The sequence below is a fragment of the Mucilaginibacter pallidiroseus genome, from assembly GCF_007846085.1.
In the GTDB taxonomy this organism is placed as follows: domain Bacteria; phylum Bacteroidota; class Bacteroidia; order Sphingobacteriales; family Sphingobacteriaceae; genus Mucilaginibacter; species Mucilaginibacter pallidiroseus.
Genome location: NZ_VOEJ01000007.1, coordinates 230,687 through 279,465 on the forward strand (window position 1 = coordinate 230,687; position 48,779 = coordinate 279,465).

The window sequence follows — 48,779 nt, forward strand, 5'->3', positions numbered from 1 at the left end:
ATGTAGCGTAGATGTTGGTAGCAGTTTGGCCTATTGCCAAGCCCCAAAACGCCCCTGTTGTAATTGTATCTTTCGATATAATTCTAATTACGGGTGGATCAACAATTATTTCATTCCCTGCATTTTCTTTTTTGCAAGCAGATGTAACAGCAACCACCATTAAAATAACTGCGTAAATTTTTCTCATAAGCTGTGATACTATTTGAGATAAATACGGTAGTAACTCTGATTGTGCTACACTAAACAATCAAAAAAGCACCCGTTTAACAGGTGCTCTTGATTACTCATTGAATTTTAATACTGATGCCTTTAACGGTTTGCCACCCTTCCTTATCGGTAAGCCGTATCAGGAAATGATAATCGCCGGGGTCGACATCCGCAGGTACCGTTATTTGTTCAGCAATTTCATATTGCTTAAGCCCGGCCGCTATCGGGAATGTTCTGATAAGCAGAAACGGTTTAACGGCTGTTTTAATAGCCTCCATCTGGCAGGCCGAAACTTCAGTACTATGCGTATGATGATCAAAATTATGATGCACATCTACACTTACCGAGCCCAGTTCAAAATTATCCGAAAGCCTTGCCCTGAACGTAAAACTTTCTCCACGTTTCACTATTCCGCACTGCTGCGGAAAAGCGCTTGCAGCGCTCAAATCAATAACCGGGTATTCGGTATCTACCTGCGCATCGTTGCTTTTGCTGCACCCGCCAGCCAAAATAATAATCAGGAACAGGCTGGTTGTTAAATAAAATAGTTGTTTCATGATTTTTTGCAATTAAGGGCCCGGCTATTACCGGGCCCGTTTAAAATATGATCAGGCGTTGGCTATCACGGCTTGTCGAAATGCTCTTCAAACTCGTTCTGCTTACCGGCCTGGTCAATAACTTTTAGGTGTACATGGTAATGCCCTTTTGGCGCTGCGGTTACATCAACATGTTTGTGCAGGTTGTAGGTGGTTTGTCCAACCATGGCAGCATCAGTGTAAACTACCTCCTTTTCCCAGCCTGCGCCATGTACCTCAATAGTAATGCTGGCAATTTTGTTGGGGGCGGTAATACTTGCCTCGGCGTGTAAATCATTACCTGCAGCGTTAAGGCCAACTTCAAAACCTGTTGCAGATGGTAGTGTAGGATCGGCGGTAACATTCAGGTCAAATTCGGTTTCTGTTTTTTGGCCGTTCTCGTCGGTCACGGTAAGGTGGCCGTGGTACTTGCCCTGTGCCGCATCACCCGGAACATCAATATGCTCATGAAATTCTGCATTTTTTAGACCTGCCAGGTTCTCTGTATAAGTGGTGTTAACCTGCCAGCCACTCCCATTTTCAGGTTGAATGCTCAATACAACATTGCGGATGTTACCCGGTGCAGAAATTTGCGCTTCAACATGCAAATCGTTACCCGGATGTGCGGTTTTGTTGTTACCGGCACCTACCTCCAGGCCAGTTATTGTGGGTGCAGGGGTGGCGGCATCTTTGTCTTTTTTACATGCGCCTAAAAGTGCTGTGCCGATAAGCAGCACGCTAAGTAATTGTTTTGTTGTTTTCATTTAATGTATTAAAAGGTGATTAATGTGTGTTGCTATTGTTAAAGGCGACTGTCGCCAAATGGAACTTTTAGTGATAAAATGATATTCCGCCCGGCCTCGGGTAGTTCAATGAGGCGGTAAAAACTGGTATGGTTAAGGTAGCGGGTGTTAAAAACGTTTTGCACTTGCAGGCTTAGGTTAAGTGGGCGGTTAAACCACTTAAGCTGCGTACCGGCTTGTATATTCCACAGTTGGCTTCCGGGTGTTTTACGCTCGGGCGGAACAATGTTATTTTGTGCAGCGGTGATGCGATAGTCAACCGAAAAGTATGGTTTCGCCGACCTCCCTTCTCCTTGCGTTTGATAGGTGAGGTTGAATAGGACTGACGGCGGCGGCGAAAATGGAAGCGTGTATCCTTCTTTAGCGCCCGATAACTGCCTTGATAAAAGGTACTCGGCCAAAGCCTCGGCGCTGATAGCAGGCGTTAGCTGATAGCGTATTTGTAACTCCCCGCCGTAGCGCATAACGCGGCTTTGCTGGTATTCAAATACCTGATTACCGGCGCCGTAAAAATAGTCGTGTGCCGATGTTGGGTTTAAATAGATGTAATTGGGAAAGTAATTATAAAACGGACTAAGCACCACAAGCCATTTGCCTGCATTTAGGTTCAGGCTTACATCTGCTTGGTAAGATTGCTCGGCATTAAGAGATGGGTTACCGCGTTCGTAACTAAAATAGTGATAGTTTACACCATTGGCAGCCAGCTCTTTGGCGATAGGCACCCGGAAGCTTTTTCCAATATTAGCTTTTATACTCAAGACCCCGCCGGGCGTGTAATTGGCACCTGCCGACCATACCAGGCTATTGAATGTGCGGCTCATACTATTTGCCCGCGACAAACGCGTCCCTTCAGACAGGAACCAATCGGAATAGCCAGAGATATTTATCCGCGAGTAGTCATATCTTATTGCACCATGTAAAAGCCAGGTATCATTCAGCCTGATCTTATCATACAAGTACGCGCCTGCGGCAGCTTGCTTAAATGCCGGTACAAGGAAGCTCCAACCGCTTATGTTGTTGTTTTGATGCTCTGCGCTGACCCCTAAATTCAGTTCGTGGCTGCCCAGCAAGATTTTATCGCGCAGATTTATCGAATAAACATGCTTGTCAAATTGCCGTTCCAACGTTTGGGGTATCCGCATGGTATCGGGGTAGTTGGCCGGCATGTAACCATGGTTAACATACTGGCTATACTCCTGCCTGAAGTTGTGCTGATAACCTAAATCTGCCTGCAAAAGGTGCCGGCCTGCCTGGTACTGGCTCCTGTTGATTAGTTTAAAGTGGTTTACCTGCTGGTAAGGAAACTGGATATCCCTTGACGATCGATCATGTAACAGAGTATCTACGCGCCTTGGCTCCAACCCATGTGCGTTGGCAAAAAAGCCGCTTTTAGAGAACACATTAGATACATAAAATACGGAGCGAAATTTGGAGCCGATAAAGCCAGCATCTAAATGCAACCCTGTTTCATGTCCGGCGGTATTGCGCAGCCTTTTATTGTGCAGCTTTACAGCGTAATCATAAACAAATACGGTATCTGCAGGCACGGCATAGTCGCCGTAATTTTGATAGGAAATACGAGAGTCGAAAAACCAGTTTTTGTTGCGCCCGTACAAATTTACCGAAGTACCGTAAAGGTTATTATTGGTTTTGCCAATCAGGTCTATTGAACCACCAACCGAATTGGCTTTAGGCGGCAGGGTGGGTTTAACGTCAACAACGCCGGCAATAGCATCTGCACCGTACATAAAAGAAGCCGCACCTTTTAAAATCTCCACTTCCTGCGCGGCAAACTGATCCAGTTCCAGGCCATGATCTGCGCCCCACTGCTGCCCCTCGTGTTTTATTCCTTTATCGGCAACTACTACCCGGTTAAACCCGAGCCCACGAATAAGCGGTTTTGACTGGCCCGAACCTATACCAATGGTTTTAATGCCCGGCAAGCGCGAAAGCGTAGCCATCAGGCTGCCACCCAGGTTACGCCTTATAAAGTCCTTATCAACTATCTCAACGTTCATCGATTCGGATGCGCGGCGATCATCTGCATGACTGTCCTTAACCACTACCTCAGCCAGTTGTGTATTCAGCGGCTGCAATTTTATTTCAATGAACCCCGCACCGGCATCTATATGTTTCGAAGCTGTTTTATAACCAACGTGCGAAATTGTTAAGCGATGGTGAATACCCGTTACCTTTAAACTGAAGGATCCGGCCGAGTCGGTTACCCAATGTTGAGTGGCACCTTCAACCTTAATAATGGCACCAAACAGGGGTTGCCCATCTGCATGAATAACCCTGCCCTTTAGGTTAGTTTGCTGACCCAATAATTGCTGCGGAATAAAAAGCCCTATTCCAAAAACGAAGAAAACGCAGGCGGCGGCAGCATTTTTAAATAGCCAAATAATGCCGCCAACCGGTTGAAATACCTTGTTGACCAAAACAAATAATTACCATACCCAAAGCGGGCATATCAAACAAAAAACAAAATTGGAATGGTTTGCCCGGCAAAACAGCGCGGGCCAACAGCGGGAAGGATAAGAAAGCATGCAGCGAAACTGCAACCTAAACATAAGGCTAAAAGCCTTAAAAAACATTATCCCTGTCGCTTATAAAGCGGCAACGGGTGGGCCTTTATTGGTGAAGCCCTGGAGTGTAAATTTATATATGCCGGCGTAACTTCTGCTCAGCAACGTTACTGCCTTTGTAAGGGGCGCATTTATTACAGGCGCATACGCAAGGTTTGCGTAATGGCTTTGCTTATGCAGCACATAATCACATATACTGCACTTCTCTGCCGAATACACATATTCCGTATCGCCAAGATCATCTTTTAAGGATGTATAACTGTGCTTGTGAAAAGCCTGTACAGTAGTGATAAAAACAAAAACCAATGCTAGCAACAGCGCTATAAAAACGCTTGTTGTGCCCACCGGTTTATTTAATGCTGCTTTTTTCACTATGCTGCAAAAATGTATTTTTTTAATTAAAATGCAAAATAAAAAGTAAATCAATTGCAACAGGATTGCAATTGATTTATGTAGTGGCACTTGTCTTAATTAACCCCTGCAGGCTTTGATTAAAAGACGCTGCAGGAGTGGTAACCGCTACGTTACAGTTCTTTGTCCTGAAATAATTTCGAGTCGCGGGTATTTTTTTGTACTGCAATAGCAGAAAACATGCTTAAGCAAAAAGCCATTGTATAAAATCCCTTTTCACTACGGGCAAGGTCTGCATTCCAAAGCCCTATGGTAAGTAAAACCATAGAAGCAATTGTGGCAAACCAGCTTAATCCATAATAAAGATCAGTAACCGCAAGGCCCTCGGCCCTATCCCTAACTGTTTTTTGTACAGAGATAACTGCAAATAGTCCGAATAGCAAAATAGTAAAGTAATACCCTTTTTCGTTGAGTTGCATTTCTGCATTCCACAAGCCAATGCAATAGCCAACCGTTCCGGCCAATAAAGCAAACCAAGAGGCGCTTATAAATGCGCCGGTGGGTTTAAACGGGTTTCTGGCGTTAGTTGCAAATAATGATTTCTCTGTTGTTTTGTTTTGTAGCGATTCCATGTCTGTTTTATTTATTTGTTAATATGGAAGCAAATGTGCCCACAACTCACAGTCAAAAAAATCTAAACTTTCTAAAATACTGACGATATAAAATATGATATTAATCAATTATTTAAAAGACAGATTACATGGACACGCTTACAAAACTTACTAAGCTCCTTACAAATAATGATAAAAAGCAGTTCAAGCAATTTCTGCAACACAAAAACAAGAGGAAAGACGTCAAGAATTTAGAGTTACTTAATTTTATTGAAACTGACGATATAAACGGATTAAATAATACATATAAGACACAAAAAAACAAAGATGCCTATCATGCTCTTCGTAAAAGGCTACAAGAATCTTTGCTACTATTTTTATCTCAAAAAACCTTTGAGCGCAGTTCCGAAACATATGATGCGTTGCGACTATTGGTGGTTGGCCGCTTTTTAATAGAAAATGACGTTATAGCTATCGCCTATAAATGCCTGGAAAAGGCTGAACGGTTAGCCGTGCAGTTAGAACAATTTAATCTTATTAATGAACTTCTGCTCCTAAAACTCCAATATGCACACTTGCCCGGCTCTGAAGATCTGGAAATTTTGACCGATCGCTTCTTGCAAAACCAGGCACTTATGCAACGAGAAGCAAAGCTCAATATGGCCTATGCTTTTTTGAGAAAAGAACTCAATGAAGTGCATCAAAAAGGAAAAGTAATAAACCTGACTGCATTGATGTTAACAACCATACGCAAATACAAAATTGCCGGTAAGGATTTATTGTCATATAAGTCAATCTATCAGATACTGTTCCTTGCTAATGAATACGCTGCGATTCAGCAAAACTATGGGCTAATAGAAAGATATGTGGACAGGACTAAAAAGTTCATGGCCAATCAACCAGGCAATGCTCAGTCTTATCTCTTTTATCATATCTCTATTTTGTACTTCTTAGCAAATTTCCATTTTCGTCAACTTGAGTTTGCAAAAAGCACATCACTATTACAGGAAATGGAAACGCTGATGGAAACTGATACTCGTTATTATAGTTTATTTACTTTACGGTATAAACTACTATCAGCACTTAACTTATTTTACACGGGTTTTGCAGCAGATGCAATCAACCTAATAAAACAAACACTATCAACAACAACACGGTCGGCAAAGCCGGAGGAAATTGAAGACTTGAACATATGCTTGATTATGTTCTTAGCGCTTAAGAATGACCGGTCAAGCCTTAAACAGTTAGCGCAACTTGCAAGAACCGATGCCTGGTATGAGAAGAAATTGGGTATGTTGTGGACGATTAGAAAAGCGTTGATGGAAATTTTAGTTCAGGGGCAATTTTCTAACATTGACACTACCACGTCTAAGATCAATGGTTTTAAAAGACGATACAGAAAGTATTTGCTTAAAATCTCAGAAGAGCGGGTTTCGATTTTCTTAAAGCTGGTTGAAAAATATCTAAAAAAACCAGATATAGCATTTGAAAAAGCGTATCAAAACGATGTTATGAAGTTACTTGACGGAGGTAAGAACAACGACGTTTTTACGTTGAGCTTTATTGCCTGGCTCATTGCCCGTTGGAAGAAAAGCACCGCCTATGAAGTTGTTATAGAGCTTATAAATGACACTTATGCCCCTAACGAAATAGCGCCACTCTTGTAAAATGTCTTCGCGAATTTCGCGTTAAAAAAAACGAAAAAGCCTCAAATCTTTTGATTTGAGGCTTTACATAACATTTAGCGCTGACAGCATAGAACATAAGACCCTAAAGGTCTTGCACCCTAATTATTCAGCTTAAAAACTCTTATACTTAGTAACACTACAAAATTAGTCTAAGTGATAGATCTGCATTATTTTCTCCAGCAATTTTATGAAATCAATTTTCAGATCAATCAATTTGCCTGTGTGGATATCAAAAACCCAACCGTGTATAGTTAGGTTACGTTCGGCACGGGCTTTCTGCACTTCTGCTGTTTTAATCACATTTATACACTGCTCTTCAACGTTAAGCTCCACTAATCTTTTGTAGCGCTGCTCTTCGTCTTCAATTGCATTTAATTCTTCCTGGTGTGTGCGATACACGTCACGGATATTTCTTAACCAAGGATTTAAAATACCCAAGTCGGCCGATTTCATCGCAGCTTGTACACCGCCACAATAGTAATGCCCGCATACTACAATATGGTTTACCTTAAGGTGCATTACAGCATAGTTAATTACCGACATTACGCTTAAATCGGTATTAGGTACCATGTTAGCAATGTTGCGCAACACAAATACGTCGCCCGGGGCAACACCCATTAATTCCTCTGCTGATACACGACTATCAGAACACCCAATATAAAGAATGTCGGGGGCTTGCCCTTTAGCCAGTTCGTTGAAATAACCTGGTTCTACATTCAGTTTTTTTTGAACCCATTCTTCGTTATTCTTGAATATTTTTGAAATGTCCATTTTGTAAGATTATTGGTTAGCTAATTAATAACGGTCGACCTGACATAAACGGCTATTGGCACTTAATTGTTTTGAATAAAGGCCCGCTTATATGGATCGTTAAATTAACTGAACTTTATTTAATTTGGAATGTTGCTGGCTTATTTAGCGAATAAATTATTGCTACTCTTTATACGCTAAGCAATCAGCTGAGTATACACTTAACTGCTGATGCTTGTTGGGTTCATATATTACTACTTGCTATTCAAATTATCGAGTAAAAAAAAGCCTGTCACAATTAAATGTAACAGGCTGATCTTGAAGTAGCGGGGAGCAGGATCGAACTGCCGACCTTAGGGTTATGAATCCTACGCTCTAACCATCTGAGCTACCCCGCCGGGTTATATTTTGATGGTTCCTTAAAAAGGTTTGCAAATATAGTAGAAATTCGTTTTCTTTAGAAAAAATGTTAACATTTATACCCTAATTACTATTGGAGCCCACCTATCCCCTATGTCCGAGAAAAAAAAATTTAACCTTGAATACGAGATAAAATCCTCTCCCAGAATACTTTATACTTTTTTGGTGGAAGCCAATGGCTTATCGCAATGGTTTGCAGATAATGTAAATTATCGTGACCAAATTTATACTTTTGAGTGGGACGGCGAGCTTTTTAAGGCCCGTTTGGTTAATGCCAAAGAGAACAAACTGGTACGTTTTAAATGGATTGACGACGAACCTTACTACTTTGAACTGGAAATTTTGCAGGACGAATTAACAAACGATGTAGCCCTAAGCGTTACAGACTTTGCCACAGAAGACAACATTGACGAGCGCAAGCTAATTTGGGATAACCAGATAGATTACCTCATAAGCACCCTCGGCGCATAATACTTCAAGAGCCACTCCATTACCGGGTGGCTTTTTTGTTGGATTCATTTTTTGCCCGAACAAGTCATTACAAACGGCTGACCGGATAAATTGACGGGCAACAAGCATTAACATTATTTTTGCAAAACACTAACTGGTCGTTTTACCGACGGCGCTTTAACTAACACTAATGGCCGAAAATTCAATGTCGCGGCGCCTTGGCCTGGCTCAGGCCACTGCCATCAACATGACTGATATGGTGGGCATCGGCCCGTTTATAACCTTGCCCATGGTTATCCATATGATGAATGGCCCATGGTTTTTATACGCCTGGCTGGCAGGTGCTTTGCTCTCCTTTATTGATGCCATGATATGGAGTGAGTTAGGAGCTGCGTTCCCCATGGCGGGCGGCTCATACAACTTCCTGAAAGCTACTTACGGTAAAAATGGCTTTGGCCGCCTCATGAGCTTTTTGTTTGTGTGGCAAACCATGATACAGGCTCCGCTGGTAATTGCCTCGGCAGCTATCGGCTTTGCGGCCTACTTCTCTTACCTGTTTCCGCTGTCGGGCATCGAGGCGAAGATTATGAGCGGTGGTGTGGTGATCCTGATTGTGATTATGCTTTACCGCAAAATTGAAGACATAGGCAAAATAAGTGTGGTGCTTTGGGTGGGAGTATTGCTTACCATGATATGGATAATTGGTGGCGGCCTGGCACACGGCCATTTCATGGAGCCTATTAAACACGTAAACGATGGGCTCAAGGTAAACTACGCTTTTGTGGCGGCCATAGGCTTTGCCAGCGTAAAAAGCATTTACAGCTACCTGGGATATTACAACGTTTGCCACCTAGGAGGAGAAATCATCAATCCGTCAAAAAACATCCCGCGCAGTATGTTCCTGTCTATCGCAGGTATTGCTATACTTTATATGCTGATGAATGTGAGCGTTGTAAGCGTGATACCCTGGCAGCAGGCCAAAAACAGCGAGTTTGTAATCAGCGAGTTTATGCAGCAACTGGCCGGGCACACAGCCGCCAAAATTGTAACCTGCCTTATATTGCTTGTAGCATTTTCGTCGGTATTTTCGGCTACGCTGGGCTACAGCCGCATTCCTTACGCTGCGGCGGCGGATGGTGCGTTTTTTAAGATTTTTGCCAAACTGCATCCAACCAAAAACTTCCCTTACGTATCATTATTGATATTGGGAGCGATAGCGTTTGTATTCAGCCTGCTGTTTAAATTAAAGGATGTGATAAGTGCCATATTAGCCATGCGGATCCTGATCCAGTTTATATCACAGGCTTTCGGTTTATACTTGTTAAGAAAGTCGCGAAGTGAAACTGAGTTCCCTTACAAGATGCCGTTGTTCCCGCTACCTATCATTATGGCTATCCTGATGTGGATAGGTGTTTTAATATCAACCGGGTTTAATATGGTTTTAGGGGGATTAAGCGCCATTGCATTGGGCACGGCGGTATACTTCATCAAGGCCAAAATGTATCGGGAGTGGCCATTTGGCTTAATCAAGTCTACAAGCGATAAAAATCGATAGCATTTTGCCCCCAAAAGAGTGCTTGCTCATTATTAGTTAGCTTGTCAACATACCACTTGATAGCACTTACAGCACCATCGTAGCCACCGGCAAGGTTACATACCGGCCAGTCCGACCCATACATTAGCCTGCTTGCACCAAAGGCGTTAAATACTACATCGAGATAAGGCTCAAAATCCGATGGCTTCCAGTCGCCCCAATCAGCTTCAGTAACCATGCCGGATACTTTGCAATGTACATTGGGGAACTGCGCGAGTGCTTCCATATCCTGCCTCCAGCCGTCAATTTGTTTAGCTTTGATGTACGGCTTGGCTAAGTGGTCAACCAAAAAGCGTTGGTTAGGGAAAGCGGCAACAAATTCTGTCACATAAGTCAGATGCTTAGGCGCTACCAATATGTCATACGTAAAGTTGTATAGGCTTAATAGCCGTACTCCCCGCATAAAATCGGGCCGCAGCATAAATTGATCGTCAGCCTCGCCTTGCAAAATATGGCGGAAGCCTTTCACTAACGGATTGATGCTGTATCGGGCTAACTGATCATCAATATTTTCGGCTTTCAAATCTATCCAACCCACAACACCCTTTATAAAATCGTTCTGGCGGGCCAAGTCAAGTAAAAAGTCATTCTCGGCAAGCGATTGATCTGCTTGCACGGCTACACTGCCTGATATGCCATGCCTTTGCATAAGCGGCCAAACGTCGGCAGGTAAAAAATCATCCTGGATAGCCGCCATATCGCCGGTTATCCAGGCATCCTTTACGGGATGATAGCGCCAATAGTGCTGGTGGCTATCAATTTTTAGCATAAGCCACAAGGGTTTGCCTTGATTCGCCCAGTCCATCAATACCCAATTCCACCACGTCGCCCGGCTTTAAGTATACTGGCGGTTTCATGCCCAAGCCTACGCCTGCTGGCGTACCTGTTGAGATTATATCTCCGGGCAATAAGGTCATGAATTGGCTGGTGTATGATATCAGATATGGGATGTTAAAGATCAGGTTGGCGGTGGTACCATCCTGCATAGTTTCGCCATTTACAGTAAGCCATAAACGCAGGTTGTGTACGTCTGCAATTTCATCGGCAGTAGCCAGGAAAGGGCCTACAGGTGCAAATGTGTCGCAGCCTTTACCTTTATCCCAAGTGCCGTTGCGCTCCAGTTGAAATTCACGTTCGGATACATCGTTGTGCAGTGTATAACCAGCAACGTAATCCATCGCTTCGCTTTCTTCAACATATGATGCTTTTTTACCAATTACTATAGCCAACTCTACTTCCCAATCTGTTTTTACAGAATTTTTAGGGATCGTGATATCATCAAACGGGCCAACGAGTGCAGTAGTAGATTTAAAGAATATTACCGGCTCGGATGGCATTGCGGCGCCGGTTTCCTCGGCATGATCTTTATAATTAAGGCCGATACACACTATTTTTGATGGCCGCGCAACCGGGCTGCCGAGGCGCTCATCATCTGCAATTTGAGTTAGGCTTTCTTTATTTTGCTCAACAAATGCACTTAACCTGTTTAAGCCGTCGTTTTCAAAAAATGCTTCATTATAATCTTCGCCAAAGGCAGATGTATCGTACTTAACGCCATCGATAATTACGCCTGTTTTTTCTTTGCCTGCAGCTCCGTATCTTATTAGTTTCATGGTAGTATTTAGTTATTTAAAGTAATAAAGCCGCCATCAATAGGGTAATCTGTCCCGGTGATAAAGCCTGCCTGATCCGAGCATAAATATAGCGCCAGTGCGGCTACTTCTTCAGGCTTGCCCATACGGCCTATCGGCTGGCTTTTTGATAGTTTTTCAAATATTTCTTCCTCTTTGCCCGGATAGTTTTTAGCAATAAAACCGTCAACGAAGGGGGTGTGCACCCTTGCAGGTGATATGGTATTGCAGCGGATATTGTCGGCAAGGTAATCGCGCGCTACAGACAGGCTCATGGCCATTATAGCGCCCTTGCTCATGGAGTATGCAAACCTATCGGTAATACCTACCCATGCTGCTATTGATGCCATGTTAACAATTGCACCACCACCAATAGCTTTCATTTTTGGGATAGCGGCGTACAGCGCGTTATATGCGCCTTTAACATTTACGTTGTAAATCCTGTCCAGATCATCGGGCGAGGTTCTTTCAAGATTCCCTACATGAGCTATACCTGCATTGTTTACCAGGATATCTACCCTGTTAATTTTTGCAAATACATCAAGTACTTGCTGTTGCTGACTGATATCGGCCGCGTAAACGTAAGCCTGCCCGCCTGCTGCGATTGCCTCGTCGGCGGTTTGCTGTGCGGCATCGGCATTAAGTTCGATGATATGTATGGTTGCGCCCTGTTTGGCAAATAGTAACGATATAGCTCGGCCTATGCCGCTGCCGCCGCCTGTAATAACGGCATGTTTATTTTTTAAGCTGAACATTGCTTTGCTTTATAATGAAACCCCGCGTTTCCAGGGTATAAAATCGTCCTGACCTAATTGCACTGCTTTTGGCTGCCTTAAGCCGCTGGCTACCTCAATCACGTAGTCGAGCATGGCTGTTGCCGATTGTTCGATAGTTTGCTCTCCTTCGATGATAGTACCGCAATTAATATCCAAAATATCTGGCATCTTGTTAAACACTGCGGTATTGGTAGCCACCTTAATAACGGGCGCAACAGGGTTACCCGTTGGGGTGCCCAGGCCGGTGGTAAATAATACTACGTTTGCACCTGAACCTACTTCGGCCGTAGTGCTTTCCACATCACTGCCAGGCGTACATAACAAATTGAGGCCCGGCTTCGTCACCTTCTCGGGGTAATCGAGCACCGCAGTAACAGGTGATGTACCGCCCTTTTTCGCTGCCCCGGCAGACTTAATTGCGTCCGTAATCAAGCCATCTCGAATATTGCCCGGCGACGGGTTAGCATAAAATCCCGACCCATCTGCTTCCGCACGAGCGTTATAAGTGCGCATCAGGTGCATAAAGCGTTGCGCCTGTGCTTCATCAACACAACGATCGCTCATTTCCTGTTCCACCCCGCAAAGCTCTGGGAACTCGGCTAAAATCACGCTGCCGCCAAGGCTAACCAAAATGTCAGAGACTACACCCAACGCCGGGTTGGCTGATATGCCGGAAAAGCCGTCGGATCCACCACATTCCAAACCAATGCATAGTTTTGATAGCGGGGCTGGCTGCCTGGTTTGCTTATTGGCTTCTATCAAACCAGCAAAAGTTTGCTTCAGCGCCTCGTTCATCAACTTGCTTTCTGTACCTATTTTTTGCTGCTCCAACATTACCAGCGGTTTGCTAAAGTTGGGGTCGCGTTTTGTAATCTCGTCCTGTAAAATACCTGCCTGGGCATGCTGGCAGCCAAGGCTCAGCACGGTAGCACCTGCCACATTAGGATGCGTAATGTATCCGGCTAATAAGCCGCATAAAGCATCAGAGTCGGTGCGTGTACCACCACAACCCATGTCATGGTTAATAAATTTAATCCCGTCGATGTTCGGGAATAACTTTGCGGATGCGGCTATCTCTGGCGAGCGCTGTAAATCAGCATTTAAAATATCAGCTACCGAGCCACCTTCTCGGTATAACGACACGAGGCTGTCTACTTCGGTCTCATAACCTTTTGGCTTTGCAAAGCCAAGCTTTGCCGATAGTGCTTCTTTTAATACGTTTATATTACGGTTCTCGCAAAATACCAGCGGTACCACCAACCAGTAGTTTGCAGTACCCACCGAGCCATCCGCTCGGTGGTAACCCATAAAGGTTCTATCGCGGTATTGCTCTGCAATGGCAGGCACTGTCCATTCGGTTTTACGCTTGCCTAATTCAAAACCATCGGCTGCGTGTACCAGGTTATCAACCGTAAGCGCAGCACCTGTCGCGATGTTTTGCGATGCCTTACCTACCAGCACCCCGTACATAAATACCTGATCGCCCACATTAAGCGGCGATATGGTAAACTTATGCTTTGCGGCAACATCAGTTATCAAGGTAAAAGAGTTACCGTTAAAATCAATCACGGTACCAGCTGCCAAATCGGTAAGGGCAACAAGCACATTATCGGCCGGGTGTATTTGTACAAAAGTATGTTTAGTGTTTATGGACATTGGTTTTTGGGGTAGCCACCATGGGCATGTAAAACTCTACTAATATAGAAAAGCTTAAATGTATTGCTGACAATAAATGCTCAAAAAAAATCCCCCGGCTTTTTACCGGGGGATTTTGTGTTACTGTTTTATGAGGTTATAAAGCTCATCTAATTTGGGTGTGAGCACTATTTCAATACGTCGATTTTTCGAAAGCGCTTCAGGGGTATCAGCAGTGTCAATCGGCTGGAACTCACCTTTACCTGTTGCGGTAACCCGCTCAGGAGCTATCTTTTCTACCTCGGTTAAATAACGTGATACCGATGTTGCACGCAGCACGCTCAGGTCCCAGTTATCTTTTATCTGGCCCAGGTTTTTCACCTTCTTGTTATCGGTATGCCCTTCTACAGAAAGGTTGATATCGGCTTCCTTATTCAATACCGCTGCCAGTTGATTAAGCGCCTGTTTACCTTTTTCATCTATCACAATACTGCCCGAAGGGAACAAAAGCTTATCTGTTAAGGATACATACACCTTACCGTTCCTAATATCAACCGAAAGGCCGCTTTGCTGGAAGCCTAATAATGCCTTTTGCAATTTGTCTTTCAGCGCGCTTGTAGCTTCATCGCGCTTGCGTAATATCTCTTCAACTTCTTTAAGTCGCGCTTCACGTTTCTGCAAATCGGCAGATAGCTGGCTTACCTTGTTTGAGCTGGCGTTGTAATTATTGTTTAATGATTTATAGTTGGTATTAAGCGATCTTAGTTGCCTGTTAAGGCTTGCTGTATCGTCTTTTAACTTGGCCACTTCTTCATCAAGCGTGGTAGCGCGGGTTAGCAACGAATCACGCTCAGCAAGTAAAGCCTTATGTTTTTTGGGCGACATCACCACGCACGATTGCAGGGCAGATATCAATATTACAGCAAATAAGAAATACTTAATCTTCATTGATATTAGGGTTTAAATGTTAAGCAATAGCGTTTGTAAGGAAAACATTCAGGGGATAAATGCTTTTGCAGATGTTAGCCACGGCATCAGGCGATTTTGCTGACATCAGTTCCTTATCTGTAAATTTGTGCGATACAATAAAGCTCTTTAATTTCAGCAGATCGATATTTTCATTATCAGCATCATAATCGCGCGGGGCGGTTTTAAGCTGATCCTGACTGCGGAAATTGCCAAACAGCTTTACAAAGTCTTTATCGTCTATTATCTTTTTCAGATCATCGGCACAATAGTCAATCTCCTGCCGTATCGCTTTTAGATGGTTGGCCTCGGGCATCCAGTATCCACCGGCTATAAATGAGTTGCCCGGTTGTATATGCATGTAGTACTCTACCCCACCCAACTTGGTACTATTGGTTGGTAAGCTGATGCCGAAGTTATTTTTGTAAGGTGCCTTATTCTTACTGAACCGTATATCGCGGTAAATGCGCATAACACATTTCTTTGGGTCGAGGTCGGCGCTTACTGTAGGGTCAATTTTATGAAGATTTGGAATAACCGCTGCCGCAAACTCTATAACATTTTGGCGGGCATCTTCATACCGTTCCTTATTTTCCTGAAACCAGGTACGATCGTTATTGTCAACCAGTTCTTTTAAAAATTGTAACGTTTGGGCTTTGATCATGTATGATGAGGCGCAATAACTTAATTAAGATTAAGCTTTTGGTTGCGCATATTTAGTTCAACATTTTTGCGGCGATACTTTTTATACCACACCACTCCAACAGCGGCAACAGCCAGGTAAGGAGCGGCAAGTAAAAAGAATATTCCGTTGTTAAGGCCGTTTGCCTTTTTACTGCCATCGTTTGAGCTTGTCTCTACAGTTGCACTACACATGGCACATTGTGCTTTAGCGGGCACGGTTCCTAATAGCATGAGGCCGAAGGCCAGTAAAAGGTATGCGTATTTAATATTTTTCATTATATCCTTATTAAAAATGGTAGTAAGGTTTTATCATCAAATAAACAATCACCCCGGTTATTGTAACAAACAGCCATAATGGAAACGTCCATCTTACCAATTTCTTATGTTTGGCTACCTGTAATTGCAGGCCCGAGTTAAAACTTAGCAAAATTAAAGGTAAAACACCGGCTGCAAGTACTATATGCGGTACAAGTATTGTAAAATAAATTGTGCGCAAGCTTCCAACCGCAGCAAGTTCATCTGCCGATACAACACCATTCCCATCAGCATCGCCATAGTGGGTATCGCTCTGCATCAGGTAGTGAAATAATATGTATGAGACCAAAAATATCGACGATAGGCAAAAGGTGGTAATGTTTAACCTTTTGTGCATTGTTACGTTACCTCGTTTAATAAAATACAGTGACGTAAGTAGCAATACAGTACATGTACCGTTAAGCACAGCGTTTAGCAACGGTAGGTAAGGTGTAAATGCGGGCGGTGTAGCAGGACCCGGTATAAGGTGCCTGTTCAATATAATAACAACGGCAATCACAAAAATGGTTACCCCTGCTACAAATCTTATAATAAACTTATCGGTCATTGTAAAAATCACTCTCTTAATAAAGTGCCTTATCTACTTTACGTAGTTCTTCGGCAATTTGTACTCTTATTTCTTCGTTAAGGCGATTAAGGTCGGTAAGCGATGTGCCCGAGTAGTATCCGCGGATCCGCTTCTCGGCATCAACCAGCATCACTTTATCGCTATATACAAAGTTGTTGTCGTCAACCTTAAGGGCATCAACCAACAAACCCTTGCGAGCAAGGTTATATATGGTGGTAGTGTCGCCTGTCAGGAACATCCAGTTCGGGCCGGGGTTAAACTGTGCAGCATACTTTTTGAGTACCGGCGCAGTATCATGCTCGGGATTTACCGTTAATGATACCATCCGCACCATTTTGTTTTTCCTGTACACGCTATCAAGGCCGCTCAGATTTTTGTTTACCTGTTTACAAACGTTTGGGCAGCCGGTATAAAAAAAACTAACTACCATCAACTTTTTATCAAAGCTTTTATCGGTTACCTCGTTGCCATTTTGGTCGGTCAGTTTAAAATCGCTCAGTTTATGGTAAATAGTGTCTGGTATAAACTTGCCGTGAAACTTGTGGCCGGTTTTGGCTACTTCTTTAGGTCCGTAAAATGGAAGTGGTTTATACCTGTTCTTTCCCTTTGCGGTTAGTAAATAATATAAAAATCCCGGTACCGCTAATATGAGTACCAGGATTATTATCTTTTTCGGGAAGCTTGCTTTACGCATTATTATCTGATAAAGTCAGTCCAGTAGTGGCTTTCGTTAGTCAATACGAGTATTAAACCTATGATAAATAGTACAGGGACAATTATAGATAACACTAAACCAATTTTCTCGAACTTTAAGTGCATAAAGTAAGCTACAATGTAAAACGCTTTTGCAAGGGTTAATACAATATAAATTGGGTTAGCAATGTGCAATGGCATAGTACCTTTAGGTACCAGTACAAGTGCTATAAAAAATTCTACAGCGGTTATAGCAACTAAAATAGCTAATACCTGTAATATTTTCTTTTTGGTCATGGTATCACCATGCTCTTCATGGTGTACGCTTGTTGGTTCTGATGACATATATAATCAGTTAAAAATGATCAAACTAAATAAAAGAAGGTAAACACGAATACCCAAACAAGATCTACAAAGTGCCAGTATAAACCAACTTTTTCAATCATCAGGTAGCTGCCGCGTCTTTCGTAAGTACCAAACATTACGTTGATGGTAATGATGATGTTGATGATGACACCGCTAAATACGTGGAAACCGTGGAAACCTGTAATGGTGAAGAAAAGATTGGCAAACTGTTGTGTATACGTAGCTGACGGTGCTTCGCCATGTCTGAAATATTCACCTAATTCGTGTGGGATGCTTCCCCACCAAAAACCTTCATGGTGTAAGTGGCTCCACTCTAATGCCTGGCAACCCAGGAAAGTGAACCCGCCGATGACGGTCCAGATCATCCAAACCGCAACCTCTTTGCGTGCCATACGATGCCCGGCCTCAACAGCTAAAACCATTGTTACCGAACTTGCAATAAGGATAAAAGTCATTAAACCCACAAATACAAGTGGTGCACCGTGATCGACCATACCCGGAACCGACTGAAAGATCAGGTCGGCAGCTGGCCAGCTATTTGAGCTGAAACGCAAAGCGCCGTAGGCGATAAGTAAAGATGAAAATGTGAACGCATCCGATAGTAGGAAAAACCACATCATCATTTTACCGTACTCCACATTAAACGGAGATTTCCCCCCAGACCATGGTGTCGATTTTATTTCATCAATTTGTGATACCTGTGTACTCATGTGTTTGTTAATATTGGTTCAAAAGTAAAAAAACATACAGATAAATCCATATAATATCTATAAAATGCCAAAATATCGATGACATCTGCATGTTGTATAAGTTCTTAACTTGTGGGGTATTGCGGTAGCTTCGGTAAAGGGTATTGGCCAGCAACAATAAGCCTGCAATAATGTGCAACAAGTGCATCCCGGTAAATACATAAATAAAACTTTGGGAAGCGTTAGGGTTACTAAAGTAAATACCCATTTTGCTTACCAGCACATACCAGGAATACAATTGCGAAAAAAAGAAAGCTACACCAAGGCCAATAGTAAGCCACAGGTACAAACGTTGTTTATCAAACTGCAAACCCTTAGCAGCCTTAGATGCCATATACATGGTACCGCTGCTTACTAAAATGATAATGGTACTTAAAATAAAAGCCTGTGGCATTTTGGCATTTATACCATGCCCGGTGCCTCCGCTGTAAACTATAAAACCACTGCTCAGCGCGGCAAAAAACATAAACGATGTGAATATGAAAATCCACATATTGAATTTTTTGGGCGCGAGGTCTAATTTATCTTCTGTTAATTGAGCCATCACTATGCCTTAACTATAAAATCAAATAAAAACATTAACTGCACTACTGGCAGATAATAAAACGAACCAAACATCAGCGTGCGGGCAGCCTTTATCTCCAGCGTACGCAGCAGGTTAAATGCCTGGTATAAAAATATCAGGCTCATTACTAGTGATACCCCGCCAACATAGTAACCGCCATGGCCATAAAATGTTGGTAAAAGGCTTACAGGTACCATTATAATAGCAAATATAAAAGTGATTACAGCACTGGCTTTATCGCGCTCGCCGGTTGGCAGCAAACGGAAACCCGCCAGTTTGTAATCATCATCAAGCACCCAGGCAATAGCCCAAAAGTGCACAAACTGCCATATAAATTGTATAGCAAATAGTATCAACGCAATTTCATCAATACGGCCATGCGGCTGCCCTGCTACATAACCTATCAATGCAGGCAACGCGCCTGGTATAGCGCCAACAAATACTGCAATGGGCGATTTGCGCTTCAACGGCGTATAAGCAAATGCATACAGTAATATCGAAAATACCGAAAGCAGGCCTGTAAGCAGGTTTAAGCTCCCCAACAGGTAGGTGCCAATGATGCCCATACCCATGCCTAACACAAGCCCCTGCCCTGTCGTCATGCGGCCGGCAGGCATTGGCCTGTCCATGGTGCGCTTCATTAAGCGGTCAAGCTTAACTTCAATTACTTCGTTAAAACAGTTGGCTGCTGATGTTACCAGGAAACCGCCTATAACCAGCTTTATCCACATAAGCCACATGGTAGTGCTGTAAAGCGATCCCCATGTATTGCCGCCATTGGCCTTAACCGCTATAATAAATGATATAGATGCCGAGAACGTAACCAAAAAGGTCAATCGCAGCTTTATCAGTTTTGAAAAATCGCCTCTGCTCATCGTTGTACCCCCTGCAAGTTAACCGACCTGAAAAGGTTGAGTAGTAAATAGAATTGCGCACCAAATACAAGGCTGGCCAGCACTATATGCGACGCCTGTGCAAACGGTGGCAACGATGCATATGATAAAAATATACCGGTAACAATTTGCAGCATTATCATCAAAAACGTAAAGCTCATTAACTGCTGTTGTATAGAGTGCCTGTTAAACGTACGGCGTATTAATACGTACAAAAAAATATTTAGTAAAAGCACTACAACTGCCATATCACGATGCTGCGAGAATATTTCGCCTGCGCGGCTAACCCAGCTATCACGGTAACCGCCTTCCAAATGGCTGGCAACTGCATCAATTTTTTCGCGAACCTCGGTCCCAAATGTAATCTGCAATAAGCTTATCAATACCACAGCCACCGTTAGTATAATAGTGAGCGGCTTGGTTTCCACTTTATAGCGACCCATCACCCTTGCCATGTGGTAAGTTGTTATACTGATAGCCAATATTGCAAGTGCCAGTAACATATGTACGGTAACAATCCATGCCACAAGGTTGGTTGATACCACAATTGAGCCGAGCCATGCCTGGAAAAACGTAAGCAAAAGGTTAAAAATGCTTAAAAAAACTATCCAGCCGTTGGTTTTAAGGTAGCGGAACGAATAAACAACGGTTAACAGCAAAAAGACACCTACGATAGCGCCCACAAGGCGGTTAAGGTACTCGGTCCACGTGCGTACGCCGTTAAAATCTTCGGGCATTAATATCGAGCGGTCGTTACGTATACGGGCGGCCAATTGATCGTAACCAAGTGCATTGAGCATGCGGGCAAACTTTTGATTTTTTGCCATGCGCTTTGCTACATAAACTTCCTTATAATCTTTGGGCAGTTCGGATGCGTTGGTTGGCGGGATATAGCGGCCAAAGCACTTAGGCCAGTCTGGGCAACCCATGCCCGAGCCCGAGCTGCGCACTACCCCGCCGGCCAGTATCACTAAAAACAATGTGATAATGGTCATCAGGTTGATCCTTATAAAAGTATTACCGGATGCGCTTTTGTTCATTTAATTATGTCAGAAAAAATTAGGGCAGCTATCCTTAGCGTTAAGTTACCTGCGGTACGTCGTAAGTGTGTATTTCTACTTATGACTATTACGACAAACAACTTAAAACCCGACAGCTACCCTAAAAATCAGATCTATATCGATCCTTATTTTACCTCTTCGTTGCTTTTTTGAGTGTTAACCCATTTTGCATGTGCCTCAAGGCCTGCAGGATTATCTTCAAAATCGTGCGGAAGATTTGAACTCATAGTTTGTGAAAGTGGCACAGTTTGCGGGATGAAATCCTCTTCGGCACCCGGCTTACTGTAATCATATGGCCAACGGTAAACGCTTGGAATTTCACCAGGCCAGTTACCGTGGATGCGCTCAACAGGTGTAGTCCATTCAAGGGTGTTAGCCTCCCAAGGATTCTGAGTAGCTTTTTCACCAAAGAATATTGAGTGGAAGAAGTTATACAAGAACGCAACTTGCGCAAGTGCAGATATAATAGCCGCCCAGGTAACAAAGGTGTTAACTGATAACCATTGTTTCATCGACTCAAACTCGGTAAATGCATAGTAACGACGAGGTACGCCATCCAAGCCCATAAAGTGCATTGGGAAGAACACCAAGTAAGCACCAATGAATGTTAACCAGAAGTGCAGGTAACCCAACTTCTCGTTCATTAAACGGCCATACATTTTAGGGAACCAGTGGTAAACACCGGCAAGCATACCAAATATAGCTGCCGAACCCATTACCAGGTGGAAGTGAGCAACCACGAAGTAAGTATCGTGCAGGTTGATATCCAGCGTAGCATTACCCAGGAAGATACCGGTTAAACCACCAGAGATGAAGAAAGACACCATACCGATAGCAAACAACATAGCGGCAGAGAAACGGATATTACCGCGCCATAATGTAGCTAACCAGTTAAATGTTTTTACTGCTGATGGTACAGCAATAATCAACGTAGTGATCATGAACACACCGCCCAGGAACGGGTTCATACCCGTAACAAACATATGGTGACCCCAAACAATGAACGAAAGAACGGTAATACCTATTAATGAGTAAACCATTGCGTGGTAACCAAAGATTGGCTTACGCGAGTTTACAGACATAACCTCTGACGATATACCCATTGCAGGCATAATTACGATGTACACCTCAGGGTGACCCAAGAACCAGAACAAGTGCTGGAACAATATCGGGCTACCACCTTCGTAAGGTTGTACCTGGCTACCGTTCAATACGATATCAGAAAGGTAGAAGCTTGTGCCAAAGCTACGGTCGAATACCAACAATACCACACCTGCTACTAATACAGGGAATGCTAATACCCCTAATACAGCAGTAAGGAACAAAGCCCAAACGGTAAGCGGCATTTTCCAAAGATCCATACCTTTGGTACGCATGTTAAGGATTGTACTAACGTAGTTGATACCACCCATTAACTGTGATGCGATGAAAAGCACCATACTGGTTAACCACAAGGTCATACCCATACCAGAGCCTGGCATAGCTTTAGGCAATGCCGATAATGGCGGATAAATTGTCCAACCACCGCTTGCAGGGCCTTTTTGTACCATGAATGATGATAACATTACTATACTTGCAATCAGGAACAACCAGTAAGATAGCATGTTCATGAAAGGTGAAGCCATATCACGTACACCCAATTGCAATGGGATAAGTAAGTTGGCAAAGGTACCGCTCAAACCGGCAGTTAACACGAAGAATACCATGATGGTACCGTGAATGGTAACCAATGCAAGGTAAAAGTTTGAATCTAAACGACCGCCCGGTGCAAAACGACCAAGTAAAGTTTCCATTAAAGGGAAAGCTTTATCAGGATACGCTAACTGAATCCTGAACAGGATAGATAAGATCATTGCAATAACCGCCATTATAATACCTGTTATCAGGAATTGCTTGGCGATCATCTTGTGATCCTGGCTAAATACGTATGTATTTAAGAAAGTGGCTTTATGGTGGTGTCCGTGATCATCGCCGTGGTGTGCTACTTCGTGATCGTGAACTGCTAATGTTGACATACTCGCTAATCTTATTGTATTAATTGTTTAACGCTAACCTTTTATCTTCTGCACCTTTGCTCTCAGCAGCAAATTTCAAATCCTTTTTAAGCTGATCTGTTAAATAAGGTTTTTGCTGCGACAACCAGGCCTGGTATTCGGCCTGCGGAACCACGCGAACAATTTTCTTCATGTTATAGTGGGCTCCACCGCAAATTTTGTTGCAGTAAAGTACATATTCAAAAGTAGGGTTATCCGTTTTTGCACGCATTTCCTGAGTGGTAACGGTTGGCTTAAACTTAAAGAAAGTAGGAAGGCCCGGTACAGCATTCAGTTGCACACGGAAGTGAGGCACGTAAACGCTATGGATAACATCTTGTGAGTGGATATTAAATCTCACTGATTTGTTTACAGGCAGGTAAATAGTATCGGCCTGCAAATCATCATAGCTGTATTTATCTTTGAAATCCAAACCTACTTTGTTACCGGCATTAACAAGTTTGTAGCTTGTTGTACCTAAACGGCCGTCTTTACCACCGTAACGGATTTCCCATGCAAACTGGTGGCCTGTTACATCTACGTTGATAGAAGCAGGCTCGCCTTTAGCATCGATATGGTTGGTAATTTGCTGCCAGGTAAAGAAACCAAAGATCACCAACACAGTTAATACAACCGCAGGGATAATAGTCCATACCTTTTCAATAGTATTATTGTGAGGCAGGAAGTGACCACGACGTTTTGCATTGTAACGGTATATAAACAGGAATGTAAACAATAATATCTGCGTTATAACAAATACTATCATGGTAAGCGTGGTTGTTGTCCAGAACATCTGGTCAATCTTCTTACCATGTTCCGATGCGGCGGCAGGTAATATCATGCTGCCATGAACTGTAAATTCCCAATAAGCACCGTAAGCAGCTGCAACCAGGAACACAAGGCACAAAGCGCCCATCAGGTTGTTCCAGTTCATTGGCTTTTTGCCCTGAACCTGCTGGCTAAGGTCATACACCTTAAGGATCTTACCAACAATTGCAACTATAAAGCAAACTATTAAAAACAGCAGTATATAGTAACCGGCAGTTGGCAGGCCGTTATCAGCAGCCGCTGCATCCGTTGCCGGAGAAGCGGAGGCCGCATCAGTCTGAGCCATCAGCACGTTGGTACCTAACAGTACAAACGCAGCTAACAGCGAAAGCATTTTTTTAGAACGTATTAAAAGTTTAAATCCCATTTTATTGGTTGTTTGAAGCTGTATTCCGTTGCAAATTTAACAAATATTATATGTGATGATGCAGGCTCTCATCCAGGAACGGATGTTTTTTAGGTATAAGCGATTCGGCTTTACTTAATTTGCTCAGCATCAAAAAGGTAAACATACCACCAAATGCTACAAACGTTCCTATTTCTTCAACGCTAAAACCTCTGTGCTCTTTTACTGTACCAGGCATAATCATCAGGTAATAATCTAACCAGTGGCCGGCAATAAGCACAATACATGTCCACATCATGCGGTTGGTTAAACGTTTTGCATCGCGAGACATTAATAGTAATAAAGGTGCAAGGAAGTTAATAACGATATTTAACCAGAACCAAAACTTATACTCGGGCTCCCATCTGATGTAGAAGTAAACAGACTCCTCAGGCATGTTGGCATACCAGGTAAGGAAGAACTGTGCAAACCAAACGTAGCACCAGAAGATAGAGAAACCGAAAATCAGTTTACCAAAATCGTGCATGTGGTTTTCAGTCACCCAATGCATATAGCCTTTTTTACGAAGCAATATGATAACAAGCGCCATGATAGATAGGCCGCTAACGTGCATTGCTGCCAGGTTGTACCAGCCAAACATGGTAGAGAACCAGTGTGCCTCTAATGACATGATAGCACCGAACGCAAAGATCGGAAAGGTAAAACCAAATATTACCAGGAATATACAAGCATATTTAAAGCTCTGATCGTAGTTGAACATACCGCCTTCAGTATCTTCTGCCTCAGAAAACTTAGCCATTTTGTAACCAAAAAAGCTGTAGGCTCCAAGCATCACCACTAAAGCGCCATAAAAGAAAGGTATATTTAAAAAGCCTTTTTTACCAAAAATGATAGGATCGAAGTTTTCGCTGCCAGGTATGGTTAACCCGTGTGTAGCCCAGTGTGCGTACAGGTAAGGAACTTTTTCTGTTATACCGTGCTCCACAACTTCATGTTTGAAATATAAACCGGCACCTACTATGATAAGCATGATAACGCTGGCTATAGGCAATACCTTGGCAAAAGCCTGTGGCACCCTGATCAAAGAAGCAGACCAGCCTGCCTGCGCAACATATTGATAAGCGCAGAAGAACACACCCGCGGTGCAGATACATACAAACCAGTATGACATTAACAGCAGGTTGCTGAACATGCGCTGAACGTGCTCGCCACCGAGTATAAAGCCAATTGCTATTGCTACAAGACCAATTACGATTGCCCCTAAGCTCCAGGTTTTGGCGCTTCCGGCAAATTCATAACGTTCTTCTATACTATTGTGAGTCTTCATTAAAATAAATTCTTATAAATTTTGTAATTGATGAACATACATAACAATTTTCCAGCGTTCCTCTGGCGACACTTGCGAAGCGTACGAGCCCATTGAGTTTACACCGTATGTAATTGTGTGGTATATTTTACCATCTGTAAGATCTTTCATTGCACCACCACGTGATGACTGGCCTTTTGAGTATGACGGAGGCGCAGGATAGCCGTGCTGAACTACTAAACCATCGCCCTGGCCGGTAACCCCGTGGCAAGGAGAGCAAAAAGTAGTGAACAGCTTTTTACCATCTTCAATGTTTTTTGAGGTATTTGCCAAAAGGTTTTTAACCTCGGTACCTGCCAACTCGTAACCATCCTTGGTGTTAGGATAATCGAAACGTTTAAAACCTACCGGCGTGGTACCTGCGGGCGGCACCTGAGCGGTTTGCCCGTTTTTAAAGTTAGGGTTAGCCTGGTCGCCTTCGTAAGCAATGTGCTCGTACATATTGGGAGCGTATTCCCAGCCGGTACTGCGCTTATCGTGGCATGAAGTCATCACAACTGATGCAGCGATAGCGAAAGCCGCTGTGCCCAATATTCTATATTTATTCATAGCTAACATATTTCCTTTCGTTATGCTTTACTTCTACTGCTCCTGCGTCTTTTAATAAACTGGTTATATCATCATGCGGAATGTTACCTTTTGCATCAACTGCTATAATAAAGCGGTCGTCGGTAGCGCGCAAATCCATTACCCTTGGCGCGCGGCCCGGAAAAAGGTGTGTAGCCGCGAAGAAGGTAAATGTCATACCAAAAGCGGTAAACAAGATGGTCCACTCAAATGTAAACGGTACAAAGTTAGGTATTGAAAAGCTTGGCTTACCACCAACGTTCATTGGCCAGTCATGCACAAGTGTGTAATAAACAATGCTGAATATTACGCATGCACCAAGGCAACCAAAGCAAAACGCAGCATAACCTAATCTCGAATCTTTTATGCCCAATTTAGCTTCGATACCGTGGATAGGCATCGGTGTGTACACATCATAAATCGGGATACTATTTTTCTGAAGGTTCTCGATCCCGTGCATCATTTCATCCGGATCGTCAAAACAGCCTAATATAAATTTTGTCTTGCTCATGGTTATACTTTTTCGTAGTCAGACATGTCTACACTGTCATACTTAATTAACGACTCTTTATAATACTGTACGTGGGCCGGATCAAGGTGGCCTTCGTCAATAAGTTTTTTCTTAGCCTGCTCGCTTGATGTTTTAACCAACAGTTTCACCTCAGCCATAGCTACAGAAGGCAATACCCTGATGAACAACAGGAACAAGGTAAAGAACACGCCGATTGAACCAACAAACACGCCTACGTCAACCCAGGTTGGGTAGAACATAGCCCAGCTTGATGGGATATAGTCACGGTGTAATGAGGTTACGATGATTACAAAACGCTCGAACCACATACCGATGTTTACCACGATAGATAACACCCATGAGAATTTGATGCTGGTACGCAATTTCTTAGACCAGAATAACTGTGGAGAGATCACGTTACATGACATCATGCTCCAGTAAGCCCACCAGTACGGGCCGGTTGCACGGTTGATGAAAGCATATTGCTCGTACTCAACCTGCGAGTACCATGCAATAAAGAACTCGGTGATATAAGCCACACCTACAATTGAACCTGTAAGCATGATGATCTTGTTCATCGATTCGATGTGGAACATCGTGATGTAGTTTTCAAGACCCAATACCTTACGGGTTACCAGCAATAGCGTTTGCACCATGGCGAAACCAGAGAAGATTGCACCCGCAACGAAGTACGGTGGGAAGATGGTGGTGTGCCATCCCGGCTCTAACGAGGTTGCAAAGTCAAAAGATACAATGGTGTGTACCGAAAGTACCAGTGGTGTTGATATACCTGCAAGGATCAATGATACGGTTTCAAAACGCTGCCATGTTTTTACTGAACCTGTCCACCCGAATGAAAGAACAGAGTAAATACGGCGGCGAAGGCCACTTGCACGGTCACGGATTGATGCGATATCAGGTAATAAACCTGTGTACCAGAACACCAATGAAACTGAGAAGTATGTAGAGATCGCAAATACGTCCATCATAAGGGCCGAGTTCCAGTTTACCCATAGTGAGCCATACTGGTTTGGCAATGGTAATGTGAAGTATGCTAACCAAGGGCGGCCCATGTGCGCTACAATGTATGTTGCGGCGCAAATAACCGCGAAGATAGTCATCGCCTCTGCAGACCGGTTGATAGAGTTACGCCAGTTTTGACGGAAGATGAGCAATACGGCAGAGATAAGCGTACCAGCGTGACCGATACCTACCCACCATACGAAGCCGGTGATATCCCACGCCCAGCCTACTGTTTTATTTAAACCCCATGTACCTAAACCGGTCCAGAAGGTGTAGCTGATAGATACAACCCAAAGCATTGCGCCTAATGCTGCTACTGTGAAGCCGATCCACCAGGCTTTGTTTGGTTTATTTTCAACAGGCAACAATACTTCGTTAGTAATGCGTGCATAGGTAATGTCCTTGCCGGTTATTAACGGTTCCCTGATAATTGATTCACTGTGAGATGCCATATGTTATATATCTCTTGTATAATTAAGCCTGTAATTCAGTTTCGTTTGTGTTCCTTACTTTAGTTTGGTAACCGATACCTGGTTGTACGTTCAGTTCTTCCAATACGTAGTAAGTTCTTTCGCTCTTCAATGCTTTTGAAACTTCAGAGTTAGGATCGTTCCTGTTACCGAATATGATAGCGTTTGCAGAGCAGGTTTGCTGGCAGGCCATTTTAACTTCACCGTCAGCAAGCGGACGTTTTTCTATTTTAGCTTTTAATTTACCGGCCTGTATACGCTGAACGCACATAGAGCATTTTTCCATAACACCACGGAAACGTGTGGTTACATCAGGGTTTAATACCAGTTGAGTATGTTCGTTGTTCAGGTAGTTATCAAAACGTGAATCATTCCAGTAGTTGAACCAGTTAAAGCGACGCACTTTGTAAGGACAGTTGTTTGCGCAGTAACGTGTACCAACGCAACGGTTGTATGCCATCTGGTTTAAGCCTTCGCTTGAGTGTACCGTTGCCAATACCGGGCAAACAGTTTCGCAAGGGGCGTGGTCGCAATGCTGGCAAAGCATTGGCTGGTGTACTACGGTAACGTTATCAAAGTTTTCAAGCTCAGCTATCTCCTTTTCTTTGGTTACCATACCAGTTTTCTCGTCAGCTTCGGCCTTACCGTTCTGGGCAAAGCTGTAGTAACGGTCGATACGGATCCAGTGCATCTCGCGACGACGGCCTACTTCTTCCTTACCTACAACCGGAATATTGTTTTCTGCATTACAAGCTACCACGCAGGCACCGCAACCGGTACAAGCATTAAGGTCGATAGCCATAACCCAGTCATAAACAGGGCGTGCATGCACTGCATCATTATTTGTAGCTTCCCAAAGGTCGTATTTCTCGTGCTCACCTTCATGACCGGCTGCTTTTTCAGGGTCTTTCAGGTATTCTTTTAAGGTTACTTCCTGTATTACGCTGCGACCCTCGTATGAGTGGTGCGTTTGCGTTTGTGAAAGCGGGAATATATCGCCTGTTTTCTCAACACTTGCAGCAGCAGTAGTTTGGAAAGTACCGTTACGGAAGCTGTAGAAAGGATATGCATTTTTACCAACGTTGTTACCAACTAAACCAGCCATTGTGCGGCCATAACCAACAGCTACCGATACGGTGCCTTGCGCCTGGCCTGGCTGTGATAATACCGGTAACTCAACGGTGTAACCGTTTGCAGTTATTTTAACAACACCAAACTCGTCCAGGCCCATCTTTTTAACATCAGATGGCGACATAGCTGCGAAGTTGTCCCAGGTAACTTTAGATACCGGATCCGGCAACTCCTGTAACCACGGGTTATTTGCCTTTTTACCATCGCGCATTGCAACGCTTTGGTAAACCTGCAATTGTACTTTACCACCTTCAGCAAGCTGGTTGCTGTGAGTAATTATTGTTTGGGTTACACCTGCAAGATCAAGGCTGAAAGTGTAGGTACCAGCTGCTACCGGTGCCGCTTTAATAAAGCCTGCCTGTAACAAGGTTTCCCAACCCGGCTGGCCGGCTAAGCCGCCTTTTGCCAATAAATTGGTGTTCCAGTTATTTCTAACGTATGTGTAGTAATCTTTAACCGCGTTGTCGCTCCAGATCAATAAGCTTTGCTCTGCCTGGCGGGTATTGTAAACCGGGTTAATGGTTGGCTGTAATATGGTGTAGTAACCTTCTACAGCGCTATCATCACCCCACGACTCAAGGTAGTGGTGGTTTGGTGCAACAACATTACACAAATCAGCTGTTTCATCAGCATGATCGCTGAATGATACACGCAAGGCAACTTTCTTAACAGCTTCTTTAAACTCAGCAGCTTTGTAGAAATCATAAGCCGGGTTAGCATCTAAAAACAATACTGCACCAACTTCGCCGCGTTTGGCTTCGGCTATAAACTCAACCAGTTCGGCATCATTACCGGCATACTGACGAGATGGATTATCAAGATCAATTGTAGTACCGTAGCTACCCAATAAAGAGTTGATAGCGTTAACCAGCACTTGTGTAGCAACATCATTGCTGCCTGCTACTACTAACGCACGGCCTTTAGCAGCAACCAACTCCTTTGCTGCCAGCATCACCGCTTTATCAGCATTAGCGTTCGACAGTTTTTTAGAGCCCGGTAATGTAGTACCAGAGATAGCATTGTAAAGGTTGATGATAGCTAAACCTTCGTCAGACGGTTTGATGGCGATACGGGCATCGGCATTGGTACCGGTTAAGCTCATACCAGTTTCAAACTGAATGTGGCGCGACATCTTTTTAGCCTCAAGCGATGCCGAGTTCCTGTTTGATACATACTGGCGGGTAAATTCCTCGCCAGAGATCCATGTACCAAGGAAATCTGCACCGAAGCTTACAATTACATCGGCTTTATCAAAGTTGTAGTGTGGTAATACGGCTTTACCAAAGCTGTTTTGATTGGCTTTGATGATACCTGTATATGATACTGCATCATAATTGGTATGCTTTGCAGTAGGATATTTTGTAATGAAATCAGCAATTACAGCTTGTGTTGACGGGCTGTGTACGGTTGAGCTGATGATGCGGATTTTTTTGCCTGCCGCTGCAACTGATGCCAGTTGGCCTTTAACAAAGCTATCCACTTCGGCCCAGCCAGCATCGCTGCCGTTAAGTACAGGATCTTTGGTGCGGCCATTGTCATACAGGTCAAGCACTGAAGCCTGAGCTGATGCACTTAAACCACCACGTGATAAAAGATCATTAGGGTTACCTTCAACCTTAATAGGACGACCTTCGCGGGTTTTAACCAAAATAGCGCTACCCTCGTAAGTAGATGAGTAGTAGTTGGCCACACCCGGAGTGATCTCCTCAGGCTTAATTAAGTATGGTATTGATTTGTGTACAGGCACTTTTTGGCAGGCTGCTAAAGTAACAGCACCTACACCAAAGCCAAGGGCCTTTAAAAAGTCGCGGCGAGGAGTTTTTGCTGACAAGCCACCACCGCTCAATACTTCTTCGATAGGTATTGGCTCGGCAAATTCGTGTTTATTCTTCTCAACAAATTCTGGCGTTTTGTTTAGCTCTTCTAAACCTTTCCAGTATTTTTTATTGCTATCCATTTACGTTATATAAACTGTAATGCTACGTTTTAAATAGTTATTAATAATGGCACTTGGCGCACTCAATACCGCCCAATACTGCTGCAGTAACTTTTTCACCTTTTTTGATCTTGTCATGCGCTGCAAGTACCTGATCATAGTAAGCGTTACCTTTAGCGTTAACTTCGGTGCGGCGGTGGCACTGTATACACCATTTCATGGTAAGCGGTGAGTATTGGTATACTTCCTGCATTTCCTGAACCTGACCGTGACATTTCTGGCACTCCAGTTTGGCAACAGTTACGTGTTGTGAGTGGTTAAAGTAAGCCAGATCCGGCAGGTTGTGCACACGCACCCACTGCATTGGCTTAGCTTTAGTGCTATCATATTTTTGAGTTTGCGGATCGTAACCCAAAGCATTGTATATTTTCTGAATCTCAGGCGACTCAGTTTTAACAGCTTTGTGGCAGTTCATACAAACGTTTAATGACGGAATTGAAGCGTTTTTAGATTTAAACGCACCGCTATGGCAATACTGGCACTCCAGCTTCATTACACCTGCGTGCAATTTGTGTGAGTACTTAATTGGCTGTACAGGCTGGTAACCGCTGTGAACGTTGGTGTTCCACATGGTAACCCAGCTCCAGCTGCCCATTGCAATGGTACCGCAAAGCACCACGAAGAAAACAAGCTTTTTGTTTTTGGCTAGTTTTTTAACAGTAGCTAAACGATCAACTGATGCTTTCTCGTCGGCAGTTTCCTCTTCTTCGTCAACCAATAAACCTTTGCTGCGCAGCAACAAACGCTCAAGCGTTGCAATTACCTTGTTTAAAACCAGTATAACGATGAAAGCAATAACGATAACGCCTAACAAGCCCCAGATAACAAGGCTGCTTGGGCCTTTATCTTCTGCTGCTGCACCGCCGCCATTAGCGCCGCCACCTTTGGTTTTTTCCTCCTGGAGTTTTTTCCACTCGGTACGGGCGTAGGTAATAACGTTGGCCACATCTGCATCGCTAAGCTCTGCAAACACGGTCATACCAGCCTGGTTGTACTCGTTATAGATTTTTAATGCCTTTGGATTTTTGGCAGCGATCAATGCCTGGTTGTTCTGGATCCATTTGGTCAGATAAGCATCGTCTGTTTCTTCAGTAATCTGCGGGCCTAAGGCAGGGCCAACCATACGGGTGTCAATTTTGTGACACGCTGTACACTTGGCTTTGAAAATGGCTTCGCCTTTCGCCGGATCACCTTCTGCATGGGCATTTATACCCAGAGAAGCTAAGCCTGCAACCAGTAAAACCGACCTTGTAAATCGTTTAAGAATCAATGAGATATTTCTCATAAAGTGTATTTATGCTAAATAATTTTGTATTTTAAATGTGTTAAACATACACATACGTGTAGGCTGTAGCCACTTTTTCAGGCACAAAAGTATAATTTATTACAGTATCGCTGACAAATTAGTGACACGAAACTCTAATTTATAATCGTTCTAAATTGTTTAGAAATTTGCTTTTTTCAGCTATAAAATGGCATTAGGTACCATGGGTGAGTCTTTTTAAAAACGCCTCTTTTGTGAGATAGTTTTCAAAGGTAAATTATTGTTTTAATATTCAACTCAATAGCGCCGATTGTGGAAAACTCTTTACTTCCGGATAGACAAATGTGACTATTCAATAAAAACGCCCGCAAACATTCGTGAGCGGGCGTTTCATAGTATCACAATTACCGTTATTGCTTAAGCAACCAGGCAAATATCAGTGGTGCCACAATGGTAGCATCGCTTTCTACAATAAATTTGGGGGTGTTTACATCAAGCTTGCCCCATGTAATTTTCTCGTTTGGAACCGCGCCCGAGTATGAACCGTATGACGTGGTCGAGTCAGATATCTGGCAGAAATAGCTCCAGAAGGGAATGTTTTCCATCTCCATATCCTGGTATAGCATCGGCACCACACAGATAGGGAAATCGCCGGCAATACCGCCACCTATCTGGAAGAAACCAATCCCTTTACCTTCCGAATTTTTTACGTACCAGTCGGCCAGCCATGCCATGTACTCAATACCGCTTTTCATGGTGGTGGCTTTAATGTGGTTTTTGATAACGTATGAAGCAAAAATGTTACCCATGGTTGAGTCTTCCCATCCCGGTACCACAATTGGCAGGTTGCGCTCGGCAGCGGCCAGCATCCATGAATTTTTTGGGTCTATCTCGTAGTATTGCTCCAACTCGCCGCTTAGCAATATCTTGTACATGTACTCGTGCGGAAAATAACGCTCGCCTGCATCATCAGCATCTTTCCATATTTTGTGGATATGTTTTTGTAAACGGCGAAAAGCCTCTTCTTCAGGGATACACGTATCAGTTACGCGGTTGTAGTGGTTCTCCAACAAATCCCACTCATCCTGCGGACTTAGATCACGGTAGTTAGGTACGCGTTTGTAGTGCGAGTGTGCTACAAGGTTCATGATATCCTCTTCCAGGTTGGCACCTGTACATGATATAATATCAATTTTACCCTGACGTATCATTTCGGCAAGTGATATGCCCAGCTCGGCAGTGCTCATGGCACCGGCAAGCGTAACCATCATTTTACCACCTTCGGTTAAGTGGGTTTCGTAACCTTTTGCTGCATCCATTAACGCAGCGGCGTTAAAGTGCAGGTAGTTTTTCTCGATAAACTGAGATATAGGGCCTCTTTCTGTACTCATTTTTTATGCTGTAATTATTTTGCAAAAGTAGGCATTTTAGGCACATCCAAATTTTAAATTCAAAATTCGGCAAAACAAGGGGTTAACATTTACCTTTGCCCGCATTGCTGCACTCATGAAAAAGATATTTGTACTATTACTTATTTGCGCCCTTATTGAACCTGCAAGCGCCCAGCGCTGGATACCCAAGTTTGTACGTAAAATGCTGTTCGAGAAAGACAGCAGCAAACACGCAAGCTTTGCCTTGCTGCCCGTTTTAAGTTCGGCACCGGAAACCGGTTTGGAAATAGGTGGTTCGGGTCTTTATTCGTTTTATACTGATACGCTTACACCGGGGCAGCGTGTATCAAACATATTTGCATACGGTACCATTACAACCAAAGGCCAGAACAGGCTTAACCTAAGCACCAATTACTGGACACCGCAAAACAAGTATCATATAACGGCGGGCATCAATTACATAAACTTTCCGTTTGATTTTTATGGGATAGGAAACAACACAAACAAAGCTGATGCCGACCGTCTTGGCCAAAAGCGGCTGCGCCTTACGCTAACCGGCGAAAAGCGCATTGGCAGCAATATTTACGTGGGCTTTGTTGCAGGCGGCTTCCACTACGCTTTTGATGATAAAGTAACCGACGGCATTTACGAAACCGACCCTTCAATTGAAGGCCGGATTGGCGGCACAACCATCTACCTTGGGCCAAGCTTTATTTTTGATAACCGGAACAACAACACCTACACCACCAAGGGATTAATATTTAACGCATCCTTCCAGGCGCTAAAGGGTATTGGGCGCAACAGCAGCTACAACGGTGGCTTTTTTGATATTGAGTATGCCCAGTTCTTTAGCCTGGCCAAACGATTGGTGTTGGGCGTAAACGCGCAAAGCCAGAATCTTACCGGCAGCCAGTCGCCGTTTTATTTTTTACCTGCCATGGGTAATGATGAAATTATGCGCGGATATTACAATGGCCGTTTCCGCGACCGTAACCTGTTGGTGGCCCAAACAGAACTACGCTACCGCCTTAGCGACCGGATTGGCATTGTAGGGTTTGTTGGCACAGGCGAGGTTTTTAAAGACTCGTTTAGCTTCGTGCAATTAAAACCAAACTATGGTGGCGGCATGCGCTATTTCTTCGACATTGAGAAGGGCCTCAGCATCCGTGCTGATTACGGCGTTGGCCAGCAGCGCCCCGGCGAAAGCAGGCAAAGCGGTTTTTACGTAGGATTGGGAGAAGCGTTTTAATAGATGTGCAGATTATAAATGTGCAGGATCTTAGGACTCATCTTGATTTATAACAAAACCTTGTTTTATAAGGCCATAAATAATCTTTTTTTCGAAAACTGATAGCAATTCATACATCCCATCTGCTTTTATTCCATATCCGCCAAGCTTACTTGCCCAGTCATTTGCCATTATGAGAGCCAATTTAGTTTGAGTGTCATTACTCTCATATTTAATATTGTATTCTATAGAACGCTTAGCGCTTGTAATAATAATGGTCATATGCATTGCAAAACCATTATCCTTGGAACCAACTGTATCTGTAATTTTATAAGTTATATTTTTTTCGGTCTTGGATATTTTATCTATCCCTGCTTCAAACTCACTTACCCTTCCTGAACAATTGTAAACTCGAATTGGCGGAAAAGTATCACTTATGCCTACAACAAAATATATAGCTACATAACAAAAAATTCCCACCAAACATATGCAAGCAATAATTACAAAGGCTGTAAGAAACCTATCGTTAGATTTTTTTACGAGCATATCTCCATATTTACCTACACCCTTATCTTAAAATGCTCTTTAACCTGCCCGGTTTTGAAAAATACAAGGCCTATCCAAAACAGGTCGACAGTTACAGTTACCTGCGGATGGGCTTTTATCTGTTCCCAGGCTTGTTTCATGCCGTCGCTCCAGTAAATATCATCAAAGATCAGCATGGTGTTTTCATGCACCTTTGGCAGGCACCATTCAAAGTATTTTAAAGTTGCATCGCGTTGGTGATTACCGTCGATATATACAAAGTCCAGCTGATCTAATTCACTAATAACACCCGGCAGGGTATCATCAAAATTACCGACAACCTGCTTTATACCATTTGCCCCTGCACGGTCAAAAACTTCGCCGGCTACTCCCGCAGTTGCGGGGCATCCTTCAAGCGTATATACTTTTGCGGCAGGCGCTGCGTTTTGTAAATACAGCGTTGTAATGCCCAGGCAGGTGCCCAGCTCAATAATATTATTAGGTTTGGCAAATGCAGCAAGCCTGTAAAGCAATTTGGCCAGCTTTGGCGGTTTAAGCGCGTTTACCGTTATCTGGCTTACCTTTTTTTGTTTGTTATTGTTAACATGCGAACCTGCACCCAAGTCGGTCACGGTAATGGTTCTGTCGTCACCAAGTAACTTGCCGCGCTCGGCTTCTACGGGCGCATAAGCAGGTTTATCGCTTTTATCGTATATAACTTCATCAACCAGGCGGTAAACAAAGGGCGAGTGTAAACCATGACGGTTTTTTGACGTGAACCTGTGAAACAGAAAATCCTTGGCAAGCGTTAAATTTAACATCGCTGTAAAAGTATTAAAACGTTTAGTATTTTAGTATAACATGATAAATCCAACAGAAGTAAATTCCCTCATAAAATTGCTGGACGACCCGGACAGTGAGATATTTAGCCATGTGCACGAAAAGCTTTTATCATATGGCCCCGAGGCTATTCACTACCTGGAGTCGGCTTTTGAAGAAGCTTTCGATCCCATACAGCAGGAACGTATAGCCAACCTTGTACACGAAATTCAATTTGGCACACTTAAGAACGATTTAAAGCTTTGGTACCAAAGCGGTGCATTTGATTTGCTGCAAGGCATTTTGATTGTTAATCGATACCAGTATCCAGATCTTGACGAGCAGAAGGTTATAAACCAGATTGAGGCCATAAAACGCGACATATGGTTGCAGATGATGAACGAGGCCAGCCCCGTTGAGCAGGTGAAATTAATAAATCACGTTTTTTATAGCATACATGGTTTTAGCGGCAATACCAGCAACCATCGCGACCCGCAAAACAGCTATATAAGCCAGGTACTGGAAAGTAAAAAGGGAAACCAGATTTCCTTAGCTATCATATATTCTATTATTGCGCAAAAACTGGATGTGCCTGTTTTTGGCGTAAATCTGCCGCAGCACTTCATACTGGCCTATCTTGATGAAAGCCGCGAAACTGAGTTTGAGGGCGGCGTACTTTTTTACATCAATGCGTTTAACAAGGGTTTTATCTTCGGCCGCAGGGACGTGGATATGTTTTTAAAGCAACTTAATTTAAAGTTCGATAAGCAGTTTTACGAGCCCTGCTCAAATGCTGACATCATTAAACGCGTGTTGCGCAACCTGATCAGCGCTTACGAGCATTTAGGATCATCAGAAAAGGTTGACGAACTGAATGAGTTGTTGGGCATATTTGAGCCGGGAGAGCAGGAGAATTAATGTATTGCAAGTCAATATCTTGCAGATGTAACACTTGCCTGATGTTATGCTGAATCAATCCAGCATGACACAAATAACAAAGTCATGGCAAGCATATCGGCATCTCACTTAATTGGTAATTGGCCACTTGAACAAGAATACTACTTACTCAACCATCCGTTAGCATCCATCCACGTTTTGAGCGAATCGAACCAGGACGCCTTAGTTGTCGGATTTTTCATCCCGAAACCGTGGCCGCCTGCAGGGTAAAGGTGCATTTCGGTTTTTACCTTATTGGCAAGCAAGGCCTCATACATCATTAAACTGTTTTGTACAGGCACAACGGTATCATCTTCTGCGTGTATTAAAAACGTAGGCGGCGTATTGGGGGTAACCTGCTTTTCGTTCGAATATAGATCAACCATTTCCTGCGTTGGGGTTTTACCTATCAGGTTATCTTTTGAGCCCTGATGTGTCATCGGCCCAAAGCTGATTACAGGGTAAATTAGCATCATAAAATCCGGCCGTACACTGGTGCCCTTAGGGTTATCTATCAGTACGCTGTTAAAATGAGTTCCCTCTGTGGCGGCAAGGTGTCCACCTGCCGAAAATCCCATTATGCCTATCCTGTCGGGCTTAATGCCCCAGTTTGCGGCGCTCTCACGCACTATTTGCACTGCGCGTTGTGCATCCTGTAACGGACCTATAGTTTTATCAACCATAATACTGTCGCTCGGCAAACGGTATTTAAGTACAAATGCAGCAACGCCAATTTTGGCAAACTCCTGCGCTACCTGGAAACCCTCATGCGCCGAAGCCAGCCCGGTATACCCACCACCCGGGCATATTATAACAGCGGTACCGTTTGCAATTTTTTTATCGGGCAAAAACGCTGTGAGCGTTGGCGCACTTACCTTGTTTATCCAATAAGTGTCGTTAATTTTTTCCTGATAAGTTGCCGGCGTTGGTTTTGAATTAGGCACGCCGTTAGTGTACAAAGGCATAGGCTTTTGTTGCGCAAAGGCAAAGCTTGTTATCAGCATTAGTGCAAAGGCATTAAGGGCTTTTTTCATGGCTATATAAATGGTAGCGGCAAGTTACAATTTACACGGCGAAAAGATATATAGGCGTATAGCTAAAAAAGAGAATGCCGTTGACTTTTGTTACCGGCATTCTTTTCAGCGTTCTGTCATGCTGAACATAGTGAAGCATCTAATGGCATGTATGCAAAGTTGCCAATAGATTCTTCGTTCCTCAGATTGACAAGGAAGATTTACTTACTTCCGCCAAACTCCATTAAGTAAGCTTTCAGGAAATCATCTATATCGCCGTCAAGCACCGCCTGCGCGTTTGATGTTTCATGATCGGTACGTAAATCTTTCACTAATTTATAAGGATGCAATACATAGTTCCGGATCTGGCTACCCCACTCTATCTTCTTTTTATTACCCTCGATAGCGTTGGTGGTTTCCTGGCGCTTGCGCATTTCTATCTCATACAATTGTGATTTAAGTAAACGCATGGCGTTATCCTTATTCTGTAATTGCGAGCGCGACTCCTGGTTCTTGATAATAATACCCGAAGGTTTGTGGTATAAACGTACAGCTGTTTCCACCTTGTTTACGTTTTGCCCGCCAGCACCGCCAGAGCGGAAGGTTTCAAATTCTATATCTGCAGGGTTTATCTCAATTTCGATGGTATCATCTACCAACGGATAAACATATACAGAGGCAAATGACGTATGGCGCTTGGCGTTACTGTCAAACGGCGAAACACGCACCAAACGGTGTACACCATTTTCGCCTTTTAAGTAGCCATAAGCAAATTCACCCTCAAATTGCAGGGTAACGGTTTTTATACCGGCTACGTCACCTTCCTGGAAATCCTGTTCGGTAACTTTGTAGCCATTTTTTTCGCCCCACATAATGTACATGCGCATCAGCATGGCAGCCCAATCGCAGCTTTCGGTACCACCAGCACCCGCGGTAATTTGCAGCACCGCATTTAACTGGTCTTCCTCGGCGCTCAGCATATTTTTAAACTCCAGCCCCTCAACCGCGGTTACAGCCAGATTATACTGCTCCTGCATTTCCTTTTCGGTAGCATCGCCTGCCTGGAAAAACTCCAGCAATACGCCTGTATCTTCAACAACCGACACTACTTTTTGAAAAGCATCGGTCCACACTTTTTTTGTCTTGATAGAAGCAAGCACCTTTTCGGCTTCCTTTGGATGATCCCAAAAATTAGGGCCGATGGTTATATCCTGCTCCTTTTGCATTGCATCGAGTTTGTTATCGATGTCAAAGATGCCTCCTCAGGGACGTTACTCTGTCCCTTAAATCCTGGATATTCTCTTTAGTCATAACGGCAAATATAAGTTTTTTGATCTATTAGGCGGGTGCCTGTTGCTGCCATACCATTGTTATAAAATGCAAAAGGGGCTACAGAACAAGTCCTGCAGCCCCTTTAAAAACAGCTTAATTAAGCTATGCGTAATTGGTTTAATAGTGAGCCCATATCTTTAACATTATCGCTAAGATTGCTCAGCAACAGCCTTAGGCTAAACTCATTATTATTGTTGTCTTCTTTAGATTGCCTTATCAATTCCTGCATTACCGGGGCAATCAACTCGCTCGATAGTTGGTGGGCTTGCTTCGGCTCAACATTGTAAAAGTTATTTAGCTTATTGGCAAAGCTATTTATCGCTCGTGTAATCAGTGGATTATCAAACATACCCGAGAATTGAAAATAGTTAATCAGCTCTTTGATCTTGCCGCCATCTACGTGTGCCCGCAATACGTCAATGATTGAGCTTGATGCATCATTAATAACAGCATCTTTGTCCTTCGCTTCTATTGCAGCACTTCTCAATACTGCATTGGCGTTATCTTTTACCAGTAAAAACAGTTTTCCAAACATCACAATTCCTATTAATTCGGCCGAAGCCACTAGTGAAACAATATTTTAAGTTCTAAACAAATGTATTTCCAATGCCGGATAAGTTTAGCCTTATAAATGCCGGCAATTCACAATTTTACAATGAAGCGATAATCAATCAAATACTGTTAACCACGTGTCATATACACACCCTTACGTAAATTTTCGTTAACAAAAATTGTGTCCGCAGGTTAACTTATTACATTTGTTTAAAACAACACAACTATGCTGCCAACTACCGATTTCACCAGCACCCAGTCATACAAGTATTTAACAGATCATTACCTTGATATAGTTACCAAAAACCTCAAGGATTTATTTGATGCTGATAGCCAGCGATTTGAGAAATTTTCGTTGCAATTTGAAGATATCCTTGTTGATTATTCTAAAAACCGTATAGATGATGAAACCCTTGCCCTGCTTATTCAGCTTGCCCGCGAGTGTGGTTTAAATGAGGCAATTGATGCCATGTTTTCCGGAGAAAAGATCAATGCTACCGAAGGCCGCCCGGTACTTCACGTTGCCCTGCGTAACCGCAGCAATCAACCTGTACTGGTTGACGGACAAGACGTGATGCCTGACGTTAACCGCGTACTTGCCCACATGAAAAACTTTAGCGATAAAGTAATATCGGGCGAGTGGAAAGGTTATACCGGCAAAGCCATTACTGATGTTGTAAATATCGGCATCGGCGGCTCGGACCTGGGCCCGGTAATGGTTACCGAAGCGTTAAAGGCTTATAAAAATCACCTTAGCCTTCACTTTGTTTCGAACGTGGATGGCACACACATGGCCGAAACCTTGAAAATCCTTAACCCGGAAACTACTTTGTTCCTGGTGGCCTCTAAAACTTTCACCACCCAGGAAACAATGGCTAACGCGCACAGCGCCCGCAACTGGTTTATAAACGGTGGCGGCAAGGATGAAGATGTTGCCAAACACTTTGCGGCGCTATCTACAAATAGTAAGGGCGTGGCCGAGTTTGGGATTGACACCGCTAATATGTTCGAGTTTTGGGATTGGGTCGGCGGCCGCTACTCGTTGTGGAGTGCCATAGGCCTTTCCATTTCGCTAAGCATAGGTTTTGAAAACTTTACCGAATTGCTTGCAGGTGCCCATGCAATGGACGAGCATTTTAAAAATACCGAATTTGAAGAGAATATCCCGGCTATTTTGGCGCTAATTGGTATTTGGCACAATAACTTTTTTGAAGCCGAAACACAAGCCATTTTACCTTACGACCAATATATGCATCGCTTTGCAGCATACTTTCAACAGGGCGATATGGAAAGCAACGGCAAACATGTTGACCGTAACGGTAAGCATGTAGATTACCAAACAGGGCCTGTTATTTGGGGTGAGCCGGGCACCAATGGTCAGCATGCTTTTTACCAGTTGATACATCAGGGAACCAAGTTGATCCCTTGTGATTTTATTGCTCCTGCGCAATCGCATAATCCGCTTGGCGAGCATCACAAAATGCTGCTCTCAAACTTTTTTGCCCAAACAGAAGCCCTGATGAATGGCAAAACGGAAGATGTGGTCATTGATGAGCTAAAGAAAGCCGGTAAAACAGAAGAAGAAATTAAAGCCATTGCACCATTTAAAGTCTTTGAAGGCAACCGCCCTACAAACTCTATACTGGTTAAAAAAATTACCCCGCGCAGCCTGGGTAGTTTAATTGCCATGTATGAGCATAAGATATTTGTACAAGGCATTATCTGGAATATTTACAGCTTTGACCAATGGGGTGTAGAGCTTGGCAAACAGCTGGCAGGAAAAATATTACCAGAATTGAAGGATGATGCAGAGGTTACGTCACACGACTCGTCAACCAACGGCTTGATCAATCAATACAAAGCCTGGAGATAAGCTGCCCGGAGTTCAAATTTATTAATACCCGCAGAGCTATCATTCGGCGGGTATTTTTTTTGCATGTCATTTAGGCGTAAGGTTACTTACTATGCTGTAAATACTAATAATGCAAAAGAAGCTTTGGCGTTTAACTTTCAGCTTTACACGCAAAACCGTACCTTTGCCTGTCAAAATGACTTTAAAATTGCATTGGCTTAATTGTTGAGTTTGGTGCATCATATAAAAATATTATGTTAGATTTTTTCAGTAAGCTTTTTGGAAGCAAGTCAGACCGGGATGTAAAAAGCATACAGCCTATAGTTGAGAAGATAAAAGCCGAGTTTGCCAAGCTTGACCAAATAAGCAATGACGAGCTAAGAGGCAAAACCATACAATTTAAAGAAACCATTGCACAGGGCCTTTCTGGCATCGATAGCGAAATACAAGCCATAAAAGACCGTACCGATAACGAGCCGGATATGGACGTTAACGTGAAGGTTGATTTGTTTACCCAACTGGATAAGCTGGAAAAAGATCGTAACAAAGAGCTTGAAGAGATCTTAAAAAATATATTGCCCGAGGCTTTTGCGGTTGTTAAAGAAACAGCCCGCCGTTTTTCTGGCAACAAAACCATTGAGGTTACCGCAACAGATTTCGACCGCCAGTTAGCCGCCCGCAAAAACAACGTAATTATTAAAGGCGATAAGGCTATACACCACAATACCTGGATAGCTGCCGGCAATGAAGTTACTTGGAACATGGTACATTACGATGTACAGCTGATAGGTGGTATTGTATTGCACCAGGGTAAAATATCTGAGATGGCAACGGGCGAGGGTAAAACGTTGGTGGCTACGCTGCCCGCCTACCTTAACGCAATTGCCGGCCAGGGTGTACACATTGTAACCGTGAATGATTACCTGGCACGCCGCGATAGCGAGTGGATGGGCCCGTTATATGAGTTCCATGGTTTATCTGTTGATTGTATTGATAAACATGAGCCAAACTCCGAGCAGCGCCGCGCGGCTTACATGGCCGATATTACCTTTGGTACCAATAACGAATTTGGCTTTGATTACCTGCGTGACAACATGACGCGCAGCCCCGAAGAGCTGGTGCAACGCAAATTGCACTTTGCAATGGTGGATGAGGTTGACTCCGTGTTAATTGATGATGCCCGTACACCGTTAATTATATCCGGCCCTATACCTCGTGGCGATCAGCATGAGTTTTATGAATTAAAACCGCGTATCGAGCGTTTGGTTAACGCGCAAAAAAGTTATGCGAATACTGCACTTAACGAGGCTAAAAAGGCAATCAACGAAGGTAAAACCGGTGTTGACGAAGGTGGTTTAGCTTTATTACGTGCACACCGCGCATTGCCAAAAAACAAAGCTTTAATTAAGTTTTTGAGCGAAGGTGCAAACCGTACTGTTTTGCAAAAAGCCGAAAATTATTACATGCAGGACCAGGGTAAAGAAATGCCTAAGGTTGATGCTGAACTTTTCTTCGTGATCGACGAGAAGAATAACTCGGTTGACTTGTCTGAAAAAGGTATTGAGCTGATTACAACAGCCGGAGAAGATCCTAACTTTTTTGTGATGCCTGATGTAGGTACAGAAATTTCTGAAATTGAAAAATCAGGATTAACTGCCGAAGAAAAAGTAGCACACAAAGATGAGTTAATGCGCGATTTCTCTATCAAGTCTGAGCGTATCCACTCGGTAAATCAGTTACTAAAGGCGTATACCCTTTTTGAAAAGGATACCGAATATATCCTTGATGAAGGCAAGGTTAAGATAGTTGACGAGCAAACGGGCCGTGTATTGGATGGCCGCCGTTACTCTGATGGTTTGCACCAGGCTATTGAAGCTAAAGAGAACGTTAAAGTTGAGGATGCTACCCAAACTTTTGCAACCATTACGCTGCAAAACTACTTCAGGATGTACCACAAACTTTGCGGTATGACGGGTACTGCAGTGACAGAGGCTGGCGAGTTTTGGGAAATATACAAGCTGGATGTGGTAGAGATACCAACCAACACCCCTATCAGCCGTGATGACAGGCAGGATTTTGTTTACCGTACAGTACGTGAAAAATACAATGCTGTTGCCGAAGAAATTGTAAAACTTACGCAGGCAGGCCGCCCGGTATTGGTGGGTACAACATCTGTAGAGATATCTGAATTATTGAGCCGTATGCTTAAGCTGCGCGGCATTAAACATAACGTACTAAATGCTAAAATGCATCAGAAAGAGGCCGACATTGTGGCCGAAGCTGGTCAGGCAGGTACTGTTACCATTGCAACCAACATGGCCGGTCGTGGTACCGACATTAAGCTGGGTGCAGGTGTTAAGGAAGCAGGCGGTTTGGCCATTGTAGGTACCGAGCGCCACGAATCTCGCCGTGTAGACAGGCAGTTGCGTGGTCGTGCAGGGCGCCAAGGCGACCCGGGTTCGTCACAGTTCTTCGTGTCGTTAGAAGATAACCTGATGCGTTTATTCGGCTCGGAGCGTATCTCCAACCTGATGGTACGTATGGGTATCGAAGATGGGGAGGTTATCCAGCACTCAATGATCTCGAAATCTATTGAGCGTGCGCAGAAAAAAGTTGAAGAGAACAACTTCGGTATACGTAAACGCTTATTGGAATACGATGACGTGATGAACTCGCAGCGTACCGTTATCTATGCTAAACGTAAAAATGCATTGTTTGGTGATCGTTTAGATGTTGATTTGAACAATACCTTCTTTGATGTGGTTGAAGATATCGTAACTGAATACAAAGAATCAAACAACTACGAAGGTTTCCAGATGGAGATTATCCGTATCTTCTCTGTAGATACACAGATCTCCGAGAGCGAATTTGGCAGCACATCTTTAAACAAACTGGTTGATAAAGTATTCGGCGAAGTAGCTGAGTTTTACAAGCGTAAATCTGAAGCGGTTGCACAACAGGCCTTCCCGGTTTTAAAAGACGTTTACGAGACCCGTGGACAGTATGTAGAAAACATTGTTGTTCCGTTCTCTGATGGTGTGCATGGCATACAGGTCGCCGTACCATTGAAGAAAGCGGTTGAAAACCACGGCCTCGAAGTGTTTAAATCGTTCGAGAAAAACGTGACGCTTTACCTGATCGACGATGCATGGAAAGAACACCTGCGGGAAATGGATGAGTTGAAGCAAAGCGTTCAAAACGCCGTTTACGAACAAAAGGACCCGCTATTGGTTTACAAGTTCGAGGCGTTTGAATTGTTCCGCCAGATGCTTGCCAATGTAAATAAAGAATTGGTTAGCTTCCTGTTCCGTGGTGGCATCCCGGTTCAGCAGGCACCAGAGCAGGTACAAGAAGCAAGGCCTGAGCCTAAAATGGACCTGAAGAATATGCGTACGACCAAACCGGAACTCGTTAGCGAGGGCGGCGTACAGATGGATGATACCCAGGAAATGCAAAAACCTACCCCCGTAAAGGTTGAGCAACGCATTGGTCGTAACGATCCTTGCCCTTGCGGTAGCGGTAAAAAGTTCAAGAACTGCCACGGCGTAGGTCAGAATTAATAAAGAGCCTCACCCCAACCCTCTCCTGAAGGAGAGGGCTAAAAAATATGCCATCAGGCAAAGGCATAACTAATAAATAATATCCGCATCATTGCGAGGTACGAAGCAATCTTCCCAAAGGTTACGGCTTTATACCTCGCAATTGCGCTTAATACAAAAAATAACAAATGAAGAAAGCAGTATTTGATAGTAAAGCCAAACCCGCCTTAATCAAATTCTGCTTTTTGTTTGTACTGTTACTTGGCGTCAAAAGTAGTTTTGCCCAAACGCGAGGCAAGGTTCAGGTTGTTGCGCCGCCTTTATTTGATTCGTTGCTGGCGCGCCGCGGAGCCTTGGTTACAGGTAAAAAGCAATCATCTACAGGCGGGTATACATCTTCATACGGCTATCGCATCCAAATTTTTAGCGGTAGCAAACGCACGGCAGCTTATAACGCGCAGGCAAAGTGTAACCGCGAATTTCCGGACATACGCACTTATATAGTTTACCGCGAACCAAACTTTAAGGTACGCGCAGGCGATTTCAGAACACGCATTGAAGCCGAGCGCATGCGCGAACAGCTTAAAGCATACTTCCCGATAACTTTTCTCGTTTCAGAAAAGATCAATCCACCCAAAACGGTTATCAGTAATGATTAAAGAAAAAATCCAGCAGCTATCCGCAGATATTTTTAACGAAGTGGTAGCCAATCGCAGGCATTTACATGCCAACCCCGAGTTGAGTTTTCACGAGGTAGCAACATCAGCATTTGTTGCCGGTAAGCTGGATGAATTGGGTATCGAATACAAAAAAATGGCCGATACCGGCTTGGTTGCCTTAATTAAGGGCGATAAACCCGGCGACGGTGTTGTAGCCCTGCGTGCCGATATGGATGCCTTACCCATATTTGAGGCCAACAATGTCGACTATAAATCAACCAATGAGGGTGTGATGCACGCTTGCGGGCACGACGCGCATACATCATCATTATTAGGCACCGCCAAAATACTTACTGAGCTAAAAAGCGAATTTGGTGGTACGGTGAAACTGATATTTCAACCGGCGGAAGAGAAATTGCCTGGCGGGGCAAGCCTTATGATAAAAGAAGGCGTTTTGGAAAACCCTAAACCTGCTGCTGTTATTGGCCAGCATGTTATGCCGCTTATTGAGGCAGGCAAAGTAGGCTTCCGCGCGGGTAAATACATGGCGTCGACAGATGAGCTTTATGTTACTGTAAAAGGTAAAGGCGGCCACGGTGCCCAACCACAACAAAATATTGATCCGGTTATCATTACCGCGCATATTTTAACTGCCTTACAACAGGTAGTGAGCCGCTTTGCCGATCCTAAAAGCCCATCGGTACTGTCATTTGGTAAAGTGATAGCCAACGGTGCTACCAATGTAATCCCCAATGAGGTTTACCTTGAAGGCACCTTCCGTACCTTGGATGAGCACTGGCGCAAAGAGGCCCACATCAAGATGAAGAAGATGGCTGAGGGCATTGCCGAAAGCATGGGCGGCAGCTGCGATTTTAATATTATGCACGGCTACCCGTTTTTGATAAACGAGGAAGTACTTACCGCTGCCACCCGCGGACATGCGGAAGATTACCTGGGTAAGGAAAATGTAGTTGATCTTGATATATGGATGGCTGCAGAGGACTTTGCCTACTACTCGCAAGTGGCCGATAGCTGCTTTTACCGCCTGGGTACGCGTAACGAGGCCCGTGGTATCACATCATCTGTACACACACCAACCTTTGATGTAGAAGAGGATGCGTTTAAAATAAGCACTGGACTAATGGCTTATTTGGCGGTTAAGCAATTAGGGAATTAATTTAGGGGGACATTAAACAAAAGCAGTCATGCCGAATTTAGTTCGGCATCTCATATGTAAATGCGACACTTGCAACTACCATCTTAACTAATCAGCTTATGAGATCCTGAAACAAGTTCAGGATGACGTGGTTGTAAAACCATATATAGCATGCTCAAAAAAACACTCCTTGCTTTCTGCGTTATTATTTCAGCTTTCAGCTTAAAAGCCCAGCAGATACCGCGCTTTAACCCGGATACGGTGCGTACCATTGTTATCGATACGCCGGTGGCAAACATTCGCTCGCATAAGCTTAACGCGCAGGACTTTATTGATGCCGTACTTGCAGATACCAGCTTTTACAAAGCGTTCCAAAACATGAAACGCTACGCTTTTACAGCCGAGAACCGCATTTTTACTTACGATAAAAAGAACCGCATCAACGGCCGCGTTTACCGCAAAATATTGCACGATCGGGAGCAGGGGAAAAACAAAGTGACCTACCCTGCCAAACAGGACAGCGGCGCGGTTTATAAAAAGAATGGCAAGTATGAGCTTTATACCATAGAGATGTTCGATTACATTTTTATGAATGCTTACAACTCCGAATTTGCCACGGGCGGCTCCCCTATCAACCCGAAAGGCAAAAACGCCGGCTACAAGGCAAAGCTTAAAGCCCTGATATTTACACCGGGCCGTAAAATAAGTGGCATTCCTTTTATCAGCAGCAAAACAGAAATCTTCGGGCCGGATCTGCGACAATTTTACAATTACGAGTTTGCACGCGGCACCTATGTCGACAGCATTCCGGTATATCGTTTTAAAGTGATCCGTAAGCCCAGCACTGCCGATGATGACACCATGATCAAGGAAATGACCACGATTTTTGATGCGCGCGACTTTCAGGTACTGGGCCGATATGTCGATATGAAATACAGCAATATGCTGTTTGATTTCGATGTGCAAATGAATATCGAACTCAATCGTTTTAACGGCGAGCTGCTACCTGTCAAGATCACTTACCAAGGTAATTGGGACGTTCCCCTACATAAAGAAGAACGCGCAAGCTTTTTAATTTTGCATAAGGATTATAAGGCGGTACAATAGCCTACATCTAATAAACAACGAGTCATCCATAATTTATTTGCGGGATCTCACCAGTTGAATGGACATGTAGGATGCCGAAACAAGTTCACTGTTGTCCGGTAAAATATTTTTGGAAAAGTTAAGGGGTAGTTTATAGCTACCCCTTTGTTGTTGATATTTGAGTTACCACACTTAAATATTCAACATGGGCAAAAGTACT

At 43.6% G+C, this 48,779-nt stretch carries 45 protein-coding genes and 1 tRNA gene (1 of these 46 cut by a window edge); 10 read left to right on the top strand and 36 right to left on the bottom strand.

Annotated elements, in window-relative coordinates; genetic code table 11:
- The 6 genes from FPZ43_RS15300 to yiaA all read right to left on the bottom strand — a co-directional run.
- Positions 1–187: the start of a hypothetical protein gene (locus FPZ43_RS15300; RefSeq protein WP_146382797.1), read on the bottom strand. Its footprint begins 491 nt before the window's first position; only the first 187 of its 678 coding nucleotides appear in the window; its start codon is at positions 185–187; its stop codon lies beyond the left edge, outside the window.
- A gap of 97 nt (positions 188–284) precedes the next feature.
- Positions 285–764: a DUF4625 domain-containing protein gene (locus FPZ43_RS15305; protein ID WP_146382798.1), complete on the bottom strand. Its 480-nt coding sequence runs from the start codon at positions 762–764 to the stop codon at positions 285–287.
- A 65-nt stretch (positions 765–829) separates the two neighbouring features.
- Positions 830–1,546 (bottom strand): DUF4625 domain-containing protein, encoded by a 717-nt coding sequence (locus FPZ43_RS15310; RefSeq protein ID WP_146382799.1) that lies wholly within the window; start codon positions 1,544–1,546, stop codon positions 830–832.
- Between the two features lie 38 nt (positions 1,547–1,584).
- The gene (locus FPZ43_RS15315; RefSeq protein ID WP_261381097.1) at positions 1,585–4,023 is read right to left on the bottom strand and encodes a TonB-dependent receptor; all 2,439 of its coding nucleotides are present in this window, start codon (positions 4,021–4,023) and stop codon (positions 1,585–1,587) included.
- A gap of 168 nt (positions 4,024–4,191) precedes the next feature.
- Complete coding sequence (locus FPZ43_RS15320) at positions 4,192–4,542, bottom strand: hypothetical protein (RefSeq protein ID WP_146382800.1); 351 nt, start codon at positions 4,540–4,542, stop codon at positions 4,192–4,194.
- A 152-nt stretch (positions 4,543–4,694) separates the two neighbouring features.
- On the bottom strand, positions 4,695–5,153 hold the full coding sequence (gene yiaA, locus FPZ43_RS15325; protein WP_146382801.1) for an inner membrane protein YiaA: 459 nt from the start codon (positions 5,151–5,153) through the stop codon (positions 4,695–4,697).
- Positions 5,154–5,281: 128 nt separating this feature from the next.
- On the opposite strand from yiaA, the gene FPZ43_RS15330 reads away from it, so the two are divergent.
- A complete protein-coding gene (locus FPZ43_RS15330) occupies positions 5,282–6,799 on the top strand; it encodes a hypothetical protein (protein ID WP_146382802.1) in 1,518 nt (505 codons plus the stop codon).
- Positions 6,800–6,964: 165 nt separating this feature from the next.
- Here the strand turns inward: FPZ43_RS15330 and FPZ43_RS15335 are convergent, their stop codons facing one another.
- Together FPZ43_RS15335 and FPZ43_RS15340 are read right to left on the bottom strand one after the other, a co-directional pair.
- Positions 6,965–7,591, bottom strand: a complete 627-nt coding sequence (locus FPZ43_RS15335; protein WP_146382803.1) for a carbonic anhydrase — start codon at positions 7,589–7,591, stop codon at positions 6,965–6,967.
- 303 nt (positions 7,592–7,894) lie between these two features.
- Positions 7,895–7,968: transfer RNA gene (locus FPZ43_RS15340), tRNA-Met, on the bottom strand.
- A gap of 115 nt (positions 7,969–8,083) precedes the next feature.
- On the opposite strand from FPZ43_RS15340, the gene FPZ43_RS15345 reads away from it, so the two are divergent.
- On the top strand, positions 8,084–8,461 hold the full coding sequence (locus tag FPZ43_RS15345) for an START-like domain-containing protein (protein ID WP_146382804.1): 378 nt from the start codon (positions 8,084–8,086) through the stop codon (positions 8,459–8,461).
- A 169-nt stretch (positions 8,462–8,630) separates the two neighbouring features.
- Positions 8,631–9,995, top strand: coding sequence for an APC family permease (locus tag FPZ43_RS15350; protein WP_146382805.1), 1,365 nt, complete (start codon positions 8,631–8,633; stop codon positions 9,993–9,995).
- Here the strand turns inward: FPZ43_RS15350 and FPZ43_RS15355 are convergent.
- From FPZ43_RS15355 to FPZ43_RS15465, 23 genes are all read right to left on the bottom strand, one after another.
- The gene (locus FPZ43_RS15355; RefSeq protein ID WP_146382806.1) at positions 9,973–10,803 is read right to left on the bottom strand and encodes an amidohydrolase family protein; all 831 of its coding nucleotides are present in this window, start codon (positions 10,801–10,803) and stop codon (positions 9,973–9,975) included. The genes FPZ43_RS15350 and FPZ43_RS15355 overlap by 23 nt on opposite strands.
- Entirely contained in the window at positions 10,790–11,647 is an 858-nt protein-coding gene (locus FPZ43_RS15360) for a fumarylacetoacetate hydrolase family protein (protein WP_146382807.1), read from the bottom strand. Before FPZ43_RS15360 ends, FPZ43_RS15355 begins: the two co-directional genes overlap by 14 nt.
- Before the next feature lie 8 nt (positions 11,648–11,655).
- Positions 11,656–12,420: an SDR family NAD(P)-dependent oxidoreductase gene (locus FPZ43_RS15365; protein WP_146382808.1), complete on the bottom strand. Its 765-nt coding sequence runs from the start codon at positions 12,418–12,420 to the stop codon at positions 11,656–11,658.
- 9 nt (positions 12,421–12,429) lie between these two features.
- Complete coding sequence (locus FPZ43_RS15370) at positions 12,430–14,097, bottom strand: UxaA family hydrolase (protein WP_146382809.1); 1,668 nt, start codon at positions 14,095–14,097, stop codon at positions 12,430–12,432.
- Between the two features lie 120 nt (positions 14,098–14,217).
- Positions 14,218–15,024: an OmpA family protein gene (locus FPZ43_RS15375; protein ID WP_146382810.1), complete on the bottom strand. Its 807-nt coding sequence runs from the start codon at positions 15,022–15,024 to the stop codon at positions 14,218–14,220.
- A 19-nt stretch (positions 15,025–15,043) separates the two neighbouring features.
- Complete coding sequence (locus tag FPZ43_RS15380; protein ID WP_146382811.1) at positions 15,044–15,706, bottom strand: DUF2461 domain-containing protein; 663 nt, start codon at positions 15,704–15,706, stop codon at positions 15,044–15,046.
- 20 nt (positions 15,707–15,726) lie between these two features.
- Entirely contained in the window at positions 15,727–16,002 is a 276-nt protein-coding gene (locus tag FPZ43_RS15385) for a hypothetical protein (protein ID WP_146382812.1), read from the bottom strand.
- Between the two features lie 10 nt (positions 16,003–16,012).
- On the bottom strand, positions 16,013–16,588 hold the full coding sequence (locus tag FPZ43_RS15390) for a DUF420 domain-containing protein (protein WP_146382813.1): 576 nt from the start codon (positions 16,586–16,588) through the stop codon (positions 16,013–16,015).
- A 16-nt stretch (positions 16,589–16,604) separates the two neighbouring features.
- The gene (locus FPZ43_RS15395; protein ID WP_146382814.1) at positions 16,605–17,303 is read right to left on the bottom strand and encodes an SCO family protein; all 699 of its coding nucleotides are present in this window, start codon (positions 17,301–17,303) and stop codon (positions 16,605–16,607) included.
- A 2-nt stretch (positions 17,304–17,305) separates the two neighbouring features.
- Positions 17,306–17,647: a cytochrome C oxidase subunit IV family protein gene (locus tag FPZ43_RS15400; protein WP_146382815.1), complete on the bottom strand. Its 342-nt coding sequence runs from the start codon at positions 17,645–17,647 to the stop codon at positions 17,306–17,308.
- Positions 17,648–17,667: 20 nt separating this feature from the next.
- Positions 17,668–18,378: a cytochrome c oxidase subunit 3 gene (locus FPZ43_RS15405; RefSeq protein WP_146382816.1), complete on the bottom strand. Its 711-nt coding sequence runs from the start codon at positions 18,376–18,378 to the stop codon at positions 17,668–17,670.
- A gap of 7 nt (positions 18,379–18,385) precedes the next feature.
- Positions 18,386–18,961 carry a cytochrome c oxidase subunit 3 gene (locus FPZ43_RS15410; RefSeq protein WP_146382817.1) on the bottom strand — a complete coding sequence of 192 codons (576 nt, stop codon included), beginning with the start codon at positions 18,959–18,961 and terminating at the stop codon, positions 18,386–18,388.
- Positions 18,962–18,963: 2 nt separating this feature from the next.
- Entirely contained in the window at positions 18,964–19,857 is an 894-nt protein-coding gene (cyoE, locus tag FPZ43_RS15415) for a heme o synthase (protein WP_146382818.1), read from the bottom strand.
- Entirely contained in the window at positions 19,854–20,915 is a 1,062-nt protein-coding gene (locus tag FPZ43_RS15420; protein ID WP_146382819.1) for a COX15/CtaA family protein, read from the bottom strand. Before FPZ43_RS15420 ends, cyoE begins: the two co-directional genes overlap by 4 nt.
- A gap of 146 nt (positions 20,916–21,061) precedes the next feature.
- Positions 21,062–22,951: a cytochrome c oxidase subunit I gene (locus FPZ43_RS15425; protein ID WP_146382820.1), complete on the bottom strand. Its 1,890-nt coding sequence runs from the start codon at positions 22,949–22,951 to the stop codon at positions 21,062–21,064.
- Between the two features lie 19 nt (positions 22,952–22,970).
- Positions 22,971–24,164: a cytochrome c oxidase subunit II gene (locus FPZ43_RS15430; protein ID WP_146382821.1), complete on the bottom strand. Its 1,194-nt coding sequence runs from the start codon at positions 24,162–24,164 to the stop codon at positions 22,971–22,973.
- A gap of 46 nt (positions 24,165–24,210) precedes the next feature.
- Complete coding sequence (locus FPZ43_RS15435; protein ID WP_146382822.1) at positions 24,211–25,470, bottom strand: quinol:cytochrome C oxidoreductase; 1,260 nt, start codon at positions 25,468–25,470, stop codon at positions 24,211–24,213.
- A gap of 12 nt (positions 25,471–25,482) precedes the next feature.
- On the bottom strand, positions 25,483–26,058 hold the full coding sequence (locus FPZ43_RS15440; RefSeq protein ID WP_391563981.1) for a c-type cytochrome: 576 nt from the start codon (positions 26,056–26,058) through the stop codon (positions 25,483–25,485).
- On the bottom strand, positions 26,051–26,587 hold the full coding sequence (locus FPZ43_RS15445) for a DUF3341 domain-containing protein (protein WP_146382824.1): 537 nt from the start codon (positions 26,585–26,587) through the stop codon (positions 26,051–26,053). The genes FPZ43_RS15440 and FPZ43_RS15445 overlap by 8 nt, the downstream gene beginning before the upstream one ends.
- Before the next feature lie 2 nt (positions 26,588–26,589).
- Positions 26,590–28,062 (bottom strand): NrfD/PsrC family molybdoenzyme membrane anchor subunit, encoded by a 1,473-nt coding sequence (nrfD, locus tag FPZ43_RS15450; protein WP_146382825.1) that lies wholly within the window; start codon positions 28,060–28,062, stop codon positions 26,590–26,592.
- Positions 28,063–28,084: 22 nt separating this feature from the next.
- On the bottom strand, positions 28,085–31,168 hold the full coding sequence (locus FPZ43_RS15455) for a TAT-variant-translocated molybdopterin oxidoreductase (protein ID WP_146382826.1): 3,084 nt from the start codon (positions 31,166–31,168) through the stop codon (positions 28,085–28,087).
- Between the two features lie 40 nt (positions 31,169–31,208).
- Positions 31,209–32,492 carry a cytochrome c3 family protein gene (locus FPZ43_RS15460; RefSeq protein WP_146382827.1) on the bottom strand — a complete coding sequence of 428 codons (1,284 nt, stop codon included), beginning with the start codon at positions 32,490–32,492 and terminating at the stop codon, positions 31,209–31,211.
- Between the two features lie 389 nt (positions 32,493–32,881).
- The gene (locus tag FPZ43_RS15465) at positions 32,882–33,862 is read right to left on the bottom strand and encodes a deoxyhypusine synthase family protein (RefSeq protein WP_146382828.1); all 981 of its coding nucleotides are present in this window, start codon (positions 33,860–33,862) and stop codon (positions 32,882–32,884) included.
- A 115-nt stretch (positions 33,863–33,977) separates the two neighbouring features.
- Here FPZ43_RS15465 and FPZ43_RS15470 point away from each other — a divergent pair, with 115 nt between their 5' ends.
- On the top strand, positions 33,978–35,111 hold the full coding sequence (locus FPZ43_RS15470) for a BamA/TamA family outer membrane protein (protein ID WP_146382829.1): 1,134 nt from the start codon (positions 33,978–33,980) through the stop codon (positions 35,109–35,111).
- A 30-nt stretch (positions 35,112–35,141) separates the two neighbouring features.
- On the opposite strand, the gene FPZ43_RS15475 is transcribed toward FPZ43_RS15470, so the two are convergent.
- The gene (locus tag FPZ43_RS15475) at positions 35,142–35,636 is read right to left on the bottom strand and encodes a hypothetical protein (RefSeq protein ID WP_146382830.1); all 495 of its coding nucleotides are present in this window, start codon (positions 35,634–35,636) and stop codon (positions 35,142–35,144) included.
- Positions 35,637–35,650: 14 nt separating this feature from the next.
- Complete coding sequence (locus FPZ43_RS15480) at positions 35,651–36,436, bottom strand: O-methyltransferase (protein WP_146382831.1); 786 nt, start codon at positions 36,434–36,436, stop codon at positions 35,651–35,653.
- A gap of 40 nt (positions 36,437–36,476) precedes the next feature.
- Between FPZ43_RS15480 and FPZ43_RS15485 the strand changes: the two genes are divergently transcribed.
- Positions 36,477–37,352 carry a transglutaminase-like domain-containing protein gene (locus FPZ43_RS15485; protein WP_146382832.1) on the top strand — a complete coding sequence of 292 codons (876 nt, stop codon included), beginning with the start codon at positions 36,477–36,479 and terminating at the stop codon, positions 37,350–37,352.
- 140 nt (positions 37,353–37,492) lie between these two features.
- Here the strand turns inward: FPZ43_RS15485 and FPZ43_RS15490 are convergent, their stop codons facing one another.
- From FPZ43_RS15490 to FPZ43_RS15500, 3 genes are all read right to left on the bottom strand, one after another.
- Positions 37,493–38,404 (bottom strand): alpha/beta hydrolase, encoded by a 912-nt coding sequence (locus tag FPZ43_RS15490; protein ID WP_146382833.1) that lies wholly within the window; start codon positions 38,402–38,404, stop codon positions 37,493–37,495.
- Positions 38,405–38,604: 200 nt separating this feature from the next.
- Positions 38,605–39,694, bottom strand: a protein-coding gene (gene prfB / locus FPZ43_RS15495; RefSeq protein WP_146382834.1) for a peptide chain release factor 2 whose coding sequence is annotated in 2 segments (ribosomal slippage) — positions 38,605–39,633 and positions 39,635–39,694 — 1,089 coding nt in all. Because the reading frame shifts where the segments join, the coding sequence is not laid out codon by codon here.
- A gap of 118 nt (positions 39,695–39,812) precedes the next feature.
- The gene (locus tag FPZ43_RS15500; RefSeq protein ID WP_146382835.1) at positions 39,813–40,250 is read right to left on the bottom strand and encodes a hypothetical protein; all 438 of its coding nucleotides are present in this window, start codon (positions 40,248–40,250) and stop codon (positions 39,813–39,815) included.
- A gap of 243 nt (positions 40,251–40,493) precedes the next feature.
- On the opposite strand from FPZ43_RS15500, the gene pgi reads away from it, so the two are divergent.
- From pgi to FPZ43_RS15525, 5 genes are all read left to right on the top strand, one after another.
- Positions 40,494–42,140, top strand: a complete 1,647-nt coding sequence (gene pgi / locus FPZ43_RS15505; RefSeq protein ID WP_146382836.1) for a glucose-6-phosphate isomerase — start codon at positions 40,494–40,496, stop codon at positions 42,138–42,140.
- Between the two features lie 233 nt (positions 42,141–42,373).
- Positions 42,374–45,679 (top strand): preprotein translocase subunit SecA, encoded by a 3,306-nt coding sequence (secA, locus tag FPZ43_RS15510; RefSeq protein WP_146382837.1) that lies wholly within the window; start codon positions 42,374–42,376, stop codon positions 45,677–45,679.
- A 167-nt stretch (positions 45,680–45,846) separates the two neighbouring features.
- Positions 45,847–46,317 (top strand): SPOR domain-containing protein, encoded by a 471-nt coding sequence (locus FPZ43_RS15515; protein WP_146382838.1) that lies wholly within the window; start codon positions 45,847–45,849, stop codon positions 46,315–46,317.
- A complete protein-coding gene (locus FPZ43_RS15520; RefSeq protein WP_146382839.1) occupies positions 46,310–47,494 on the top strand; it encodes a M20 metallopeptidase family protein in 1,185 nt (394 codons plus the stop codon). The genes FPZ43_RS15515 and FPZ43_RS15520 overlap by 8 nt, the downstream gene beginning before the upstream one ends.
- 150 nt (positions 47,495–47,644) lie before the next feature.
- The gene (locus tag FPZ43_RS15525; protein WP_146382840.1) at positions 47,645–48,580 is read left to right on the top strand and encodes a hypothetical protein; all 936 of its coding nucleotides are present in this window, start codon (positions 47,645–47,647) and stop codon (positions 48,578–48,580) included.
- Positions 48,581–48,779: the final 199 nt, after the last annotated feature.

What these genes read in the sequence shown, in the direction of transcription:
- FPZ43_RS15335 (WP_146382803.1), bottom strand. Translation starts at nt 7,591, where the DNA reads ATGGACATTTCAAAAATATTCAAGAATAACGAAGAATGGGTTCAAAAA.
- FPZ43_RS15405 (WP_146382816.1), bottom strand. Translation starts at nt 18,378, where the DNA reads ATGAGTACACAGGTATCACAAATTGATGAAATAAAATCGACACCATGG.
- FPZ43_RS15435 (WP_146382822.1), bottom strand. Translation starts at nt 25,470, where the DNA reads ATGAAGACTCACAATAGTATAGAAGAACGTTATGAATTTGCCGGAAGC.
- FPZ43_RS15425 (WP_146382820.1), bottom strand. Translation starts at nt 22,951, where the DNA reads ATGTCAACATTAGCAGTTCACGATCACGAAGTAGCACACCACGGCGAT.
- FPZ43_RS15440 (WP_391563981.1), bottom strand. Translation starts at nt 26,058, where the DNA reads ATGAATAAATATAGAATATTGGGCACAGCGGCTTTCGCTATCGCTGCA.
- FPZ43_RS15465 (WP_146382828.1), bottom strand. Translation starts at nt 33,862, where the DNA reads ATGAGTACAGAAAGAGGCCCTATATCTCAGTTTATCGAGAAAAACTAC.
- FPZ43_RS15470 (WP_146382829.1), top strand. Translation starts at nt 33,978, where the DNA reads ATGAAAAAGATATTTGTACTATTACTTATTTGCGCCCTTATTGAACCT.
- FPZ43_RS15410 (WP_146382817.1), bottom strand. Translation starts at nt 18,961, where the DNA reads ATGGCTCAATTAACAGAAGATAAATTAGACCTCGCGCCCAAAAAATTC.
- FPZ43_RS15385 (WP_146382812.1), bottom strand. Translation starts at nt 16,002, where the DNA reads ATGAAAAATATTAAATACGCATACCTTTTACTGGCCTTCGGCCTCATG.
- pgi (WP_146382836.1), top strand. Translation starts at nt 40,494, where the DNA reads ATGCTGCCAACTACCGATTTCACCAGCACCCAGTCATACAAGTATTTA.
- secA (WP_146382837.1), top strand. Translation starts at nt 42,374, where the DNA reads ATGTTAGATTTTTTCAGTAAGCTTTTTGGAAGCAAGTCAGACCGGGAT.
- FPZ43_RS15355 (WP_146382806.1), bottom strand. Translation starts at nt 10,803, where the DNA reads ATGCTAAAAATTGATAGCCACCAGCACTATTGGCGCTATCATCCCGTA.
- FPZ43_RS15310 (WP_146382799.1), bottom strand. Translation starts at nt 1,546, where the DNA reads ATGAAAACAACAAAACAATTACTTAGCGTGCTGCTTATCGGCACAGCA.
- FPZ43_RS15380 (WP_146382811.1), bottom strand. Translation starts at nt 15,706, where the DNA reads ATGATCAAAGCCCAAACGTTACAATTTTTAAAAGAACTGGTTGACAAT.
- FPZ43_RS15430 (WP_146382821.1), bottom strand. Translation starts at nt 24,164, where the DNA reads ATGGGATTTAAACTTTTAATACGTTCTAAAAAAATGCTTTCGCTGTTA.
- FPZ43_RS15525 (WP_146382840.1), top strand. Translation starts at nt 47,645, where the DNA reads ATGCTCAAAAAAACACTCCTTGCTTTCTGCGTTATTATTTCAGCTTTC.
- FPZ43_RS15455 (WP_146382826.1), bottom strand. Translation starts at nt 31,168, where the DNA reads ATGGATAGCAATAAAAAATACTGGAAAGGTTTAGAAGAGCTAAACAAA.
- FPZ43_RS15400 (WP_146382815.1), bottom strand. Translation starts at nt 17,647, where the DNA reads ATGTCATCAGAACCAACAAGCGTACACCATGAAGAGCATGGTGATACC.
- FPZ43_RS15390 (WP_146382813.1), bottom strand. Translation starts at nt 16,588, where the DNA reads ATGACCGATAAGTTTATTATAAGATTTGTAGCAGGGGTAACCATTTTT.
- FPZ43_RS15375 (WP_146382810.1), bottom strand. Translation starts at nt 15,024, where the DNA reads ATGAAGATTAAGTATTTCTTATTTGCTGTAATATTGATATCTGCCCTG.
- FPZ43_RS15365 (WP_146382808.1), bottom strand. Translation starts at nt 12,420, where the DNA reads ATGTTCAGCTTAAAAAATAAACATGCCGTTATTACAGGCGGCGGCAGC.
- cyoE (WP_146382818.1), bottom strand. Translation starts at nt 19,857, where the DNA reads ATGAGCAGAGGCGATTTTTCAAAACTGATAAAGCTGCGATTGACCTTT.
- FPZ43_RS15345 (WP_146382804.1), top strand. Translation starts at nt 8,084, where the DNA reads ATGTCCGAGAAAAAAAAATTTAACCTTGAATACGAGATAAAATCCTCT.
- FPZ43_RS15515 (WP_146382838.1), top strand. Translation starts at nt 45,847, where the DNA reads ATGAAGAAAGCAGTATTTGATAGTAAAGCCAAACCCGCCTTAATCAAA.
- yiaA (WP_146382801.1), bottom strand. Translation starts at nt 5,153, where the DNA reads ATGGAATCGCTACAAAACAAAACAACAGAGAAATCATTATTTGCAACT.
- FPZ43_RS15490 (WP_146382833.1), bottom strand. Translation starts at nt 38,404, where the DNA reads ATGAAAAAAGCCCTTAATGCCTTTGCACTAATGCTGATAACAAGCTTT.
- FPZ43_RS15475 (WP_146382830.1), bottom strand. Translation starts at nt 35,636, where the DNA reads ATGCTCGTAAAAAAATCTAACGATAGGTTTCTTACAGCCTTTGTAATT.
- FPZ43_RS15395 (WP_146382814.1), bottom strand. Translation starts at nt 17,303, where the DNA reads ATGCGTAAAGCAAGCTTCCCGAAAAAGATAATAATCCTGGTACTCATA.
- FPZ43_RS15360 (WP_146382807.1), bottom strand. Translation starts at nt 11,647, where the DNA reads ATGAAACTAATAAGATACGGAGCTGCAGGCAAAGAAAAAACAGGCGTA.
- FPZ43_RS15520 (WP_146382839.1), top strand. Translation starts at nt 46,310, where the DNA reads ATGATTAAAGAAAAAATCCAGCAGCTATCCGCAGATATTTTTAACGAA.
- FPZ43_RS15330 (WP_146382802.1), top strand. Translation starts at nt 5,282, where the DNA reads ATGGACACGCTTACAAAACTTACTAAGCTCCTTACAAATAATGATAAA.
- FPZ43_RS15500 (WP_146382835.1), bottom strand. Translation starts at nt 40,250, where the DNA reads ATGTTTGGAAAACTGTTTTTACTGGTAAAAGATAACGCCAATGCAGTA.
- nrfD (WP_146382825.1), bottom strand. Translation starts at nt 28,062, where the DNA reads ATGGCATCTCACAGTGAATCAATTATCAGGGAACCGTTAATAACCGGC.
- FPZ43_RS15370 (WP_146382809.1), bottom strand. Translation starts at nt 14,097, where the DNA reads ATGTCCATAAACACTAAACATACTTTTGTACAAATACACCCGGCCGAT.
- FPZ43_RS15445 (WP_146382824.1), bottom strand. Translation starts at nt 26,587, where the DNA reads ATGAGCAAGACAAAATTTATATTAGGCTGTTTTGACGATCCGGATGAA.
- FPZ43_RS15480 (WP_146382831.1), bottom strand. Translation starts at nt 36,436, where the DNA reads ATGTTAAATTTAACGCTTGCCAAGGATTTTCTGTTTCACAGGTTCACG.
- FPZ43_RS15485 (WP_146382832.1), top strand. Translation starts at nt 36,477, where the DNA reads ATGATAAATCCAACAGAAGTAAATTCCCTCATAAAATTGCTGGACGAC.
- FPZ43_RS15305 (WP_146382798.1), bottom strand. Translation starts at nt 764, where the DNA reads ATGAAACAACTATTTTATTTAACAACCAGCCTGTTCCTGATTATTATT.
- FPZ43_RS15350 (WP_146382805.1), top strand. Translation starts at nt 8,631, where the DNA reads ATGGCCGAAAATTCAATGTCGCGGCGCCTTGGCCTGGCTCAGGCCACT.
- FPZ43_RS15460 (WP_146382827.1), bottom strand. Translation starts at nt 32,492, where the DNA reads ATGAGAAATATCTCATTGATTCTTAAACGATTTACAAGGTCGGTTTTA.
- FPZ43_RS15420 (WP_146382819.1), bottom strand. Translation starts at nt 20,915, where the DNA reads ATGAACAAAAGCGCATCCGGTAATACTTTTATAAGGATCAACCTGATG.